The sequence below is a fragment of the Daejeonella rubra genome, assembly GCF_900103545.1.
In the GTDB taxonomy this organism is placed as follows: domain Bacteria; phylum Bacteroidota; class Bacteroidia; order Sphingobacteriales; family Sphingobacteriaceae; genus Daejeonella; species Daejeonella rubra.
Genome location: NZ_FNHH01000003.1, coordinates 1 through 57,671, shown reverse-complemented (window position 1 = coordinate 57,671; position 57,671 = coordinate 1). Strand labels below are relative to the sequence as shown.

At 39.7% G+C, this 57,671-nt stretch carries 48 protein-coding genes (1 of these 48 running past the window's edge); 29 read left to right on the top strand and 19 right to left on the bottom strand.

Going from position 1 to position 57,671, the window contains the following annotated elements; genetic code table 11:
- From BLR27_RS02925 to BLR27_RS02885, 10 genes are all read left to right on the top strand, one after another.
- Positions 1–205, top strand: partial view of a hypothetical protein gene (locus BLR27_RS02925; protein WP_090699570.1) — the 3' portion only. The gene continues 224 nt to the left of window position 1, outside the view; the window shows 205 of its 429 coding nt (coding positions 225–429); the start codon falls outside the window, past its left edge; its stop codon occupies positions 203–205.
- Positions 206–253: 48 nt separating this feature from the next.
- Positions 254–682, top strand: coding sequence for a hypothetical protein (locus tag BLR27_RS02920; RefSeq protein ID WP_090699566.1), 429 nt, complete (start codon positions 254–256; stop codon positions 680–682).
- Positions 679–1,209, top strand: a complete 531-nt coding sequence (locus BLR27_RS02915; RefSeq protein ID WP_090699562.1) for a M23 family metallopeptidase — start codon at positions 679–681, stop codon at positions 1,207–1,209. Before BLR27_RS02920 ends, BLR27_RS02915 begins: the two co-directional genes overlap by 4 nt.
- A gap of 12 nt (positions 1,210–1,221) precedes the next feature.
- The gene (locus tag BLR27_RS18475; protein WP_176767596.1) at positions 1,222–1,383 is read left to right on the top strand and encodes a hypothetical protein; all 162 of its coding nucleotides are present in this window, start codon (positions 1,222–1,224) and stop codon (positions 1,381–1,383) included.
- Positions 1,370–2,560: an ArdC family protein gene (locus tag BLR27_RS02910; protein ID WP_090699558.1), complete on the top strand. Its 1,191-nt coding sequence runs from the start codon at positions 1,370–1,372 to the stop codon at positions 2,558–2,560. The genes BLR27_RS18475 and BLR27_RS02910 overlap by 14 nt, the downstream gene beginning before the upstream one ends.
- Positions 2,561–2,583: 23 nt before the next feature.
- Positions 2,584–3,390, top strand: a complete 807-nt coding sequence (locus tag BLR27_RS02905; RefSeq protein ID WP_090699553.1) for a DUF4099 domain-containing protein — start codon at positions 2,584–2,586, stop codon at positions 3,388–3,390.
- Between the two features lie 2 nt (positions 3,391–3,392).
- The gene (locus BLR27_RS02900; RefSeq protein WP_090699549.1) at positions 3,393–4,031 is read left to right on the top strand and encodes a hypothetical protein; all 639 of its coding nucleotides are present in this window, start codon (positions 3,393–3,395) and stop codon (positions 4,029–4,031) included.
- A gap of 31 nt (positions 4,032–4,062) precedes the next feature.
- Positions 4,063–4,395, top strand: coding sequence for a hypothetical protein (locus BLR27_RS02895; protein ID WP_090699545.1), 333 nt, complete (start codon positions 4,063–4,065; stop codon positions 4,393–4,395).
- A gap of 53 nt (positions 4,396–4,448) precedes the next feature.
- A complete protein-coding gene (locus BLR27_RS02890; RefSeq protein ID WP_090699541.1) occupies positions 4,449–5,327 on the top strand; it encodes a hypothetical protein in 879 nt (292 codons plus the stop codon).
- 233 nt (positions 5,328–5,560) lie between these two features.
- Positions 5,561–5,761, top strand: a complete 201-nt coding sequence (locus BLR27_RS02885; RefSeq protein WP_090699537.1) for a hypothetical protein — start codon at positions 5,561–5,563, stop codon at positions 5,759–5,761.
- Between the two features lie 179 nt (positions 5,762–5,940).
- Here BLR27_RS02885 and BLR27_RS02880 read toward each other — a convergent pair whose 3' ends face one another.
- The gene (locus BLR27_RS02880; RefSeq protein ID WP_090699532.1) at positions 5,941–6,168 is read right to left on the bottom strand and encodes a hypothetical protein; all 228 of its coding nucleotides are present in this window, start codon (positions 6,166–6,168) and stop codon (positions 5,941–5,943) included.
- 616 nt (positions 6,169–6,784) lie between these two features.
- Here BLR27_RS02880 and BLR27_RS02875 point away from each other — a divergent pair.
- The 4 genes from BLR27_RS02875 (at position 6,785) to BLR27_RS02860 (ending at position 15,089) form a co-directional block, all read left to right on the top strand.
- The gene (locus BLR27_RS02875) at positions 6,785–7,783 is read left to right on the top strand and encodes an AAA family ATPase (protein WP_090699526.1); all 999 of its coding nucleotides are present in this window, start codon (positions 6,785–6,787) and stop codon (positions 7,781–7,783) included.
- Complete coding sequence (locus BLR27_RS02870) at positions 7,784–10,300, top strand: S8 family peptidase (RefSeq protein WP_090699521.1); 2,517 nt, start codon at positions 7,784–7,786, stop codon at positions 10,298–10,300.
- A 394-nt stretch (positions 10,301–10,694) separates the two neighbouring features.
- Positions 10,695–14,363 (top strand): YobI family P-loop NTPase, encoded by a 3,669-nt coding sequence (locus tag BLR27_RS02865; RefSeq protein WP_407641178.1) that lies wholly within the window; start codon positions 10,695–10,697, stop codon positions 14,361–14,363.
- Between the two features lie 6 nt (positions 14,364–14,369).
- Positions 14,370–15,089, top strand: a complete 720-nt coding sequence (locus tag BLR27_RS02860; RefSeq protein WP_090699514.1) for a hypothetical protein — start codon at positions 14,370–14,372, stop codon at positions 15,087–15,089.
- Between the two features lie 238 nt (positions 15,090–15,327).
- On the opposite strand, the gene BLR27_RS18385 is transcribed toward BLR27_RS02860, so the two are convergent.
- Complete coding sequence (locus tag BLR27_RS18385; protein ID WP_143007687.1) at positions 15,328–15,777, bottom strand: transposase; 450 nt, start codon at positions 15,775–15,777, stop codon at positions 15,328–15,330.
- An 86-nt stretch (positions 15,778–15,863) separates the two neighbouring features.
- Between BLR27_RS18385 and BLR27_RS02850 the strand changes: the two genes are divergently transcribed.
- Positions 15,864–16,172: a helix-turn-helix domain-containing protein gene (locus BLR27_RS02850; protein ID WP_090699510.1), complete on the top strand. Its 309-nt coding sequence runs from the start codon at positions 15,864–15,866 to the stop codon at positions 16,170–16,172.
- 4 nt (positions 16,173–16,176) lie between these two features.
- Positions 16,177–17,433, top strand: a complete 1,257-nt coding sequence (locus BLR27_RS02845) for a type II toxin-antitoxin system HipA family toxin (protein WP_090699504.1) — start codon at positions 16,177–16,179, stop codon at positions 17,431–17,433.
- Between the two features lie 351 nt (positions 17,434–17,784).
- On the opposite strand, the gene BLR27_RS02840 is transcribed toward BLR27_RS02845, so the two are convergent.
- Positions 17,785–20,052, bottom strand: a complete 2,268-nt coding sequence (locus BLR27_RS02840) for a penicillin acylase family protein (protein ID WP_090699501.1) — start codon at positions 20,050–20,052, stop codon at positions 17,785–17,787.
- A 304-nt stretch (positions 20,053–20,356) separates the two neighbouring features.
- The gene (locus tag BLR27_RS02835; RefSeq protein ID WP_090699498.1) at positions 20,357–20,539 is read right to left on the bottom strand and encodes a hypothetical protein; all 183 of its coding nucleotides are present in this window, start codon (positions 20,537–20,539) and stop codon (positions 20,357–20,359) included.
- A gap of 334 nt (positions 20,540–20,873) precedes the next feature.
- Here BLR27_RS02835 and cfa point away from each other — a divergent pair, with 334 nt between their 5' ends.
- Positions 20,874–21,989 (top strand): cyclopropane fatty acyl phospholipid synthase, encoded by a 1,116-nt coding sequence (cfa, locus tag BLR27_RS02830; protein WP_090699494.1) that lies wholly within the window; start codon positions 20,874–20,876, stop codon positions 21,987–21,989.
- A gap of 220 nt (positions 21,990–22,209) precedes the next feature.
- On the opposite strand, the gene BLR27_RS02825 is transcribed toward cfa, so the two are convergent.
- From BLR27_RS02825 to BLR27_RS02815, 3 genes are read right to left on the bottom strand one after another with little or no spacing between them, the layout of a single operon-like run.
- A complete protein-coding gene (locus BLR27_RS02825; protein ID WP_090699491.1) occupies positions 22,210–23,886 on the bottom strand; it encodes a response regulator in 1,677 nt (558 codons plus the stop codon).
- Positions 23,867–24,511 carry a hypothetical protein gene (locus tag BLR27_RS02820; protein ID WP_090699487.1) on the bottom strand — a complete coding sequence of 215 codons (645 nt, stop codon included), beginning with the start codon at positions 24,509–24,511 and terminating at the stop codon, positions 23,867–23,869. Before BLR27_RS02820 ends, BLR27_RS02825 begins: the two co-directional genes overlap by 20 nt.
- A gap of 29 nt (positions 24,512–24,540) precedes the next feature.
- Positions 24,541–24,981, bottom strand: coding sequence for a hypothetical protein (locus BLR27_RS02815; protein ID WP_090699482.1), 441 nt, complete (start codon positions 24,979–24,981; stop codon positions 24,541–24,543).
- 391 nt (positions 24,982–25,372) lie between these two features.
- On the opposite strand from BLR27_RS02815, the gene BLR27_RS02810 reads away from it, so the two are divergent.
- The 8 genes from BLR27_RS02810 (at position 25,373) to BLR27_RS02770 (ending at position 38,724) form a co-directional block, all read left to right on the top strand.
- The gene (locus BLR27_RS02810) at positions 25,373–26,341 is read left to right on the top strand and encodes a sugar phosphate isomerase/epimerase family protein (RefSeq protein ID WP_090699478.1); all 969 of its coding nucleotides are present in this window, start codon (positions 25,373–25,375) and stop codon (positions 26,339–26,341) included.
- A gap of 472 nt (positions 26,342–26,813) precedes the next feature.
- A complete protein-coding gene (locus tag BLR27_RS02805) occupies positions 26,814–28,298 on the top strand; it encodes a PAS domain-containing sensor histidine kinase (protein WP_090699474.1) in 1,485 nt (494 codons plus the stop codon).
- A 553-nt stretch (positions 28,299–28,851) separates the two neighbouring features.
- Complete coding sequence (locus BLR27_RS02795) at positions 28,852–29,451, top strand: RNA polymerase sigma-70 factor (protein WP_090699466.1); 600 nt, start codon at positions 28,852–28,854, stop codon at positions 29,449–29,451.
- Positions 29,452–29,538: 87 nt separating this feature from the next.
- Positions 29,539–30,771, top strand: coding sequence for a FecR family protein (locus BLR27_RS02790; protein WP_090699461.1), 1,233 nt, complete (start codon positions 29,539–29,541; stop codon positions 30,769–30,771).
- A 276-nt stretch (positions 30,772–31,047) separates the two neighbouring features.
- Positions 31,048–34,359 (top strand): TonB-dependent receptor, encoded by a 3,312-nt coding sequence (locus BLR27_RS02785; protein ID WP_176767595.1) that lies wholly within the window; start codon positions 31,048–31,050, stop codon positions 34,357–34,359.
- Between the two features lie 66 nt (positions 34,360–34,425).
- A complete protein-coding gene (locus BLR27_RS02780; RefSeq protein WP_090699451.1) occupies positions 34,426–36,138 on the top strand; it encodes a RagB/SusD family nutrient uptake outer membrane protein in 1,713 nt (570 codons plus the stop codon).
- Between the two features lie 168 nt (positions 36,139–36,306).
- Entirely contained in the window at positions 36,307–37,278 is a 972-nt protein-coding gene (locus BLR27_RS02775) for a Gfo/Idh/MocA family protein (protein WP_317040422.1), read from the top strand.
- Positions 37,279–37,368: 90 nt separating this feature from the next.
- Entirely contained in the window at positions 37,369–38,724 is a 1,356-nt protein-coding gene (locus BLR27_RS02770) for a Gfo/Idh/MocA family protein (RefSeq protein WP_090699441.1), read from the top strand.
- Between the two features lie 194 nt (positions 38,725–38,918).
- On the opposite strand, the gene BLR27_RS02765 is transcribed toward BLR27_RS02770, so the two are convergent.
- The 8 genes from BLR27_RS02765 to BLR27_RS18450 all read right to left on the bottom strand — a co-directional run bounded on the left by BLR27_RS02765 (position 38,919) and on the right by BLR27_RS18450 (position 43,124).
- Positions 38,919–39,836, bottom strand: coding sequence for a metallophosphoesterase (locus tag BLR27_RS02765; RefSeq protein ID WP_090699434.1), 918 nt, complete (start codon positions 39,834–39,836; stop codon positions 38,919–38,921).
- A 180-nt stretch (positions 39,837–40,016) separates the two neighbouring features.
- Complete coding sequence (locus BLR27_RS02760; protein WP_090699431.1) at positions 40,017–40,877, bottom strand: hypothetical protein; 861 nt, start codon at positions 40,875–40,877, stop codon at positions 40,017–40,019.
- A 1-nt stretch (position 40,878) separates the two neighbouring features.
- The gene (locus BLR27_RS02755; RefSeq protein WP_090699426.1) at positions 40,879–41,742 is read right to left on the bottom strand and encodes a hypothetical protein; all 864 of its coding nucleotides are present in this window, start codon (positions 41,740–41,742) and stop codon (positions 40,879–40,881) included.
- A gap of 64 nt (positions 41,743–41,806) precedes the next feature.
- Positions 41,807–41,956: a hypothetical protein gene (locus tag BLR27_RS18470; RefSeq protein ID WP_176767594.1), complete on the bottom strand. Its 150-nt coding sequence runs from the start codon at positions 41,954–41,956 to the stop codon at positions 41,807–41,809.
- A gap of 149 nt (positions 41,957–42,105) precedes the next feature.
- Positions 42,106–42,255 carry a hypothetical protein gene (locus BLR27_RS18465; protein ID WP_176767593.1) on the bottom strand — a complete coding sequence of 50 codons (150 nt, stop codon included), beginning with the start codon at positions 42,253–42,255 and terminating at the stop codon, positions 42,106–42,108.
- Positions 42,256–42,402: 147 nt separating this feature from the next.
- Entirely contained in the window at positions 42,403–42,552 is a 150-nt protein-coding gene (locus BLR27_RS18460; RefSeq protein ID WP_176767592.1) for a hypothetical protein, read from the bottom strand.
- Positions 42,553–42,694: 142 nt separating this feature from the next.
- Positions 42,695–42,844: a hypothetical protein gene (locus BLR27_RS18455; RefSeq protein WP_176767591.1), complete on the bottom strand. Its 150-nt coding sequence runs from the start codon at positions 42,842–42,844 to the stop codon at positions 42,695–42,697.
- A gap of 130 nt (positions 42,845–42,974) precedes the next feature.
- The gene (locus BLR27_RS18450; protein WP_176767590.1) at positions 42,975–43,124 is read right to left on the bottom strand and encodes a hypothetical protein; all 150 of its coding nucleotides are present in this window, start codon (positions 43,122–43,124) and stop codon (positions 42,975–42,977) included.
- Between the two features lie 338 nt (positions 43,125–43,462).
- Here BLR27_RS18450 and BLR27_RS02750 point away from each other — a divergent pair, with 338 nt between their 5' ends.
- Positions 43,463–44,017: a hypothetical protein gene (locus BLR27_RS02750; protein WP_090699422.1), complete on the top strand. Its 555-nt coding sequence runs from the start codon at positions 43,463–43,465 to the stop codon at positions 44,015–44,017.
- The gene (locus BLR27_RS02745; RefSeq protein ID WP_090699418.1) at positions 44,014–44,949 is read left to right on the top strand and encodes an alpha/beta hydrolase; all 936 of its coding nucleotides are present in this window, start codon (positions 44,014–44,016) and stop codon (positions 44,947–44,949) included. Before BLR27_RS02750 ends, BLR27_RS02745 begins: the two co-directional genes overlap by 4 nt.
- Before the next feature lie 88 nt (positions 44,950–45,037).
- Here the strand turns inward: BLR27_RS02745 and BLR27_RS02740 are convergent, their stop codons facing one another.
- From BLR27_RS02740 to BLR27_RS02730, 3 genes are read right to left on the bottom strand one after another with little or no spacing between them, the layout of a single operon-like run.
- A complete protein-coding gene (locus tag BLR27_RS02740; protein ID WP_090699416.1) occupies positions 45,038–45,724 on the bottom strand; it encodes a hypothetical protein in 687 nt (228 codons plus the stop codon).
- A gap of 49 nt (positions 45,725–45,773) precedes the next feature.
- A complete protein-coding gene (locus tag BLR27_RS02735) occupies positions 45,774–50,735 on the bottom strand; it encodes a T9SS type A sorting domain-containing protein (protein ID WP_090699413.1) in 4,962 nt (1,653 codons plus the stop codon).
- Between the two features lie 8 nt (positions 50,736–50,743).
- Positions 50,744–52,357, bottom strand: coding sequence for an SUMF1/EgtB/PvdO family nonheme iron enzyme (locus BLR27_RS02730; RefSeq protein ID WP_090699408.1), 1,614 nt, complete (start codon positions 52,355–52,357; stop codon positions 50,744–50,746).
- Positions 52,358–52,731: 374 nt separating this feature from the next.
- On the opposite strand from BLR27_RS02730, the gene BLR27_RS02725 reads away from it, so the two are divergent.
- Positions 52,732–55,179 carry a TonB-dependent receptor domain-containing protein gene (locus BLR27_RS02725; protein WP_245704408.1) on the top strand — a complete coding sequence of 816 codons (2,448 nt, stop codon included), beginning with the start codon at positions 52,732–52,734 and terminating at the stop codon, positions 55,177–55,179.
- A 408-nt stretch (positions 55,180–55,587) separates the two neighbouring features.
- On the opposite strand, the gene BLR27_RS02720 is transcribed toward BLR27_RS02725, so the two are convergent.
- Complete coding sequence (locus BLR27_RS02720; RefSeq protein WP_090699399.1) at positions 55,588–55,884, bottom strand: Dabb family protein; 297 nt, start codon at positions 55,882–55,884, stop codon at positions 55,588–55,590.
- A gap of 251 nt (positions 55,885–56,135) precedes the next feature.
- On the opposite strand from BLR27_RS02720, the gene BLR27_RS02715 reads away from it, so the two are divergent.
- Positions 56,136–57,440 (top strand): MFS transporter, encoded by a 1,305-nt coding sequence (locus BLR27_RS02715; RefSeq protein ID WP_176767589.1) that lies wholly within the window; start codon positions 56,136–56,138, stop codon positions 57,438–57,440.
- Positions 57,441–57,671 lie beyond the last annotated feature (231 nt).

The following is a 57,671-nucleotide window of genomic DNA, read 5'->3' as shown; positions in this document are numbered from 1 at the left end:
CCTAGATCCTCAAGATTTTAAAGCCATGCTGCGCATCAGTATGCTCCTGGAGGCGGGTTCACCCAAACAGATTAAAGATGCAATGGAACTGGCTATGACCAGTTACCAGACTTTATCTCATAGTACAATACCCTTACAGGATAAACTGAATCCAATCAGGGAACAAAGCCAGGCTGAAGAGCGTGACTATGTTCACGCCCGTTAGGTTGCTTCAATGATTAACAGTTATGAAATGCTATAAAAATAAAATGTTATGGATGAATTGGTAGATAAAGTGGTCATGGTACATCCCAACCTGACCCAGGATCCTGCTAACAGGCAGGGACAAACGGGATCGATTACAAATGTCGTGCACGAGAATGATGAGGTATTTGTACGTTTTGATGATAATAATATAGGCTTATACAGCTCTGATGCTTTATTTTTATTAAAGCCGGCATCTTTAATACTGGAAAGCCTTCGTTCCGCTATTTATGGGATAGATTATCTGGATAGTAAGGATATCGTAGGAATTCTTGACGTCTATGCACTTCAGGCTTCAGGTCAGATAAAAGAAGCCTTGAAGCTTGCAATCAGGAATGAAACTGTGCGTATCGCTTCTATAGTATTCGTAGATGACTGGATCGACCGTGGTTATACGGATGAACAAGACCGTGGCCAAAGCCCCAATATAGGCCGATGAACCGGAACACTGGGTATAAAGGTATTATCAACTGCATTACTTTTCTGCTCCTTTTGTCACCGGTAAAAATAATCGCCCAGGATATTCACCCGCCTGGCGTTCCTGTAGTTAATATCAGTCTGCCCTTAGCGCATTTGATCGTCACCTCATCCTTTGGATGGCGTATTCACCCGATACTTGGCAAACCAGATTTTCACGGTGCGGTAGATCTCGCCGCCCGCAATGACCCCGTTTATAGTATCATGGATGGTATAGTTTGTGAAACAGGCAAGCATCACATTCTGGGAAATTATGTGAGAATAGACCACGGGAATATTCAAAGCCTCTACGGGCATCTTTCTCATACGCTCGTCAAAGCTGGTCAGACGATTTTGGCTGGTCAACCTATTGGTATCACCGGATCCACAGGAAGAGCGACCGGGGAACATTTGCATTTCAGTATCAGGTTTGGTGACAAGTACATACATCCATTGCTTTTTCTTAAAAAGGCAATGGAGCAACAGGTATCCAGTCCGCCTTTTCAGTAAAAATTAGAATTTATGAAACAACATTTAAAGAAAGCACAGCAATCGCTTGAGAATAAACTCAACCACTTGTCAGAGGGTGGAACTATCAGTCTAACCTTGGATGAAGCAGCCGTTTATGGTGTAGATCAATCTGACTTTTTGCCGGCAGAAGAGGAGGTAGATGATGGCCGGTGAAAAAGCAAAAGCCCTGCATATTCAGGTTGCTGAAAAATTGATCGAACAGCTTAAAGCCGGAACCGCTCCCTGGCAAAAACCCTGGAGCAGCGAAAATCTGCCAGCTTTTGAATTGCCTTATAACGTCCAGACCGGTAACCGATACAAAGGCATCAATACCTTAATGCTTTTGCTTGCGGAGAGGGAAGACCCCCGATGGATGACTTTTAAGCAGGCTGCAGCCAGTGACTGGCAAGTTAAAAAAGGCGAAAAAGGTACTATGATCCAATTTGTTAAAACAACGGATCAACAGACCAAGCGAGATGAAAAAGGGAAACCGGTTTTAAATGAACAGGGTCAGCCCGTAAAAATAAATTTAAAACTCGCAAAACCGATTATTACTTCGGCTTGGGTTTTTAATGCTGAACAGATTAAGGGCATCCCTTCTCTTGAAAGGCAAGACACCAAGTCTTTAACCTGGAATCCTCTTGAGCGTGCAGAAAGTCTTATTATGCAATCCGCGGCTGCCATTCATCACCGGGCAGGCGACCGGGCTTTCTACAGCCCGATAGCTGACCAGATTACTATGCCTCTCCGCGAACAATTCGATGAGCCAGGTAAATACTACGCCACCCTCCTGCATGAACTGGGGCATTGGACTGGGCATACCGACCGTCTGGATCGGAGTATTATGAATAGGTTCGGGACTGAAGATTACGCTCGCGAAGAACTCCGGGCGGAGATCGCTTCCTTATTGATTGGTCAGGAATTTCGGATCGGCCATGACCCAGGACAGCATGCCGCCTATGTCGGTAGCTGGATTAAGGTATTGCAAGAAACTCCCTTTGAGATCCACAGTGCGGCTGCTGATGCCGAAAAGATCTTTAACTACCTGACCAGCATAGAAAGGAAACAGGAAATAAAAGCAGAAACAAGCACCAAATTCTTATCTACAGGTGATGAAATTCCCTATAAGGATACCGTGTACAAAGTGCAGGGGCATTTAAAACAGGGTCGCCTCCGCATGGAAGATCAGAACAGTGGAAACACTTTTATCCTTTCCAGGTCTGATGGCCTGTATGGATCCCTACTTCATGCTAAACAGGAGCTGGCCACAGGTAAAACCGTCCAAAAAAAAATCATTGAACCACTACAAACACCAGAGTCGGAGATTGCGGCCCATGGTATTAAACGTTAGAAAAACCCTTTAAATCCTTCTTTATGGAAAATATATTTTTTGAAAAGGAACTGCCGTTAACGGATCTGGAAAAGCTGGGGCTTTACCGGGATGGTAGCCTAATCCTTGAACGTGAAAATCTGGATGCTTTGCTGTCCGGCAGGCGAACAGACCTCATTACTCTTAATGAACTGCAAAGTGATGGTTTTCGTATCGAAAGACTGGACGCCAAACTATCACTGGACAGAACGCCTGAAGGAAAAACAACAATTCAACTTCATCCAATTTACAAAGAAGCGCAGAAACATCCTTTACTGATAGATGCAGAAGCCGACCAATTGGAACTTGGTACGCTCAGCAATGTTCAAAAAACCTACCATACACCGGAGGGCAAGAAGAAATCCTGGGTGATCGAATACGATCCTGAAACCAAGGAATTTATATCCTATGACCCCGATAAGATTAAAGTGCCGGAGAAAGTTAATGGGGAGACACTTTCGGATATTCAAAAGGAACTGTATCGGAATGGCGGCCTCGTACAGCTTTCCGATGGAACATTATTACAGCATCGGGCTAGTGAACGAAAAGGAATACTATCTGACCGTGCCGCACTGGTGCTTTCTGTACTATTAGATGGCGGTCTTTCCTATTTGGTTGTAAGAGGTCTCCGGAATATCTTAAATAATCCTAATCCCCAAAAAGACGAATATTCTGAAGCCTATAATCATGTAAGAAGGGACATGGAAAAACAACAAATTGAGAATATGCCCCCGAATCCTAATGTTCAGCTTCAGGACAACAATCGTAAATCACAGCAGAATCGGGGGTACGGACGTGCAACTTCCAGATAATCATGCTCCCCTTTGTAGCGGCTTTGGGTATCAAGCCCGAAGTGCAGGATTTTTTTGAACCCTGGCTGGAAGTAAGCTCTAAGACAGAATTGCAGTTTTCCTATATAGATCAGGCAATTAACCGAAAAAAAAGGGAAGTCCTAAATGCACATGGTAGTCTTATTCCGTCAACAACCGGGATTTGGTGCGCGGGTGACCTTCACCCACATACTGTTAGACATAACATTCTTTTTTATTCAGCGATAGAAGCCCTTAGTTTTTGCACTATGAATACTGGTTGGCTGTCAAGGCCGGACAACGTTGCATTTTCAGCAGTTGGTTTGTGTCCTGTCGCCAGCCAGGTTGAGGCACTCCGGTTCAGATTTCCTAACGCCCGTCTACATACTGTTTTTGGAAATGATGTATTAGGAAGGATCGCGGACTGCAAAGTTGCTTTATGGGCTAAAGGAAAGGATGCTCATTTTCATATGCATCAGGATATAATTATTGCACAGTACAACAGTAAGACTTTCCGAATACCCGAGCCAATATTTTCTCTTCACCTCTTTGAACAAAAAAGCAGTCTTCGGGCGGGCATCCGTACCCATAAACCAAAAGCAGGGTTTGTCTCTTTTCTTGAGCTTCTCAAAGAAGTATCCTAATAAAAAGATAGTCTTTCTAAATACTAAACTTATGATTCCCGAGCAATTTAAGATCAACACGTTGTTGAAAGTAAACATATTTGGCCATGAGGTTGACGTGAACTATGCGTATTACTGGCCAAGAATTAAAGAAGAGCAACTAAAGCTTAAAGATGAAGGTCCACTTGTTAGCCACATCGAATTCCGTTCTGACTCTAAAATTATCAGCGAAACTGGATATCGTTCACATTTCTTTCACAGTGTCCTCCTGGAAGATACCACCTATGAAACAGTACAGCAGCTTGTAACCGAAATCGGTGAGATGCTGGCAAAAGAAAACGGCTATGAGCCTAGATCTCCAACCAATCAAATGAGCCTCTTTTAATCATCACTGTTTTTTCAATTTTCTATTTATTCACTTATTAAAATCAAATTATCATGAACGAAAAAAATCTCGATTACCTTAAAAAAGTTCTGGACAACCTGGGTTTTGGAACCCGGCTTAATGATGTCCTGGAAACTGCTATACGCCGGGAGATTCCTCGGTTTACCTTGGGTCTAAACAATACTCATAGGCCCGCTGAAGTAAAAGATCAGAACATACCAAGGACTGATCATATCCGCTTTGAGCTAAATTTTAACAAAGCAAAAGAAAATGATATATACTTTCTGAATGATTATCTGGTTACCCTGCGTAAACAAGGAGAGCCTGTACCTCGCATACAAACATTTGACTTGGAAAGAGATCATCGTATCACGGCTTTGCAGGCATGGAAACTATTATCGGGATTAGCTTTTGAAAAGGATGTTTATCCAAAACAGAACAGCGAAGAAAAGACTGCTGAAAAGCCTGAGAAAACAAGGGTATGGTTTAAATTAAATCTTGACGTTACCGATGCTTATGGTAACCACCCATTACGCACATTTTACCCCGAATATCAATACAACTTGTCGGATAGCTTGGCTAAATATCCGTTGAAAGGTTTAGAAGATGCAACCAAAAAGGAAGAAATATTAAAAACCTTAAGATACGGCAACTTCCAGGATGCGGAACTCACTATCGGAAAAAAGTCAATTCCGGTAATGCTTGCCGCTAACCCTCAGATGAAAACCATTGATATCTACGACAAAAACAGGAGAGAGATCCGCGATGAAGAGATCTTTCCTGAAAGAGCGGCCGCTCAAACCGCAAAAGCGGAAACTTCAGCTGGGGTAAAAGATAGAAAAAATGCTGTAACCCAGTCAGCTCCGGAACAGACGGAACAACCGTGGAAGCAAGAGCCGGAACTGGAAAGCGCCAAAACTATTGGAAGGTAAGTCCCTGTAATTTCCCTGGCCTTGCAGGAGAGCGGGTATCCCTTTGCGCATAGGTACCACGCTTACACTGGGTACGCTTTAGCGCCGGGATTTCCGCACACCTTCAGGCACCCACGCCTGGTAAGAACAGTCTTACCCCTTTCCGTTTTTCAAACGGCTGGGCTGTTCATACCAGGCTTTATCATTCCCGCCCGCTAGGAGGCTGATTATTATCACTTTTTAAATCTTATAAAATGAAACGTTTACTACAAAAGGTCGACCGGGTCAGAGCATCCGGAACAGCTACGCTAAATCTGGATCCAGTCTCTCCCTATTATAATTTGTCAGGCAAAAGATTCAAGGTTGAAAGTATGGGTACCCCCGGTTACAAATGCCGGATTACACTTCTAATTGATGATAAACCAGTGGATTTTACTATAAATGATATCCTCTGACCAAACTCAGATCCAATTTTCACTTAAATTTTTCCAGTATGGGTACACTAAGATTACGAACCCCCATTAGCTATTATGGGGGTAAACAAAAACATTGGTCTGGGAGCAAGGAAAAAACGGGTGCTTATATGAAAATGGAAGGTGAATAAAAAAATTATTTACTAGCTAAAAAAGAAAAATTAATATGAATGACGTTTCTTTTGGTCATAAATCCATTGCTCGAACTGACGCTCTTTCTGTTTACGCTGAGCGTGTTTTTTCGATCTGGAGTTAAGATATAACACAAACATAAACAATACTCCAAAAGCAACAGGAACAGCAATCGTGGAGTTCTTCATGCTTATACCAGCCAGCATAATGCCGGTAACGATAATTGAGGTGAGTAGGAAAAGAAGTATTGCCCTCATTGCCTTATTGCTCTAATTGGCTAACCAAATTACATAGATAACGCTTTCTCAAATTTACAAAATTTAGTACAAACAACAAAGTAAATGACTCATCTTAAGATGATGGACCATATTTCATCACTTCTGACAATCCTGGGTTTTCTGCAGCCAACGATCAATTGACTTATAATACGAAGTTCACGGATGGGTTTTGCTTTCACCTTATCCGCAAAGCATTGCCTGTTGATCACAGATGCGGCGATGGACAATTGCTCTTCTGAAAGACACCCCGTTAAATATATGACAAAAGTTTATATCGAAGCTAAGGGGGGTTATCGAAATAAATAATCGTTCCTTACAGTGCGTCAATAAACTGTTAATAGCATCGGATGACTGGTATTTGTCCCAGATAGCTGTGATAAATAACCCCAATAGGACTAAGTAATAGGCATGGTAACTAAATAAATATTTAGGGTGATAGCAAATAATGTTGCCCGCGAAACATAGGGACGGTACTTAAATACTCGGCAATTTGGTCGCGATCTTGACCATTATAAAGTACCTTTGCGCTAGATATAAAAAGTAATTTTATATATTTAAAGAACGTTAAAATCATCGTTACAAGAAACATTTTATTATGAACCAGGACTTAATGATCAGATTGTTCCGTTCCATCGATGGGGAGCCAAAGGACGATATAGTTAAAGTCGCCGAGGTTATTATTGATGATGAACGCAAGAAGGGACACATGCGCTTAGCTGACCGTCTAAAAAACATACTTGACAAGAATATTAATTATCACCAATCTTTTAAAGGTGAACTCAAAAACATACTTGGCAGTCACGTTAGCATCCCTACCGACAAAAGAAACAATATACCCTTAGCCAACGAGATACCCCGTGAACAGCTTCGTTATGAAATGATCCTGTCTCCGGAGGTTGAAGAAAAGATCCAGCGCATAGAAAAAGAATACGTTGCCCGTGAGCGCCTGGCCCATTTTGGATTAAAGCCGAGGAAAAGGATCTTAATGCACGGTTCTCCCGGCTGCGGTAAAAGCATGAGCGCAGAAAGGATTGCTTGGAATATCGGATTGCCTTTTTTAAAGGTAAAATTTGAAGCCATCATATCCTCATACCTGGGTGAATCGGCATCGAATCTGAAACTGCTTTTTGAAGCTATCAAAAGCTACCCTTGTGTCCTGTTGTTAGATGAATTTGACTTTATCGCCAAAGCGCGTGACAATAAACAGGATGTTGGCGAAATGCACCGGGTAGTCAATATTCTATTAAATGTGCTGGAAGATTATGACGGGCCGGGGATCATTATCGCAACTACCAATTTGGAAGGTTCCATTGACCGGGCTTTGTTCAGGAGGTTTGACGATATTATCGAGATGCCTAAACCCGGCAAGTCTGAAATCACTGAAATTTTGAAATCCACTTTGGGATCTATCAAAACGTCCAAAGATATAAAATGGAGTGTCTTAGCCGGAAAAATGATTGGCTTCTCTGCCGCCCTGATCGTAAAAATAGCCAACGATGCGGCCAAGCTTTCCGTTATAAAAGGCAATGACAGTGTTGATGCCTGCTATTTTGATGAATCTTTAAAAGAGAATCAATTATATATCAAATCATAAATGGCAGAATTCCCACACCTGCCATTAGTGCAAACCATTACCGGTGTCCATAAACCACCGAAAGGCGGGGGAAGCAATGATCTCGACCCCCGAACCAGCAATAACCTTGCAAACAGGGGGCAGCACGGACAAAATCTGATAAACATCACTACAGGACTGAAAGATGACCGGAACAAGGTCATCGACGAGCGGAGAGCAGCAGGTTTACCGGATCTGCCCGGTCAGGATGCCATCCCCATATTTTTACAGGTTGATACCAGCTTGTTTAATATCGAATCCCTTCGCAGCATGGGAATTGAGATCATTGCAGAAGAACTGGATGGCTTTATCATCGGTGCCAGCAGCGATGGCTTCACCTCTTTACATGACAAGATCGATAAGTTTATTAACGAGCAGGGAAAATTTAAGAACCAGGCTGCGCAGTTATGGCAGATCGTTGCCGGTAACCAGTGGCGTGCCCAGCAAATTCTTTCTGAAGATCTTTATGAAAAATGGCCGAATATCGCCGATGACGACACGTTCGTTGTTGACGTTTCTGTGGCCTGTTATATCGCCAAGCCCCCTCAGCCTGTAATGGATGAGGACGAAACGGAACAGCACTACCAGGTAAGGCTTGCAAGATGGGAAACAAAAGTTCAGGAAATAGAGCTGCAAAAATCTGATCTTGCCGATGAACGCCAGGAATCGATCCAGGAGTTTTTATCAGTCTACAGTGCCGATATTAACCCGGAAAGTGTGCAGTTCGATGACAGCTTTTGTTTCCGGGTGACTTTGCCGGGGCAGGCGTTAAAGGATTTTGTCCTGAATTATCCTTATGTCTTTGAAGTAATCGAATATACCGAGGTCGATGCACCTTTGATCATTGATGGGGAGGTGGTTGAGAATGACCTGGACATTATAGCCCCGCAAGCGAACGCCCCTAAAATATGTATCATTGACAGCGGGATCCAGGAGAACCATCGCCTGATAGCGCCTGCGTTACTTACAGGCGAATCTATGAACTATGATCCTTTTGATGCCACAACGGCGGATCTGGTTCCGCAGGGGGGCCACGGTACCAGGGTTACGGGAGCCGTGCTGTACGGAGAAGATATCCCCGCTCAGGGAACGCACCAGTTGCATTGTTTTATTTTAAATGCCAGGGTGTTGAACCGCGATAACATGATGTCGTCCCAGCTTTATCCTCCAGCGTTAATGGGTGATATCGTTTACAATTTTGATAGCTCAAAAATATTTAACCTATCCATAAATACGACCATACCCTGCCGTTTGGTGCATATGTCTCCCTGGGCAGCGGCTATTGACCAACTATCCCACGAGGAAGAGGTGCTGTTCATCGTATCTGCCGGTAATCTGAAGAAAACAACAGGTGTAGTAACCAATCCCGGTATCATGGAACACATGGCTGCCGGACGAAGCTACCCCCAGTATCTGCTGGAAGCCAGCTGCCGTATCGCCGATCCTGCGCAAAGCAAATTTGCGATAACGGTGGGATCGGTATGTCTTGGTGATTTTGAAGACCTGGACAAAATCTCGTTTGGCCAGCGTGATACCATATCCTCCTTCTCACGAACCGGTTTGGGACTGTGGGGAGGCATTAAACCGGAAGTTGTCGAATACGGCGGTGACTGGGTCAGGGAAAAGCTGGGCACCAATCTATCCTATGAAAACTCGATCAATCCACTGCTGGTAAGGGCTGGCGGCACCGGCGTTGACAGGGGAACGGTCGGAACATCGTTTACTGCCCCAAAGGTAACGCATATTGCTTCCAAGTTACAGGCTGCGTTCCCTAATGAAAGCGCCTTACTATATAAAACGCTGATCGTTCAATCAGCAAGGCTGCCTCAGAATTTATTTAGAACGCCTACCTTGCCCGTAATGCGGATGTTCGGCTACGGTATACCGAATTTGAACCGGGCAACGGAAAACTCCGAAAGAAGGGTCACGCTGGTGGAAAGCGCAACCGTAAAACCGGGAGTTGCCAACCTTTATACGATTAACATACCGCAAGAGCTTAGAAGGCCCGGCGAAGATTTTGATATCCTCATTGAGGTAACCTTATGCTATACTGCCAAGCCCCGGAGGACACGCCGGAGAACGCAGTCTTACCTGTCATCATGGTTAAGCTGGGAATCATCGAAGATCGGCGAATTATACGAACCGTTTAAAGCCAGGGTATTGAAACACATGGAAGATCCCGAAGCTGACGCGGCAGAGGATAACAGTTCGATCAAATGGTCTATCTGGTCAAACCCTATATGGGGTACGGTAAAAGGCTTAAAACGGCAAGATAGTGCAACGCAGAAAGACTGGGTCGTTGTTAAATCCAATACTTTGCCGGAACAATTATCCTTTGCGGTTGCCGGTCACAAAGGATGGGAAAAAGACCTGTCAGAGGAAGTACCCTTTTCTTTTGCAGTAAGCCTCGAAGTACTTGATGGCGAACTGGAAATCTACGAACGGATCCGGGCAGTCAACCAAATTGAAGTTGAGCAGCAAATTCAGGCCACCGTCTAATAAAAAACCAGTTAGCCTCTTAAAAGAAATCCTGTTCTTTGTTCGCGATTTGGAAACAAAGAACACGTTTACTTAAGCTCCGAATTCAACCTAAATGTTCGAGGTATATAAATTATAATACAGGCACAAATTAGCGTTATGGTTGCCACTAACATCCGTTTGTTTTCTTTCCTATGCAATTCCGCGAGTCATACTTTTGTTCCTTTTATTTTTGTTATAAGTCAGAGGTAAACCTGTTGATAATCTGACAGTTTGACTGAATAAAATAATTGGTTGTTTTTTTGATAAATTGCAATTCCAACAAAACCAATAGAACAAAGAACTAACCTTATCACCATAAATGAAACGCCTGTTCAAAAAAGCGATTATTGCCATCCATAAAAAATTGGATAAAATGGTTGCCGGCTGGCAAGCGCTACCGGGCGAAGAAACACCAGCCACTGCCTATCATTCCCTCTCGCCTATAAATGATGCGGACGCTGATCAATATATTGAAGCACTTACATGGGCACTTGATAATCGTAAAGAAAAATCTATTTACAACATAGCATTGACTGGGCCATATGGTTCGGGTAAAAGCAGTATTTTAAAAACTTTTCAGGAAAAAAACGAGAACAAGGATTATGTATTCCTGGAAATTTCGTTGGCTACTTTCAAGGAAGAGCTTGCCGAAAGCAGTGCAATAACAGAAGATAAAGACGAGAATAAAGAAAAAGCCGCTCAATCGAATGCCAGCAAAAACAACGAGGATATATTACGGCTGATAGAGTTGAGCATCCTGCAACAGATATTTTATCACGAGGAAGACAGTAAGATTCCCGATTCAAGGTTTAAAAAAATCCGAAGTTTTAAGCGAAAAAACATGGCTTGGATAACAGCAGGGATCATGGCAGCGTTGCTATTTGGTTTTAACTTGTTTTTCCCTGAAAAAATAACCAATATCCTAAAGCTTACTTTCCCATCATTACTCTCGCTGATTCTGCATTGGCTTTCACTAGTGATATTTCTCGGTTCTTTATCCATTGTCATATTCAGATCTATCCGTTTATTCTATGGCATTAATATCAGCAAATTCAAATTTAATGATGCAGAAATAGAAATTGATAAGAGCATCAGCAAATCAATTTTAAATAACCACTTAGATGAAATCCTTTATTTCTTCGATGTAACAGGGTACTCTGTAGTGATCATCGAAGACCTTGACCGTTTCCGCCGGGCAGAAATATTTACCAAACTACGGGAACTTAATCTGCTGATAAACAATTCAAAAAAAATAAAGCAGGAGGTCGTTTTTATTTACGCGGTGCGTGATGAAATGTTTCAAGATAAAGATCGGACGAAGTTTTTTGATTTTATAGTTCCTGTTATCCCAGTGATCAACAGCTCTAACTCAAATGAAAAGCTGGCCAAAGTCATTACTGAAAACAAGTATAATATATCCGGCGATTTGATTGATGATATCGCTTTATTTATCGATGATATGCGGTTATTATATAACATCACCAACGAATACCATATCTATCACCACTTATTAGGCAGCGAACTCGACCAGGATAAGTTAATGGCTATGATCGTTTATAAAAACATTTATCCCGATGACTTTGTGCTGCTTAGCGATGGCAAGGGCAAACTTTTCAAATTATTGAATAATCGCCAGCAATACATTGGCGATGCACTGACTGTCTTGAATGCAACGCTCAAATCACATAAAGAAGATTTAAAGCAGATTCAGGACATCCACATCAAAGATGCTGATCAGCTTAGAATGGTTTATCTGCTGAATTATGTCAACAAAGCATCGGGATTTCAGCAATTCATAATAAATGGAACTCCAAGAACGCTTTTAGAGGTCGCAAATGACGAGGATATCTTTGCGTACATTATCGAAGATAAAGCTGCTTATAACCAATATTATTCCCAACACGGTTACTACTATATCACAGAGATTCAATCCAAGATTAAGTTCAAAAGTATTGAAGCTGACGTTGATGGCAATCAGGGCTATGACGAAAAGTTAAAACTGATTAATGACTACTGGGAAGATCGCGAGGAAACGATAAAATCAGAGATTCAAAAGCTTGAAAAGCAAAAAACAGCCATAAGACATCTGAAACTTCAGGAGATCCTAACTGATAAGTCCTCAAATGTAGATATCGATTACACCACTAAACAGGGGCTTTTGTTAAGGCTATTGTTACGATCAGGGTATATCAGTGAAGACTACCTGGATTATATCTCCTTGTTCTACGAGGGAAGCATAACCAAAGAAGACCGTTCGTTTTTACTTAACGTCAAAAGTCAATCGGCATTAGCACACGACTACACTCTTAGCAAGATGGCAAATTTAATAAGTAAAATGCGTTCGGTCGATTTTCAGCAAGCCTATTTGTTAAATTATAACCTACTGGATTTTATGTTGGTTAATACGGGTTACCGCACTCAATTAGATAACATTCTAAATCAACTACACGATGGAAATGACTACGGCACGTCATTTATCGAAGGGTTTTTAACCAATGGCACAAACATAGAGGTATTTATACGGGAACTTTCTGCAAAATGGCCCGCTATCTGGAAGTATGTCAGCACCGGTTCTGATTTGACGAAAGAACGTAAGGAAGAATATTTTAAATTGATTATCGCCAATGCGGATCTGGAGGATATAAAAAAGATAGCGGAAAGATCAAACCTTGCTGATAGAATTTCAGTGAGCGATAATTTTCTATCTATCATTCCAGATGAAGAACGTATTGAGCAGGTAATTAGCACTTTAAATTTAAAGTTCAAAAAACTGGAGATGAAAGACGCTCCACAGGGGCTGTTAGATTTTGTGTATAAGGGTAATTATTATAAAATATCACCCATCATGCTCGAGGGATTTATGCACATCAAGGGGGATTTTAGCCGGTCAACTTTCGACTCGGCGAACTACCTCGCCGTCCTTAATTCCAAAATGCCCGAAATGATATCCTATATCGAGGCAAGCATCAATGAATACGTGACCGATGTGTATCTGGTTATCCCTACCAATAAAAAAGAAGCTGAAAGCGAATTATTAAGCTTACTTAACAATAAGGAAATCAAGTTAGCCCAGTTGATTAAAGTAATCGAAGCTGCCGAGACTAAGGTTTCAGATATCACCAAAGTAACCTCCCTACGAACTGACGAAATGTTATTTGAAGAGTCCAAAGTCCGTGCCACCTGGCACAATATGATCGAATATTTTGCCCGTGATAAGGAAATAATATCCTCTTCGCTGGTTTCGTTTTTAAATAACGATGACAATGCTAAAGCATTAGCCTCAGATAGTATAGATATTACGAACCCATCGCCGAACTTAGAAACGGTCGAGGCTTTTATGTTAGCATTAGTCAATGAAACAGGTATCGACAATATCAGCTACGAAATATTACTACCATCTATCCGCTATGACTATAATCTGGACGAGATCAAAGAGGTGGGCGATGATAAAATAAAATTGTTGATTGAATACTATATAATCGACCCAAGCGCAGAAAACTTTATAAAGCTGAAAGCAAAATATCCTTCCTTACGGTTTCCATTCCTGGAGAAATCAAAGGCAGATGTCCTGGCCAACATTGCTGCTTACGAACTGGATGCAGGCGACATAAGTTATATATTACGGTCGGAATCTTTCACACCGGCTGAAAAGAAAGGGGTAATTGAAGCAATGGATGCCGATTTGATAATTAACAATGCAAACATCCTTAAGTCGATTGTAAAATTGATATTCGACCATCATCCTTTTTTAGTATCGAAACAAATTCTGATTGCTGCGCTACAACAATCCTTGCCAGTAAATGACCGCGTTAGATTTTTTAATATGCATTACAACTCATTCGCAAAGGCGGATATACCAGTAATTTTCAAGACTTTTCCATATCCGTATTCTGATATTGGCGTCCTGTACACCAGCCCTGTTATTGACCATGATAAAGAGAATGGCTTTTTGGCAACCAATCTCAAATCGAGGGGGTTTATAGCCAATTCTAAAGACGAAAAAAAGGGAATACGAATTATCAACTTCAAAAAAGATAAATAAGGATCAATGAGAACCACCGTAAACAGCCTTGAACAGATCTTTGCAACTATATGCCAGGAAGCCTTTCCTAATGAATGGGATGAGAATTTTATCACTTTCCGATTGATGCAGGAACTGAGAAGGGTGTTTGCAAGGCGTGTTATCCATTTCGACAACTGGTCTAAAATTGTCGACTGGCAATCCTTTAAGAACCGGGGCAAGCAAGAAACGAACTATGGAGACATCGCCTTATTGGTAAATATCCAGTTTAGCAGCAATGAAGTTTTGAAAGGTGTGATTTGCCTGGAAGCAAAACGGGAGTTCAATTCTGGTAACTTCGAGTCTATTGGCCAGGCACAGTTAGATCGGATCTTATGGAGTATGCCGCATGCGCATCTATTGTTGTATACGTTCAATAGCCAATCCTTGCAATTGAAGTTCCCGGACGAATCAGTTTGGCGTAGTCATTTTTGGGTTTCTCCTTTAAATACAGCTAACCAGTTATTAAGGCAGGTCGGCGGGAACGACAATCGGAAAGTTTTAAGGACTGCTTTTCCCCTAACCAAACTTTTAACTTCGCGTATATTTTGGGGTTTGGATCTGGACTTCAGAGAAGATATTTACAACGATATTGTCGAGGGTAACCGGAAACTAATTGATCCTGCTTTTGTAGGTATTGTAAATGTATATTATGATCACCAGCGCCCGGTACAAGTTAGTCCGCCGGACATTTGGGAAGAAATATAAGTGGTTGTTTCCCACTTCTGTTAGGATATTCTAAGTGCTATTATTGAAAAAAGGGAATAGAGCCCTTGCGTATTTAGCCCTAAAAGCCTATATTTGTACTATAAGTTTTGCAGCTAAAAGGTGAAACAACGTGGTGAGTGATTCGAAGAGTACAGAATTTCCGGCTACACAAGACATTAAATACCAGTAGGTTACGAACAAGGTTTTAGTTCCCTACGGGCTACGAAAAAAGCAGTTATCACACCAGATAGCTGCTTTTTTTATGTCCTGGGGAAAACAATAGGGGAAATTTCGGATCACACCCAAAATTTGTGGACCAGGCATAAAGTTTAGCTAACCTAAAGAGCAAGAAATTCACGTTACCCACACCTCGATACTTTACCCTTAAAGCTTTGATTTTCGCGTTAAATGATTCCGCTGATGCGTTAATGATTAGATTGTCAAAATAGTTCAGGATATTCTTGTGGTAATTGACAATAGTTATGGGGGTAATTATCCGCCAGGGCTTTGTTTCGGAATACTGTCCTTCCAATTTTATAGGGGTGAAGTGAGAAGTTAATACCGCTTCTGAGTTTGAAATAGGCGGGTTTTTGTATAGTAACTTTGTATTAGCGAATCGGGTAAGTTTCTGTTTAAACAGATACAGTTTCTTTGCTTTATTATAAAACAGGCTGTGCTCACTATTCATGCTGTAGCATATTGATATAACTTATAACGTACTATGTTTTATATATTAAACATTTTATTTAAATTTGTTTATTATATAAAACATTAATGAAACAGAAGCTCATTCTTTTACCGAAGGCTCAACGGGTTTTAAATGACCTGGGTGAAAATATTAAGCTTGCACGGCTAAGAAGGAAATTAAGTACCATTCAGGTAGCGGAGCGGGCTGGCATCAGCAGAGCAACGCTTTGGCAAATTGAGAAAGGAATACCTTCTGTAGCGATGGGTGCGTACTTTCAGGTACTGTTTGTACTAGGACTGGAAAAAGACTTCTTAAAACTTGGAGCAGACGATGAATTAGGGCGTAAGTTACAGGATGCGGGGCTGCTGGTTAAAGAACGCGCTCCTAAAAAGTAAGATTATGGCAAAGAAAATATTCGTTTATGCAGACTGGCATGGCTTACAGGGAGCCATCTTAATCGGACTGCTGACGGCCGAAACTGTCAGGGGCAAAGAAATATTTTCATTTGAATATACCCGTGAATGGCTGGAATCTCCGCATAGTCAATATCTTGATCCTGATCTGCAATTGTTTCCAGGAAGACAGTTTCTGAGGGATGAAAAGCCAAACTTCGGGATGTTCCTGGATTCTTCGCCAGACAGGTGGGGAAGGGTATTGATGAAAAGAAGAGAAGCAATTTTAGCCAGGCAAGATGGCCGAAAAGCCGAAACTTTATATGAATCAGATTTCTTGCTTGGGGTTTTCGATGGTAGCAGAATGGGCGGACTTAGATTTAAAACTGAAGAGGAAGGACATTTTTTAAGTTTTGAGGAGGGATTGGCTGCTCCTCCATGGATGAATCTAAGAGATTTGGAATATGCAAGTTTGCAACTGGAAAAAGACGATGCTGGCAGTGATGAGGAAGATTTGAAATGGCTGAATATGTTGATTTCTCCCGGCTCATCGCTTGGAGGAGCCCGGCCAAAAGCGAATGTCAGAGATAAGGATGGAAATTTATGGATAGCTAAATTTCCAAGCAATAGTGATGAACTTGACATTGGCGCCTGGGAAATGGTTGTTCATGAGCTTGCCGCCAGTTCTGGTATAAGAGTCGCGCCTGCAATGCTTCAAAAATATACAGCGAAGCATCACACATTCTTAATTAAGAGATTTGACCGGATAGGCCTGTCAAAGAGAATCCATTTTGCATCCGCTATGACCCTTTTAGGTTATCGTGATGGGGCAGATCATCACGAAGGTGTTAGCTATCTGGACTTGGCGGCTCTTATTCAGCAGAGATGCGAAAATATAAATGAAAACCTTAAAGAGCTTTGGAAACGGATAATATTCAATATTATGGTCAGGAACACCGATGATCATTTACGTAATCATGGATTTCTGCTCTACCCTGATGGATGGGGACTTTCTCCGGCATATGATATGAATGCTGTGAGTACTGGAACCGGTCTAACATTGAATATTTCTGAGAACGACAACTCTCTGAGCCTGGAGCTTGCCCTGGAAGTGGCTAAGTATTTTAGAATTAAGCCAAAGGAAGCATCAGCAATGATCGATGATATGAAGAAAAGCATTTCCAACTGGCGACAGATTGCTTCTCAATATAAATTATCCAACCGGGAACTGGATGCGATGTCGGAAGCATTTTATGCAGAATAATACTGATCGGGTTCTTTATTTTTTTTCGCCAAATCTCATTTTCAATATCTTTAATTTACCTGTTTAAAGCCCTGAAACTGCTTGTTGCTTAGCTTCTGGAGAACTGGCCAAAAATCAGTTTTTCAATTTATTGATTTTTAATATGGTAGCAGACGTTCATACCGATAGCTATCGGTACCCCTACGGGCTACGAAAAGCGATCAGAAACGATCGCTTTTGTTGTTTTTAAGGAATTTGTCCTGGAAACAGGGGTTCGTAGGATCAGGTTCAAATTTGTGGAAATCGGATAAAAATTTGATTTTAGAGGTTTGATAAAAACCTGTAAGCACGAATCTTTTATTATTTGTCGGATCACTTAATTTCCTTACCCGGCCTGTACTCCCGAATAACCTGCTTCCGTATATCCGCTTCAGTAAATGCAACCGGTTTCATTTGCTTGCTTGCAAATAGTTCTAATTGGTCGGCAAAATAGGGAGATTCCGGTTTATTGCTTTGTCCGTAGGCTAGCACTGAATATGCACGTGGGGTTTTTCCAAACTCAACCGCTATGATCCAGCCGTCTCCTCCCCGGGTTTCACGTTTCTTATTATCAAGTTTGTGCGGTATGAACCAAAGTACGCTGAAGCTACCCAGATCACCTGTAGCACCACTGACAGGAATATCAATATTGCCCAAACGTGCACGATTTACCTCTCCCCAGGCCAAATCCCAGCTCCCGTAACGTTTGTTACATTGCTCTACCGCCCACTTAAATGCTTCTACCGCTCGATCTGTGCTTGCCAGACCCCTCGGTGTACTGACAGGATTTGCTGGTGACCATGCCTCTGCAAATAATGAGTCGGCTACCGCCGGATACCCTGCAGATTCTGCCGTTGATAGTACGCGCTTCCCTCCGTTTGCTAGTTCCAGGTAACGTTCCCACCAGGTTTCAAATAAGACTCCACCTTTACTTTCACGGTTTACCGTATTATCCCATATTTCAAGTTGTTTCAGTGCAGCCGTAATTTCCCAGTCTGGTGCCGTCTTTTGAACGGCCTTGATCAGGTCATCTTTTACACGCTCTGCCAAAAGTAATCGCATGCTGAATTTGAGCTTAACGATATCTTCCAGTGAAAATTTTTTCTTGTTAGCAATCAAATCAAGGGCATGTTGGCTGCGCAGCCTGAGCATCGGTTGTGAGAAATATGGGGGGAAATCGGCTGCATCAAACACTTCATTCAGGTTTGTGTAATGGAAGGGGTCATTCTCATTATGCAGATATCCACCTTTGGGATTAAGTAATTGAGGTAAGGAATCAAACGGAACAACTTTGTGCCAGACCTGTTCGCTCCGGGTAACAGCTACTGCACTGGTATCACCACCTGAAGCATGCGGCAATTGCGGGGTCATAGCGTTCCAAACGTAAAAAATATTGCCGTCTGCATCTGCATAAGTGAAATTTGAGCTTGGCTTAGCCTGAATACGCATGCCTTCCTTGTATTCTTTCAGGTTACGTGCTTTCATCATCATTAAAAATTGCTCCGCCAGGCGATATTCTCCATCGCCTGCATCGCGAATCACGTAAATTTTGCCATTCTCACGGTGGAATACTGGTCCAAACGGTGTAAACAGAAATTCGCGTGTATCTTCTCCTAAACCTTCACCATTTTTGAATTTGACTATTATCCGTTTCTTTTCGAGTGGTACAGATGCTCCATCGAGCAGGTAATGGTCCGGACTTGATGGAGATGCTTGAAATGAGTAAATCTCATCAGTGTCGGGATCGTTATTGGTAGTCGACCAGCCTAAGCGCTCGTTATAGCCTCCAATGGTTATGAGCGGGCCTCCTATCCGAAAATCACCATAGAAATTCATAACTCCCGGTATGGTCAGGTGAGCTTCATAATAGCCTGAATTCCAGCTAAGATGCGGATTACGGAGCAAGATTGCCTTTCCTGAAGTTGTCCGGCTGGGGGCTAAAGCCCAGGTATTTGATCCTTCATCCGGATGTGGTATTTCGGTATGATCGGCTATCCGCGCCCATACCGTGCTGCCGTCTGAAATCCGTATACCCATATTATTGCCGGATGTTGGCCTTGCTGCACTCAGGCGTTCCAGTCGGCGTAGAAAACCTGATACAGCAGCAGCACTGTGGCTGCCTATATCCCGTGCATGAACATCGTAACCAGTAAAGTCAGGCTTAATCCAGATGGGGAATTCGCCTCTGTGGAGCTCTATATATTTATTAATTCCGTAGGCAAAACCAATCAGCATATCTTGTGTCTCTTTCTTTAAGAGTGAGAATGTCTCAACAGCCCGCGCATACCTTAACTTACTAGAGGCATCTCTGTCTATACTCTGGCTCCTTTCCTGAGCATTCATGTCATGATACTGTGTCCATTCACCCCGGGCTTTTACCATGCCATCTATAACGGTCTGTCCGTAATCCTCTGACTGAATGTATCCCAGGGCAAATCCGGCAGCTAACATATTGTCTGCCGTAATGTGTGGAACACCATAAGCCGTTCGCCGTATGATCACCTGATCTGAAAGATCCTGCGCATTAACGTTGCGTAAATTAAAACTTTCAAAAGCAATAAAAAGGCCTAACAGCCCCAAATAATAGGTAGGTAATTTCATCAGGAAAATTAAATAATGATTTGAAAGCCCATTATCTTAATGAGTTAAGATCCTAATTTATACATTATAATAATCAGGTTAGGATAATTAAAGTAATTTTTATGGATGTTGTTTATTTAGAAATCAATTCATTCTGGTTATTTCCAGTTATATATCCCATATCTTTAATAGTACTCTTCGGGATCTTCTCCGTTAACACTGCCTTTTGTTGTGAATTAAATTGCAATGCGCAGGATGAATAATAAATGTTCTCCGACCAGCCAGAAAACTGATAAGGACAATACAATAAAGAATTTTATTACGCTTACCGTTCCTCCGCCGGAATGTGAATAATGGCAAATGAAGTTAACCCAAAACCTCTTCCTAATCCCTTTGGACGCAATGCATCAGGCGGAGATCCATTCAGGCCAATATATAATTTAGATCCATCCTGACTTATCTTTAATCCGTAGGTGCCTCCCGGAGCATAATTATATGCATTTAACATTGGCTCTGACAGATATCCGCCGCTTTATTCCCGATCATAAGGTATTGGACATCTGGTCTTCAACGTATTTTCATGACCTTAGCAAGCACCTAAAAATAGGTTCTGGCGGTGCATGAGAATACAACATGAAAATTACTTCAGATAAAAAAAATGAACCGGCATTCTCTTTTAAACCAGCAGCTCAATTTTTTTATACTGTTTAAACTAATACAATAGCTGCAGACTTGCCATAGCAGGAAGAATTAGGTGGAATTATGCAATTGCTATATTGAAAATTATAAAACGGCCATTTTTTTTACTATTATCGAAAATAAATCAACAGGCTTAGAATTTAATGAAATCAATCGAACAAATTTTTCGCAAGTCATTTGCTGAAGTAGGTATTACCATAAATGGTGATAAACCCTGGGACATGCAAGTTCATAATCCGAAACTTTATAACAGAATCTTAAGTAGCGGACCATTGGGTTTTGGTGAGGCTTACATGGAGGGTTGGTGGGATTGTGAAGCTCTTGATGAATTTTTTTTCAAGGTATTGTACAGTAGATTGGACAAAAAAGTACCCAGAGACTTTTACACAGCATATTACGCGATAAAAGCGAAGTTCAAGAATATGCAAACCAAAGGTCGGGCTAAAGAGGTTGCTTACAAACATTATGACATAGGAAATGAACTTTATGAAAAGATGCTTGATAAGCGGATGATGTATTCCTGTGGCTACTGGGAAACAGCAACTAACCTTGACGAAGCCCAGGAAGCCAAGCTCGATCTGATCTGCCGCAAGCTGAAATTGGAAAAAGGTATGACCATGTTGGAGATAGGCTGTGGCTGGGGTGGCTTTGCCAAATATGCTGCCGAAAAGTATGGTGTTTCGGTGGTAGGTATAACGATATCAGAACAGCAGGCTATCCTGGCCCGAAAGGTGAACGAAGGCTTGCCGGTTGAAATCAGAATACAGGATTACCGCGATGTAAATGGAAAATTTGACAGGGTGGTATCCATAGCCATGTTAGAGGCAGTAGGGCACCGTAATTTCAGACAGTACATGGAAGTGGCTGAAAAAAATCTTAATCAAGATGGTATTTTTCTGATTCACACCATTGGTGGTAACTACGATGCCAAAATAACAGACCCATGGATAGATAAGTATATTTTTCCTAATGGGATGCTGCCATCTGCAAGCCAGCTTTCTAAAGCCTGGCAGGGACTTTTTGTTTTGGAGGACTGGCATAATTTCGGGCCATATTATGAACCGACATTATTAGCCTGGCTCAAAAACTTTGAAGAAAGCTGGGATAGTATTAAAGCTGATTATGACGAAACTTTTTACCGTATGTGGCGCTATTACCTTACCGCAAGCGCAGCATCCTTACGTTCGCGCAAAAATCACGTTTGGCAGATCGTTTTAACAAAGCCTTTGCATTTGGGAATTTACCAATCGGTTCGGTAAGCATTTCAATATCTCAGCCGCTTTTTTCATTCCCGTAAGGGTTGAATTTTCAGATCTCGTTGATCTGTTTATTTGTGAACATTTTTGTTTAGAATTGAACCTGAATTACAATTCTGCAAACAGTATTTGCTTCGATCTAACCCTGTTATCAGCGAAACCCAATTACTAATTTAGAGTGGGTTTGGTACTTTTACCAGTATTCTGTCCTTGTACTTTTATTTCAATTAATTGGTGACACCCTGGTCTTCAATTCCTTAAGCATGGTGATCAATGATTCAGTTTTAAGGGGCTTGGAAAGATAATCGTCCATGCCTGCAAGGTAACACTCTTCCCGGTCTTCAATCATTGCATTGGCCGTCATGGCGACAATAACAGGTTGATTATCATGATGCTTACGTATGAAACGGGTCGCCTCCAAACCATCCATTTCAGGCATCTGCACATCCATTAAAATAAGGTCGAAATTCTTATTCATTAACATCTGAATAACCTCTTTTCCGTTTGTTGCAAGAGAAGGATTATAACCCAGGTTGTCCAGGATTTTTAAAATAAGCTTCTGATTGATATAATTGTCGTCTGCAATCAGAATGTTCAAAGGATAGCTTCCTGAAAATTCTTTATTAAAAAGTGAGCGTGGTTTTGTTTCAGGTTCGGAAACCTGATGATTTAAGACATTCAGGATCACCTTGCTTAGTTGTTGCTGCTTAACTGGTTTATTCAGGACTGCAGCAAATAATTCAGGATGCTTTTTCCTGGTTGTGTCTCCAATTGAACTTAAGAGAATAACAGGTATATGTGAGTGGCTCTTTTTGATCAGCGAGCATAATTCCAGTCCATCCATTTCAGGCATTTGCAAATCACAAATGATCAGATCAAAATAATCTTTATCCTTATTGAGAATCAAATCCAACGCTTCTTTGCCTGAAGAGGCTATATAAGGCTTCAATTTCCACTGTTCCAGTTGAATTTTTAAAAGATAACAATTGGTAGCATTATCGTCAATGACCAGAATGTTGTTGCCTTCAATTGCGAGCATATTCACTGTTTGATCAATTAACTTTTGATCCTGACTTTTCTCACATTGGATAGTAAATTTAAAAGTGCTGCCTACTCCATTTTCACTTGAAACCGCGATGGCTCCACCCATTAAAACTACCAGACGTTTGGAAATGGCAAGCCCTAAGCCTGTGCCACCATATTTTCTGGTTGTAGAAGAATCAATTTGTGAAAAAGATTCAAATAATCCGGATAGTTTATCTTTGGGTATGCCGATACCTGTATCTCTTATTTCAAAACTCAGTTTTAAATCCGTTTCCCCGGGAGGACTGACAAGCTTAATTCCCAGAAAAATTTCCCCCTTTTTTGTGAATTTCATCGCATTCCCTACCAAATTAATAAGTACTTGCCGCAGACGACTGCTATCTCCATGAATCTGTAAGGGAATATGAGGATCAATCTGACTCATTAGGTCAAGATCTGACTGAGCAGCTTTTCCGGCAAAAATGTCCAGAACTTCTTCTACACAATTGCGAAGATTGAAATCGTGTGGATCAAGCTCCATTCTGCCCGCTTCAATTTTCGAAAAGTCTAAAATTTCATTGATTACATTCAGCAAGGCCTCCCCACTTTGGATGATCACCTGTGTATATTCCTCCTGTTCAGGATCCAGATTTGTTTCCTTGAGCAGGGATGCCATTCCCAGTACTCCGTTCATAGGTGTACGTATCTCATGACTCATTGTAGCAAGAAATACACTCTTAGACTGATTGGCTGATTTATGACGAAAGATGTCCAGTTGCTTTCTGTAGATGACAATTAAAAAGCAGATAACGATAGTAAAAGAGCACATCATCGCAATGATTACCAACAAGTCTATATTATCGCTTACCTCTTTCATTCCTTATAGCCAGGTAAAAAAAGATGTACATAATTAATACAAATGTAGCATGAAGGTTCCAGATGATCATCTTAACAAAGTGTGTAGTATTCAGGCTCACCACATTAGAAAAGATGAATTGATATAAGGAACTACAGAAGTATATCAGGAATCCACTGGCTACCCATCTGCCCGACCTGGTGAATTCTTCCTTTTCGCCATTCTGGCTTCCCAGGTAGATCCCGCTGAAAATAATTATAATAATAGCTTCAAAGGGTCGCGTGTAGGTATTGAACTCATATAAACTTTGAATAAAAGTAAAATTAATGACACACAATAAAGGAAAAGTGATCATAATGATCCTGATCCAGAAATCGGTCTTTTTATTCGAAAAAGCATATTTAAAGTAAAATAATATCGTCACCAGCTCCACAATGGTATAAAAGTGAAGTAATGGGAGATTATTTATAGAATACGCAGCTAAAATGCTCCCTATGATATTTATGATGAACGAGATACATAAATAGATCAAAATTATTCTGAGTGGTTTATTGATCTTGCTATAATAGATGAAACCACTCAGAATAGGGATTAGGGTACTAGCAGGGACAATATAGCCCTGATAAAAATAGGATAAAGATGGCATTTCAGACGAATTTATAGGAGTTCCCCAATCTAACTATTGAAAAGTGGGCTGGTAGGGTCGCAGCAATCAGGACAAGGCCTGGTAAAGTCAAATACATTTGAATCATCAATTGTGTCGGTATTGCTCATGTTTTTCAGAGAATCCGGCACGTATAGCAGATCTTCACCAAACGGATGGGTTTCACTTTCTCTTACCAGAACCATGATGAATTTGATTTCATTTTTAATCACTTCTTCCTGTCCATTTTCTAAAGTAAAGTAAGTCCTGACACCCGCAATTGTTGGATCCGCTTTGCAGTAAGCAGCTAAATCTTCAATATCCGTTTTGGAAATATAAACGCCTTTTGGTAGTTTTCTTGCATCTTTAATCTGAAGCACATTTGTAACAAAATCTCTCCAGTTTTTTGTTCTGTTAATAGCCATATCAACCGGGATTATTACCCGGGTTGGTTCTGTAAGTCTGTTTGACATAGGATGTTTTTTTAGTTAAAAATACTATTCTTATTTTAGAATATTTTCTTATTCGGCGATAAAATTAATCTTTAGTTCATAATTTGGTGCTTCCTTCATCTCTTATTAACAGAGATTGCTGTCCGGAATTAAAATAAAGATGAGAAACATATTCTTAAATCAGGTCCCTTTTTGACCCTGAAAATACCAGGTTAAGTATGGGTATTTTAAAATTAATCTAATTTTGAGTTTTGCTTAAGCCGTTCATTTATAGAGTAATCAGATGGTAGATTAATTGCAATTATTGTAGCTTTATTTTTCTTATATTATGAAAAAGAACTAAATTTTAGATCAAATCCTGACAGGTATTCTGTAAGGATTGTATAAATAATTATTAATTAACCAATGAAAAATGGGAGCTAAAAAATTAACCCAATCCAGAAGAAAGTTTATTAAGAATTCAATTTTGGCAGGAGCGCTAATTCCTTTTATCCCAAATGAATTGCAAGCAAGCTTAACAGGCCTTGGTAATGTTGATAAGCCTTTAAATGTATCTGTTTTTTCCAAGCATCTCCAGTTTCTAAATTACAAGGATATGGCTGATGCTGCAGCCGAAATAGGATTCAATGGGGTGGATCTGACGGTGCGTCCAAATGGCCATGTATTGCCGGAGCGGGTGGAAAATGATCTTCCAGAAGCAATAGATGCAATCCGAAAAACAGGCCTCTCTACAACCATGATAACTACTACCGTTCAGGATGTAAATAATCCTGAGGATATAAAAGTGCTCGAAACCGCTTCAAAACTTGGAGTTGAATATTACCGGATGAATTGGCTAAAGTATCCCGATGGGAAAAGTATTCCTGATGCCATTGAGCAATTCAAACAAACATTGACAAGTTTAAGCCATATCAATAGAAAGTTAGGAATAACCGGATGTTATCAAAACCACTCAGGGAATTTAGCCGGGGCCTCTTTATGGGAATTATGGGAAATACTTAAAAATGCAGATCAGCAAAATATGGGGGTACAATATGATATTCGCCATGCGGTAGTAGAAGGAGGGATGTCCTGGAAAAATGGGCTTCGGTTAATTCAACCTCATATTAAAGTTCTGGCAATAAAAGATTGTATTTGGGTCAAAAGAAATGGGGCCTGGCTTGTAGAGAATGTTCCCTTGGGTGAGGGAATGGTTGATTTCAGATCTTATTTTAAGCTTTTGAAAGAATATAAAATTCAAGTGCCGGTTTCTCTTCATTATGAATACCCAATGGGTGGAGCTGAACATGGAGCAAGCAGCATTTCAGCGGATAAACAAACCATCTTTAATGCCATGAAAAGAGATCTTATGAAATTGCAGCAGCTCTGGCAGGAAGCATAACATGGGATGCCTGAAGCTTCCTTGTCCCTATTATGTTATTCAGCCTCGTCATCAACCAATGTGCCTCGTAGTAAATAAATAGAATAACCCCTTAAGTAATTTACTTATAGGCCTTTGATCCTGGTACTAAGGTTACGGTAATTCCATGCCAGATCTTTTTATCTCCAGCCTCCCCAAAAAATGATACGACGAATTAAGTTAGATACACCGGGCAAGTGTGAATAATTCAAACAAGAATAATTGCACGAAAAATATGGAAGTTTGCAAATTTATATCTGGATCTATTGGTTTACTTATATGTAACTTTGATTAGGACAGTACCTTTACATATAACAACTCAGTATTGAAGGAGTTTTAATAATATGTTTTGAGGGTTGAAAATTTGATTCTATTCAACCCCTGAAAAACTATGATTTAAGGATCGATTTTGATTCTTCATGAAAATATGATATTGCATCGAAATTAACTTAAAATGGCTTTGGATTCGAAAATTTACCTCAATGCATTTGAGTGCTCTCCTGATGGCATAATTATCTGTGACATTAATGCCAAAATTATTCTGACAAATAAAGCGGCGTTTTCCATGTTCGGGTATGAACCTGGCGAACTTGAAGGGAAATCCATACAAGATTTAATTCCTCCGCACCTTAGGGATAAACACAAGTTTCATTTCCGAAGTTTTGTTTCTCATCCTTCAGCCAGATCAATGTCTAACAATATGAAGCTGATTGGGTACAGGAAAGATGCATCAAATGTTTCTATAAGCATTGCCCTGAATATTATTCAAAATGATTCTGGCGAAGAAATGATTCTTGCAGTAATCAGAGAAATAACAGAGTTCGTTAGAAAAACTGAAGAGCTTGAGAAGGTATCCGATCAATTAAAGGAAGCTCTTCAATTGAGTGCATTGGGGCACTGGGAGTTTCATCTTGCTAATAATACAATCCTTTGGTCTCCTGAAGTTTATGAAATATTCGAACTGGGTCAGGCAGCATTTAGCTCAACTAATGAAGGCTTTGAAATGTTAGTGCATGAAGAAGATAGAGAATTTGTAAAACAATCATACCAAAATTCAATTACGAACCAAATTCCATATAACATTGTTCACAGGTATATTACACCCAAAGGTTCATTGAAATTTTTAAGGGAAAGAGGAAGACATATTTACGATTCAGATGGTTTAGTTGTAAAAACAGTTGGAACTGTACAGGATGTTACTGAAGTGCAAAAACAAAGACTTTTATTAAACGATTATATTTTAAAATTAGAAATAAAGAACAAAGAACTTGAGGATTACACTCACATTGCAACTCATGATCTCCAGGAACCAGTAAATAATATTAGAGGAATCATAAGCCTTCTCAGGGAAGAGTTAGATAGTAATTCACCTGCTAAAGAAGAAATTATTTATTTTATTGATCTAATAAAAAAAGCTTCAGAAAGATTGTCAACCTTGATCAGAGGACTAATGGAGACCGCCCGATTAGGTCAGGTTAATCCTGTTTCTGAGGTCGATTGTAGTGAATTACTTGTTGAAGTAATTGAAGGGCTTCAGTTTCAATTTGAAAATAATTCTGCTGAAATTACTTATCCTCCATTACCCGTATTAAAAGGCTATCGATTTGAGTTGGGTCTTCTTTTTCAAAATTTAATCTCAAATGGATTGAAATACAGTAAGAAGGGAGTTGCTCCAGTAATCAAAATTGACTACCACAATCAGGGGGCGGATTGGCTATTTACAGTTGAAGACAATGGCATTGGCATAGACCCAATTCATAAGGATAAATTATTCAAAATGTTTCGTAGGTTACATACACAGGACGATATTGAAGGTACTGGTATTGGTTTAGTCCAATGTAAGAAAATTGTAGAGCAACATAATGGGGAGATATGGTTTGAGTCAGAACCTGGAAAAGGAACAGTTTTCTATTTCACTTTACGAAAAAACAATAACTAATAAGAATACTCAGAAGTAAATAAGCCTATCTTTTATAAGATATGTGCAAGCTCGTAGCCCGTACTTACTCTGTAATTCAGGTTAATTTTTACATTTTTTCAGTTAATGATTACCTTCTGAAACTTAATAATCTGTTCCCTTCGGTCAATATGCTTTATAGTTTTGAGAGGGAATGGAAATTCAAAGCCGGATTCACAAGGAGTTTCAGCCAGGGATCATTATTCTCAACACTGTATTATCAGGATATCAAAAATCCGATTCAGAGGGTAAACAGTGTTTATGCTGAATCTTAGCTATAACCTGAATAAACTGGCTAAAAAGCTTAAGCTACCGGGAAGTGAGTTCGGGGAGAAGGTGTTTTAGCAATTTTAGGGGGGCTGGGAGATTTACCAAAGATGACACTCTAGTTCGTTTTTTAGAGATTCTGTAGATCTTATCAATAATACAAAATATCGGTAACTTAAAAAGGCAGTGCTTTTATTAATCGAGTGCTGTTTTTTTTTTATTATTTAAAAAAAAATACCTTTATGAAACAGACTATCTAAAATTCGCTATGAGTATTCCTGAACAACGTAATAAAAAATCTGAAGATTTGGAATCGTTACCCCAGGGCAAAGGATTTGAACAATTGTTTAAAGCCTTTTATTCGCGGCTTTGTTACTTTTCCTTTCAATTTGTAAAAGATAAAGTAAACGCAGAGGATATTGTACAGGAGGCATTTTTTAAATATTGGAACCATAGGGAAGAACTATCTTTAAATTGTACTGAAGCTGCGGTTAAGAACTTTCTTTACAGTACAGTCCGTAATGCAAGTCTGAATAGGATTAGACACGATAAAGTAGTCTCTAATTATTTGGAACTTCAGGATCCGGCTCCCATCGAGGAATTTAACATTATTCATTCTATAATCCGTTCTGAAGTTTTAGCAGAATTACATATGGCCCTTGATACACTGCCGGAAAGCTGCCAGCGAATTTCTAAGATGGGATATTTAGCAGGAATGAAAAATAGTGAAATAGCCGAAAAGCTGGGCATATCTGTTAATACTGTAAAAACACAAAAAAAACGCGGATTACAATTGCTACGTCTCATACTAAAACCTGAAGTGTATACCATTTTCATCACTTTTCTGGCAGAATCTCAGACAAACTGACCTCTTGCGCTATTTGAATTAAGCATAATTAAAATAAATTTTCTTCCGGCTTCACCCATTCAGCCCGATGGGGTGTCTATATTAAACATGGCTGAGATAAATCAATATCAACAAGTTTTTGAAAATGCGGAACTGATAATTAAGCACCTAAGAGGACAGCTTACTCAGCACGAACAAGAATTGCTGAACAAATGGTTGTCTGAGGATGAAAGGAATAAACTTTTTTTGGAAAGTTTAACTGATGAAACAGCTTTTAGAAACGATTTTCGGTTTTTTTCATCATTGGATGTTACTTCTGCATGGCAAATAGTATCACATCGTACTCTTGAAAAACGAGACGTTAAACTTTGGGAAAAGTTCGTTAATTGGAAACATGTAGCCATTATTATATTTTTTTTAACAGCAGGGCTATTATATTATGCTGAGTTCAATAAGAAAAAAGAACCTGTTATTGTTCAAAAGGTCAATCGTCACTATGAAGACGATGTTTTACCTGGGGGCGATAAAGCCCGGTTAGAATTAGCAGATGGCTCTATAGTGATTTTGGAACAAGCGAACAATGGAAGTTTACAGGAACAGGGCGGAACAAAGTTAGTTAAGCAAGACGGCCGGTTAATCTACAATGCTGCACAAGGAAATCACTCCGGTGAAATATCATATAATAAAATTTCCACACCCAAAGGCGGTCAATACCAAATTATATTGCCGGATGGCAGTAAAGTATGGCTTAACGCCGAATCTTCCCTTCGCTTTCCCACTGCATTCATTGGGAATGAACGAATGGTTGAATTAACCGGTGAAGCGTACTTTGAAGTTGCAAAGCTGTCAGTTCCTTCTCCCTCTGCAGGAGCCAGCAAAATGGTACCCTTTAAAGTGCAAACTAATAAAGTTAACGTAGAAGTGCTCGGTACTCATTTTAATGTGATGGCTTATGTGAATGAAAAGGCAGTAAATACCACCTTATTGGAAGGCTCAGTTCGGGTTTTACATCTTGCCAACCACAACTCCCAACTCTTAAAACCCGGTCAGCAAGCGAAAGTTAATGAAAGTATTCAATTAGTAAATGTAGATACAGAAGAAGTTATTGCCTGGAAAAATAATCTTTTCCAATTCAACGGTGCAGATATACAAACTGTAATGGTGCAAATAGAACGCTGGTACGATGTGGAAATTGATTATGAAGGGCAAATTCCTTCAAAACATTTCACGGGAATTATTTCCAGGAATATCAATGTTTCAAAAGTACTTGAGATGTTAGAATTAACGGGTGGTGTGAAGTTCGAAATAAAGGGGAAAAAGATTAGTGTTCGAAGCAGGTAAAGGTGTAAGGATGACTCGCGCTTAAAGTTCTAAACTATTTATTAATAAGTACAAAACCTATGTGAAAATTTAATTCATAAAAATTTCTTAAAAAAAACCGAAAACGGTGCAACGTTTTCGGTCATAATAATAAGAAATAAAAAAAAGCTGCAATCCAATAATTGAAACTTAATAATTAATCCTTAATGCTATAAAAGTATGATTCTAAATTATCTAAACAAAGGACCTCGCCTAAAATATGGCAGCAGGTGTTTCTATTCATTTTCTACTAAAATCATGAAATTAACTGTACTTCTATTAACGCTGGGCTGTTTGCAGGTCAGCGCCGCAGCTTTTTCGCAAAGGGTTACGCTTTCCTATCGGAATGTTCCAATGGAAAAAATATTCAAAGAAGTCAGAAAGCAAACCGGATACCTCTTTTTGTATAATAATGAGTTGTTGCAGACAGCTGAAAGGGTAAGTATTCAAGTTACTGATGCTCCTCTGGAGCAGGTGCTTAAGGAATGTTTTGAAGGACAGCCGGTAACGTATACGCTGGTAGAAAAAACTATAATAGTTAAGCCCCTGGAGAAATCAGAATTGAAAGCCACTGCGAAGGCAGATGGTACAATTAAAGGAAAAGTCAGCGACAGCAAAGGGATAACACTGCCCGGAGTGACAATAAAACTGGAAGGGGTTTCATCACAAACTAAAGCTACTGATGCTAATGGTAATTATAGTTTTACGAATGTGCCGTCCGGACGTTATACATTGAGTTTTAACTACCTGGGCTTTGCTAAGATAACTAAACAGTTAACCATTATTGAAGGGCAGGAGAGTGTAATTGATGTGATTTTAACTGAAGAGACCGGTAGTTTGGATGAAGTAGTGGTTGTTGGCTATGGAACGCAAAAAAAGAGTGACGTGACCGGGTCAGCTGTTAGAGTATCAATGGAGGATAAGGAACTTCAGTCAAACACCAATCTTTTGCAAGCTTTATCCGGAGCCTCTGCCGGAATAAATGTTCAGGGTACCGGTTTAGCAGGGGGGGAACCAAATGTTTCTATAAGGGGACAAACTTCCCTTTCTGCAAGTGGCAATCCTTTAGTTGTTCTTGATGGTATAATTTATAACGGCTCAATCGCTGATATTAACGTGAGCGATGTAGAGTCTATAGATATACTTAAAGATGCCAGTTCTGCTGCAGTTTACGGATCAAGATCTGCCAATGGTGTAATGCTTATCACTACAAAAAAAGGCAAATCAGATAAACCGGTTGTTGCCTTTAACATGTATAGTGGTTTGCAGGATATGACAAATAATCCAATGAAAGTAATGAACGCAGATCAGTATGCGATAAGGTTGGTGGATTACTACTATCAGCAGGATTTGTATAATTGGTATAAGTCAAAGCCAACAAGTTCTGCAGGGAAACCTGTCAGGCCTGATATTAACAATCGAAATGTCGTTGCCAACAGACTTAGGACACAGGAGGAGAGGGATAATTACCTTGCTGGAAATCAAATTGATTGGGTTGATGAGGTATTACAAAGCGCTCCAATTCAAAACTACAACCTAAGCGTATCGGGAAAAACCGAAAGAAACAATTATTTTGTTTCAGGCTCATATACTGGTGAGGATGGAATTCTTCAGAATGATAATTTCAAAAGGCTTACCCTACGTTCTAATATCGAAAGTAAAGTTACCGATTGGTTTACCTTAGGATTAATTTCAAGTTATTCATATCGTGATTTTTCCGGTTTGCAGGCAAGTCTTGGAGACGCAAGGTCAGGTAGTCCGCTAGCTAATAACAAGATTGGTTTAGATAACTATGATATGTTCCTTACCGGTGAGGCATATATGCCATATCCTTTAAATAATTTATACGTAGACAATAGTGATATCAGAAACAATCTGTTCCTTGTAGGAAGTGCTAAGATAACCGTGCCCTGGGTTAAAGGGTTGAGTTACGAATTAAATTACTCTAACACCTATTCCAATCGTAATAACAACACTTTTTTCCCGGTAACAACGCCAAATGGTTCAGGAAATATGGGCCAGGCAATAAAGAATCCTTCGCAGAATAGAAGTTGGATTGTTAACAACATAGCCTCTTACACAAGATCTTTTAACAATCACCAGGTAAATGCTACTCTGCTTTACAGTCGCGAAAACAGTCATGCAGAAAGCTCAATCCTTAATTCACAAGGATTTCCTAACCCGGTTTTGGGATATAACAATATGAGTCTCGGTACTATTGCAACTGTTGGATCAAATGCCTCAGAATCCAATGGGATCTCTTATATGGCCCGTGCAAACTATTCCTTTAAGAATCGTTACTTATTAACAGCAACAGTTAGAAAAGACGGTTTCTCTGGTTTTGGAGCAAATACAAAATTTGCAACCTTTCCCTCTGTTTCAGTGGGTTGGTTAGCTTCAGATGAGCCATTTCTTCAAAATATGAAGGGTGTCTATTTAAAGATGAGAGCATCCTATGGGCAAAATGGTAATCAGGGAATTGGAAGTTATTCAAGTTTCTCCAGAATGTCTACTGATGCATATGTTTTTGGAGCTTCACCAACTGTTGTAATTTATCCAAGTACATTAGGGAATAATGATTTGGGTTGGGAAAAGACATCATCCTTAAATATTGGTGTTGATTATGGATTTTTAAATAGAAGAATTTCGGGTTCTATTGATGTATATCAGGCTCAAACTACAGATGTGCTGGTTAGCAGAGCTATTCCTCCAACAACCGGATATCCAAGTGTCTGGACAAATATTGGAGCTATTGACAATAAAGGTATTGAATTGGGATTGACCACTATCAACCTGGAAGGCCGTTTCAACTGGAAAACTGATTTTGTTTTTTCGCTCAACAGAGATAAAATAACGAAACTCTATGGCGGAAAAAATGATAATGATGTAGGTAACTCCTGGTTTGTAGGACAGCCTATAACTGCTATATATGATTATCAAATGGGAGGGGGCTTATGGTCTGAGCAGGAGCTATATAGTGGTAAAGCTTTAAATAATTGGTATCCTGGTCAGTTTAAATATGTGGATCAAAATAATGATGGTATTATTGAGCCAAATTCTGACAGAACAATTATTGGAAACCAGGCTCCTAATTACCGTTTGAGTTTAAGCAATACTTTATCCTATAATAACTTTTCATTTTCTTTCTTTCTAAACTCGATACAAGGAGGAAACGGGTATTATTTGGAGAATAATGCTTCCAATATCAATGCTGCAAGTGCGCCCGCTGGCCGTGAATCAGCCGGAATAATAAGAAATAATCTTACAGCAGTACGCCAATATTGGACACCTGAAAATGGGGTAAATAATTCTACCGGAATATATAGTGCACCTGCCGTTTGGAGTGGAATTTATGAAAGCAGGAGTTTTGTCAGACTGCAGGATATTTCCCTTTCATATAAGTTAAGTCCTGCTATACTCAAAACATTACGCATTGGTAGCGGACAGGTTTATATCTCTGGAAAAAATCTTTACACCTGGACCAAATGGTCAGGTTGGGATCCGGAAACAGGTGTCAGTGACTCTCCGCTAATGCGAAATTTTATCGCAGGTTTCAGGCTTTCTATCTAATTGGTTAATCCAGGTTAAATGTTCAATCCCGCACAGGCGGGACTTTAAAAAACAAATTATAATCAAATGAAAATATATATAAATCTAATTAGCAAAAAGTGCTTGCTGCTTACAGGCATTCTTCTTTTGATGTTTTCTTCTTGTACGAAAGATGTGCTTAAAGAAACCCCGCTTGATTTTCTTGCACCCGAGAATGCTTATAGCACTGTTCCTGGAATTAAACAGGGGATAGGCGGCTTATACGCAGCCGTGCGTCAAAACTGGTATTATGGGCCTAACGATGCTGTTACTCAAATGTATGGCATTGGAACTGATTTATCTTATTTCGGTGAGGACCCTGCCAGTGCACGATTTTTGACAGATTATTCTACTTTTCTCACACCAGCAAATTCTTATTCCAGTATTTTCTGGACATGGAATTACCAATTGGTACAAAGAGCTAATGTTTTAATTGAAGCAATTGAGTCTTCAAATGCCGCTATTTGGTCTAATGAAGCCCAGAAAAATGCTTATTTGGCAGAAGCGAAGTTCTTCAGGGCTTTTGCTTATCGTATTCTGGTTTCATTTTATGGCGATGTTCCCCTGGTAAAAGAAGTAGTTAAGTCTGCCAAAACCGATTTTGTAAGAGCCCCTAAATCAGAGATATATAAATTGATGGAAGATGATCTCACGTTTGCAACTTCAAAATTACCTGTACCAGGGAAGGAAGAGGCTCCGGGAAGGATTAATCAAGGTGCTGCCTGGCATATGCTTAGTGAATTATACCTGACTGACAGCAAATACCAGTTAGCGGTTGATGCGGCGACAAAAGTAATTGATGGATATGGTTATGCCTTAATGACAAAACGCTTTGGAACAAGACTTGGAAAGGATGTTTTTGGATCAGGAGATGCATACTTTGATCTTTTTGGATATGGAAACCAAAACCTTACATCAAATACTGAATCTATTTGGGTGATTCAGGTAGAACCGCTTGTAACTGGTGGGTTATTTGCCGAAGGTGAAAGGGCATTTGGCCCAGCATATTACCGGATGGGAAATACTCCAGACGGTTTCCCTGCATTTAGGGGTGAGCTGGTCAATGGTAAATATACCGGGCTTTCCGATACACTGGGTAGACCTGTATCGTGGATACGCCCTACAAATTATGTTTCCTACAATATATGGAGAGGTAATTGGAATAATGATATTAGGAATGCAGAGCATAATATTAAAAGAAATTTTTATTACGATAGTCCCTCTTCCAAATTTCATAAGAAAAAGATTGATTTCAGTCTTTATCCGGCTGGATCAAGGGATGCTTTGAGAGATACTACTCAGTATATTTATCCATATTTTATGAAGTTTGTTGATCCGCTTAACCATTTTACTGATCCTGCAAGGTCTGGTGGAGGACAAAATCATAAAGATCTTTATGCAATACGACTTGCAGTTACATTACTCATACGTGCAGAAGCTTATGTCCGTTTAAATAATCCTAATGCTGCTGCCTTAGATATTAATAAAATCAGAGTCAGAGCTAATGCAACTCCGGTTTCATCATCAGATGTTAATCTGGACTATATATTGGATGAAAGAGCCAGAGAACTTTATGGTGAAGAATGGAGAGCTATTACCTTACGCCGGATGGGAAAATTTGTAGAAAGGGTTAGGCTTTATAATAATAACCCTAAAGTTCCGGGCTTGAATATTAAGGATTATAATCACTTATATCCTATTCCTCAATCCCAGATTGACTTAAATATAGGTGCTGTGATAAAACAGAATCCTGGGTATTAATAATCTTAAATTATAAATTTTCAACCAATTTAATAGGTTGGCTGGAGCTAATGAAAGTCGAAAAAATCCAATTGGATAGGTGTGTATTAATACATCTAGCCAATTGGAACCGTATTTATTTAACAGAAAAATTTTATGAGTAATTACAACCGAAGAAATTTTATTAGGATGTCTGCAATAGCTGGTACTGGTTTAACTATAGCCGGCAGTATAAGTTCCCTGTATGCTAAATCGGGTTCTTTGGCTGGGAAAAGGGTAGGGATTATTGGTTTGGACACTTCACATGCAGTAGCATTCACCAAAACATTAAATGCTTTGGATGCTGCTGCTGTTTATGGAGGCTATAAAGTAGTAGCTGCTTACCCTAAGGGTAGCAATGACATATTAAGCAGTGTTGAAAGGATACCCGGATACATTGAAGAAGTGAAAAAGTTGGGGGTAGAAATAGTAAGCTCCATAGCTGATCTTCTAAAGAAAGTAGATGTAGTTTTATTGGAAACCAATGATGGACGTTTACATCTTGAACAGGCATTGCAGGTATTTAAGGCTGGTAAGCCAATGTTTATTGATAAGCCTGTTGCTGCATCGCTGGCTGATGCCTCGGCTATATTTGCTGCGGCAAAACAATACAAAACTCCAGTATTTTCTTCTTCGTCATTAAGATATATGACCGGTATTTCTGACATTGGGCAGGGAAAAATTGGCAGGGTATTGGGTGCTGAAACTTTTAGTCCTGCAAAATTAGAAAAGACCCATCCCGATTTATTCTGGTACGGTATACATGGAGTGGAGATGTTATTTGCCATAATGGGTACAGGATGTAAGACGGTGACCAGAATTCATACTGATGATACAGATATTGTAGTGGGTGTTTGGAATGATGGAAGGGTTGGAAGTTTTAGGGGTACGCGTAGTGGCAAGAATGATTATGGAGCAAGGGTCTTTGGCGAAAAAGGAAATGTGATTTTAGGAGAGTTCAGTGGATACAATCCATTGCTGCAGCAGATCATTAAGTTTTTTGAAACAGGAGTAGCACCAGTGAATCCGGAAGAAACATTAGAAATAGCCGCTTTTATGGAGGCTGCTGATGAGAGCAAGGCTAAAGGGGGTGCTCCGGTAAATATGAAAACTCTTAAATAAGGCTAAATAAATTACTATTTACAATTCTCCTGTTGTTCTCAAAGTGATGAATGTACAACAGCAATTTCGAATCGAAAATAAAGTAGAACCATGAAGGAATTAGATGACAAAACCCGCAGACATTTTATTAAAAATGCGGTTACCGGAGCAGCTGCATTATCGCTTGGAGGTATATTGCCTGGGTTTAGTGCAAAAAGCTATGCAAATATATTAGGTGCCAATGATCGTATTAGAGTAGCTATGATGGGTGTAAATTCCCGTGGTTTAGCACTGGCTAACAATTTTTCAATGCAACCTAATTGTGAAATAACATATGTATGCGATGTAGATAGCCGTGCTGCGGATAAGTGTATCGGGCAGGTTGAGAAGAACCAAAATAGGCGTCCTAAGGCCGAGCCTGATTTTAGAAAAGCCCTGGAATATAAAGATGTGGACGCATTGGTTGTTGCTGCTCCTGACCATTGGCATGCTCCAGCCGCTATACTGGCTTCAAAAGCAGGCAAGCATGTTTATTTAGAAAAACCATGCAGCCATAACCCAAATGAGGGTGAGATTCTTTTAGCAGTGACAAATAAGTATAAGAATGTAATTCAGATGGGAAACCAGCGACGTTCATGGCCAAATGTTGTTGCGGCCATTAAGGAATTGCATGGAGGAGTGATAGGAAGACCTTATTTTGCTAAAACATGGTACGCAAACAATCGTCCCTCCATAGGTATAGGGAAAGAAACAGAAGTGCCATCCTGGTTAAATTTTGACTTGTGGCAAGGCCCCGCACCCCGCACAGCCTATAAAGATAATATCCTTCATTACAACTGGCATTGGTTCTGGAACTGGGGAACCGGAGAAGCATTGAATAATGGGACTCACATGGTAGATATTGCCAGATGGGGTCTTGGAGTTGATTATCCAACAAAAGTAACCTCTGCTGGTGGCCGTTACAGATATCAGGATGACTGGCAAACTCCCGATACCCAGGTAATTACACTGGAGTTTGGCAATAAAGGCTCAATTACCTGGGAAGGTCGCAGTTGTAATAGCCGTAATGTAGAAGGTGAGAGCGTTGGTGTAATTTTTTATGGTGAAAATGGCACTCTCCAAATTAATAGTGGTAATAGTTATGTAATTCATGACTTAAACAATAAACTGGTTAAAGAAGTAAAAAATGATATGAATATTGATGCCAGGAGCTTAACTAGTCCCTCTCAGGCTTTGGATGCTTTGCATATTAACAATTTCTTTGATGCCATTAAGAAAGGTACCAGTTTGAACTCTGATATCTTAAGCGGACATCAAAGTACATTATTGGTTCAGCTGGGTAATATAGCCCAGCGAACCGGAAATACATTGGACATTGATCCTAAAAACGGGCATATATTGAACAATAAACAGGCTTTGAAATACTGGTCGAGAACGTATCAAAAAGGCTGGGAGCCAACTATATAATATTGTTTTAGAATAAATAATTGATTAATCAATTATTTATTCTTTACATAACTTTATTATTTGCGGTTATTGGTAGCGCTTTTCACCGTAATAATTTTATAATAATAAAGAATGAAAACTAATTCTAATGGGCTGAGTTTAAAGTTTATTGTCAATGTTAGTTTTGGTATTAGTAGGAGAATCCGGATTTATCATTAATCCATCAGCAACTCCCGGAAAGTAAAAAGCTCCTTTAATTTAGGATCAACTTGCACCTTTACGGAAGCCATGTCGGCATCGCCAAAAACCTGCAGACGGGTGAAATTAAGGATCGTTGAACGTTTATCCGGATTGAGCAGCGGCTTGTCGACAATGAAACGATGGGAATCTCCATTCACCCATAAAACTGGTTTACCATATTGCCGGCTAAGCTCTGCTAATTTCTCCCGGATCTTTTGAAATCCAGAAGAACCCTTTCCCATGTAAAACATATCTGCCTGGGTAAACATGACCAGGCCTTTTTTATCTGCAGCTTTTGCATACAATTCTTCGAGCCAGGCTAAATTTGCTTTTTCGCGTTCAATAAATTCGGAATTATCTCCATTCTCCTTCAAATTATTGTTTGTCCCCACCAGGTGGACCGTGGCAAACTGGATTCCACCGTATTCCCAGGCTACATTTTCAACATATCTGGCAAATTCAGGTTTTTCAGCCTGACTTTTCAGCGGTATTTTTTTATGGCCGAAACTCTGACTTTCACTAAAGAACATCTTTCTCAACAGTGCCAGACGCTCCAGCGGATCATATTCCCCGGCTGCTTTCCGGTTACAATCGGTCCATTCATTATCTCCGGGGGTATAGATCAAAGGCTTTTTAAATGTTTCGAAATACCCATGGATCTTAGAAAAGTATTCATCAGAGCAGGGAGTTGAACCTGATTTAAAATCACCCACATGGACACTGAATGCAGGTTTTTCATGGTTTATCTGCGAGATCAGATTTTCAAAACGCTCATAATCATTTGGCAAACGGTAAGGCATATCTCCAAAAGCGATAAACTCGAATTTTTTGGATTGAGCGAATGCCATGGTTCCGATAAATAACAGAAGCAGGCTTAGGTAGGTGACTCTCATAGTTGAAGCTTGATGCGCGGAACGAAATTAAGCAGTCTTTCGTGCTTTGCAAATTTTAGTTTCGTGATTTGGTTTCGCTTAATGAGTTGGAAGTTGAACACCATTTTAAATTCGGTAACTGATCGTTAACAATTGATTTGAATAGCAATTGTTAATCGCTCCTTCCTATTAAAATGGATGCTATGTTGCATTGACCTTTTGGAAAGGCATAAATCTGGGTTCTACGTTCCATTTACTGCCCACGTATTTAAATCCGGCATTTTCCATGATCTCCATGACAATGGCGGTTTGCCAGCTTCTGGCTGTAAATGGTTCTTTATTGTAGAAAATTTCCGTGTATTGGATGCCTTTTGCTAATACAGGAGATGGCGATACTGCCACCAGGTCATAATAGTGATGTAGCTGGGTTTCCAGATCTCGTTTCAGACCGCTGAACCAGTGAGCGTACAAGCCATTTTTACTTTCGTCTTTAAAATCATGTGTGATGCTCACAGAGTAATCGATTGTGAAATTGGTTTGAAAAAAATGCTCTTCAAAGTAAGATAGAATAGCATAACCATCATTTTTGATAGCGTTCTTTAAAAATTTGGACAGTCCAATGACTTCCTGAAGGCTTGTGAGCATACACATGGATGCATTTGCTCCGCCAATAAAGACCAGGTCGTACAGATCTGATTGCTTGTTCCCGACTTTATAATTTTTGTCTGTGCAATCAATTTTCTGATAAGTAATACCATCAGTGGGGCCTGAATAATCAGTTATATCACTGCATACATAATGATTACCGGGCAGGTTATTTCTGATGTGTTTTGTTTCAAAACCATTACCCGCCATGATCTCCATTATCTTTTTGCCACCAACCAGTTCATTTTCCTGCATAAACTCTATAATTGGTGCTGTTTTTGGCGGTAATTGATTGTAGGTTAATTCATATACCTGAGCATAGTTGGAAACTCCCCTGGCCCGTTTACAGATATCGAGGATCACTTCCCGATCGAAATAGCTTTCGGTTAAAAGCATCTCCCGTATAAGATCAATCATTTTAAGAATTTATAGTTTGGTCGGTATGGTCATTTTGTGGAAAAGGCTGGGGTTGAATGTTATCATCATCATCCAGCTGGTTTGCCAAAGCCTTTTTTTGTTTAGTTAAGGTCAAAAGATCATTTTCTAAAGCTTCCATGTTTAATCCAATAGGTGTTTTAGTCCCATTGAAGAAATCTTCCGTAATGATGGCAAAGGCTTCATCACTATAATACTCCCAAAAGTCCCAGGTCATTTTTTGTTCCTCACCCAGGGTTACACAAGTTAGATGTTCCTCATCATAGGCCAGAATGGTTACTGCATGACCGCCATAGGAACCTGGTTCGGTTTTCTCCAGGGGTTGATCCGGAGCTGTGTCCCATATTTTCTGACCGATTATGGTTGATGGCAGCTGCAGACCAGCATATAGACCACCAAAAAGATAGATGGCCGATTTTACGATATCACGCTTTAGATGCGGGACAGATGCGAATGCTTTTATTTTGCGGTTATCGATGCCAACTTTTCGCCAGTACTTTAAGGCATCCAGAACAGGTAAGCCGCGATCGCTTCCTGGTTTTTTTTCATCAAAACCACTAACTTCTGCATAGGCAGATATGACCTTTTCTGCGCTTAAAGGGTGTTCAGTTGTTGAATTTGATGTCCAGCATACGATCATGTGGCCTGCAGCAGCAAAGGTGCAGTTGTTGATCTTGTCATTCCCAAAGGTCTCCCATGCTGTCTTTTTAATGGAGGTCCAGTCGTGACTTACTGGAATTTCCAGTTCATCCGACAATAGATACCTGGAAAAATCGAAATCTCTCGGATCTTTTTTCGCCTCCAATTTGCCAAAATTACCTTTAGCTACTGGTTGTTTTTCATCCATAATATTAATTTAATGTTCTGATCTTTAAATTATTGTACATAAAGAGTAATTTAAGGAATAAAAATCAGGCTGCTCCTTTTCCGCTTTTTCCATATATTTTTGGGCCGTAATTATTTTTTTTAGTTGGCATTTTTTTATCTGATGAATTGTCTTTATTAGCAATCTTGTCTATGGTATCAGAGATTCTCGATGCTGATTTTGTTTTCTTATTCATTGTATAATTTATTATCGCGTTAGTTAATTATCTTAAATATCAGGTTTGGAAAAGGCGTTTAATTATACATAAATACACTTGAATAATTTGCTTTCTGCCATTCACATTCATGTAAAATTAGCCATGTAAAACATACCAGAAAGGCTAAATTACCCGCCTGATTTTCCACTCTTGCCATATGTTTTTGGTTCACTACTATTTTTTTTCTTTGGCAGTTTTTCATTTGCTGAACCGGATTTTGAAGGGGTTTTGTCTTTGCTGTTGCTGTTTTCTGTTACTGACTTAGTTTTCTTTTCCATTTATATTGTTATATCTGATTTATTTCCAGGGTTTATTTTTACGAAGCTTGTGATAAAAAATTTAAAGAATTCTTTAGAATACAGGAATGATCCGGTTTCAATCTTCATATAGTCTAAAGTAAATATCAAAATAGTTTAAAAGTGTATTCAGCCTCCTTTTCCTCCTGCCTTCCCATATATTTTTGCTTCACTCCTGGTTTTTTTCTTCAGTATCTTTTCATTCGCTGAACCGGATTTTGAAGGGTTTTTGTCTTTGCGGGTACTGTTTTCTAGTGCTGCTTTTGTTTTCTTTTCCATGTCCATTGAGGTTTTTTTTCTTGATTTATGAGAGGAGCCCGTGTTAAAATAACTGTTGAAAAATTCTGCAGAAAAGGCGATGATCTGGTTTCAATCATTTATGTTTAATGCAACACATGCTCAAAATTTCAGAAAGGAATGATTAACCGCCTTTTCCTCCACTAGTACCATATATTTTTGGTTCACTGCCATTTTTTTTCTTCTGCAATTTTCCGGCTGATGAACTTAATTTAGAGGAGTGATTATCTTTGGCTGTAATGCTTTTCGATTCTGTTTTCTGTTTCTTTTCCATGTAAAGTGGGGTTTATGATTTATTCCTTTGTTTAAAGATCGCAGGGCTCAAGAAATAATTGCAATTAAATTCTATCATAGAAGAATGTGTTTAAGATTCGTAAATTCTTAAAAATACCTGTATAGCGTTATTAACCACCTATTTTCCCACTTTTCCCATAGGTTTTTGGTTCGCTGCCATTTTTTTTCTTTGGCAATTTTCCGGCTGCTGAACTTAATTTTGAGACTAAATTTTCATTGTCAGGAATATTTTTTGATGCTGCTTTTATTTTCTTCCCCATCCTTTATTTGTTTTTAAAATTAACATTGTCGGCTAAATATAAAGAGAGTTAATTATTTATTTTTTCAAGAAATAAAATAAAGATTATTTTAAAAATCATTATAAAAATTATTCTATGCAGGGTTGGTTCCTTTGGATCCAACGCCCAATCCATCCACATTTAGAATTGTGCAAAAAACCATCATGGAGCCGGGAAAATCCTCCCAAACAAAAAAACAGATTTTATGTTAATTTACTTTACCTTCAAGAAATGCCCAGTTGTATTGAAGGGCAATTTTTAAAATTCAGTCTTTTCTCATAGTGTCTTTTCCTCATTTGTAAAGGCTAATAAATTAACATATGATGAATTATAAACCAGGTATTCTGAAAGCTTTAGGATTGATCATAGTACTTCAGTTGGTGTGCCAGTTCTCCTTTGGGCAGGTTCATACATTTGAAGCGGGATTTCGCCTTCAGAAAACAGTCGATCTTTATTATGAGAATGGGATCAGCGGACAGTATCATCTCACAAAGCGTATCACACTTGGCGCCACTTACCTGAGCAGTCGCCTGGGGTCGGCGATCGGTTCAAATGCAATAAAACAAGACAATTTTTTACTCTCCGGTTCATGGATGTTTCGACCCAAAAAGCCGCTCAAGCCATTCGTTAGAGCCAATCTGGGTTATTTTATAGCTGATTATGAGTCTGATGTTTTTAAAAGCTTAACAAATACTTCTGCCATCGCTTCCCTGGATGCTGGTCTGGCCTATTCTTTTAAAAGTCCGTTAAGACTTAATCTTTCCTTAGGTTATAATGCCATCACAGGAAGTGGAGCAAAGGGTGCGGGGACCTTATATCCTGTTTTTTATCAGACAAGTATCTTCTGGAATTTAGCTAAACGAAAATCAAAATGAAGAAATTTATCCTGTTTACTCTCAGCATATTGATGCTTATTTCCTGTAATAAAGAGCCTGAAATTGATAGTTCCATGCTCGATAGCGGTCTTTATTTTGATCAGTCGATCTACCAGCCAGAGAAATACCTGGTTTCTGCCTCTGTCCCGGCTCCAACACCTGCTCAGGCTGTCAGTCCGGTGATCATTGCCATACATGGTTATGGTGCCACCACATTTGAATGGGATGAATTTCGTACCTGGAAAGGATCAAGAACAGATTTTTCAATTTCGCAGGTCCTGCTTGGGGGCCATGGACGTGATTATCAATCATTCAAAAACTCTACTTGGCGCGACTGGCGGGAGCCGATCGTTACGGAATTTGAAAAGCTGGAAAAGGCCGGCTATACCAATATAAGCTTCGCAGGATCTTCAACCGGTAGCACACTGATTTTGAAATTACTGGCAGAGGGTTATTTCGATTCTCATATCAAGCCCAGGCATGTTTTTCTGATCGACCCGATCATCATTCCGGCGAATAAAACACTGACATTAGTTGGTGTACTGGGCCCGATCATCGGATATACTAAAGTGGACAATACTGCAGGAGAAGAGAAGTATTATTACCACTATCGTCCCTATGAAACGCTGCAGCAATTGCGGGATATAATCAATGAAGTTAGAATTGATCTGCAAAAGGGGGTTACTTTGCCTGTTGGCACTACTCTGAAAGTTTATAAATCAGATAATGATGATGTTGCTGATGCGGCCAGTGCTGTTTTAATCCATAAGGGGATTGTTAGCAGTACCGGTAACGCCCCTGAAATCGCGATGATACCCTCAAAACTGCATGTTTTTACCAGGTTAAACCATAGGGAGAACACCCCTGCAAGCAGTGATATAGCCAATCAAACAAAGGCATTTTCTGAGATGGCATATGTGCTTATTAAGTGATGGGGTTGGGCTTTAATGAATGCGGTATAGAGTGCTGACAGAATTTAGAATTGTAAAAATCAATAAGAATTAATTGCATTTACCTCACTTACTTAACCACAAATTGATATAAGCCTGAATCAGAAAGGTTGCCTTTGGAATCTCTTGTTATTACTTTCCAGTAATAGGTTATATTCTCTTTCACAGGCACATCCTTTAGTGTAGTATAAGTTGTTTTGCTAATGAAAATTGGAGGTATTAATGAACTGCCAAAATATATGTCATAATTAATGATGTCTCCATCTACGTCACTGCCTTTCCATTCAAGATTAATGTTTCCAGAAATTGGTTGTACACTTTCTTCCTTTTTTGGTGCAATAATTTCTGCCGGGAAGGGGCTGTATGAGATTGATCCAGGTCCAGAGTTATAGAATTTCCAGGTATCACTTTTTGCAATAAATGCATTCTTTGTGCTAATGGAGGAAACAAACCAGGAATATGGTGTATTTCTTAATAATGAAACTTCAATATTAGTTGTGTTGACTAGCTTGATTAAGCTGACCCCGGTTATCAGATTTTTTAAAGAAAATTCATAAGCATCAGTGTTATTGGATGAGTTCCAGGTAAAATTAATCGAGCTTTCGGTATTGGAAATTATGTTACCTTCTAAGCATATTGTATTGTCAATAGGGAATGTCAGAATTGCTTTTTCTGGTTGTGGGCTAGCTTTTTCACCTTTCTGACATCCTACACCAATGATAAAAAACAGGATAATTATGAAGTTTTTTAATTTCATTTGTTAATAATTAATTGAAAGGTTTAAATCACCAGACTATTAAAACTGACTATTGTTTGAGTACTTTATTGGTTATGACAAAATCATTTGTAGACAGCCTTACATAATAAGCACCGGGAATGAGGTGTGTCAGGTCAATTTCTAAAATGCCTCCATTTTTTTTGCTAAAAGCTGAATAAACTGTTTTCCCAGCAGTGTTTGTTATTACAATTTGAGTGTTAGATAATATTTCTCTTAGGTCAATTTTCAGTATATCCTTAAATGGACTTGGATAAATCAACGATTCAGAAAATCCTTGAATTTTTTGAGTGATAACCCCCTGGCATGGGATATCAGTTGAGATTTTTATATTATTACTGCCATTTTCCAGAGGAAAACTAATGTAAGATTGCCTTGTTTTATATTCTTTCCCATTTAATTCAATCATATAGGAAGTACTGCCACTTAGAGTTAGGTTAATAAAATTTGTATTTCGGTCTATTGAAATATATGCCTTCAGTTCTTTCGGTTCTGTAATAATAAGCTCATAACATTGCTTGTAATCTTTTTTTCCTTCAACGGTGATACAAATAGTATAATTTCCCGGTTTCAGATTTGTTATTCCTATAGAATCTGTAAAAGGGTATGTTTTATTCAAACCCTGTCCTGTTACGGAAGCAGTATAGTTTAGTCTTTTTTCAGCCTTGATTTCAATTTTACCATTGTCGCTTGAAACGCATGTGGAGCTAATTGTTCGAACCATAAAATTATTAACTGGCATATCACTAACCCTAAACGTTTTCAATTCCTGAGCAGATTGATAATTTACATTTCCAGCCTGAACCGCCTTCACTACTACCGTTCCAGCTCCAGTTAACGTAATCGTATTTCCGGAAATGCTTGCAGGGCCAGAGACAATTGAAAAAGTGACAGGCAGGCCTGAACTTGAGGTAGCAATAATAGTAAAAGGAATAGCCCCAAAGGTTTTATCCGCTATTTCATTGAAAATGAGTGTTTGTGTTCCTTGCAGTACTCTAAAGGTCCGTTCAGTACTTACCTCTTTATAGTTGACATTTCCAGCCTGTAATGCTTTTACTACAACTGTTCCAGCTCCAGTCAGTGTAATCGTATTTCCGGAGATGTTTGCAGGACCTGTGACAATTGAAAAAGTGACAGGCAGACCAGAGCTTGCGGTAGCAGTAACGGTAAAAGGATTAGCCCCAAAGGTTTTATCCGCTATTTCATTGAAAGTGAGTGTTTGTGTCCCTTGCAGTACCTTAAAGGTCCGCTCAGTACTTACCTCTTGATTGTTGATATTCCCAGCCTGAACCGCCCTCACTATAACCGTTCCAGCTCCAGTCAGTGTAATCGTATTTCCGGAAATTGTTGCAGGGCCGGAGACAATTGAAAAAGTGACAGGTAGACCAGAGCTTGCGGTAGCAGTAATGGTAAATGGAATAGCCCCCAAAGCCCTTTCCGTTATTTCATTGAAAGTGAGTGTTTGTGTTGCAGGCAGCACTTTAAAGGTTCGTTCTAAACTAACTTGATTAAAACTGATATTTCCAGCCTGAACCGCTTTAACCGCAACAGTTCCAGCTCCTGTCAGTGTAATCGTATTTCCGGAAATAGTTGCAGGTCCTGAGATAATTGAAAAAGTGACAGGCTGGCCTGAACTTGCAGTAGCAGTAATGGTAAAAGGATTAGCACCAAAGGTTTTATCCGCTATTTCATTGAAAGTGAGTGTTTGTGTTCCTTGCAGTACTCTAAAGGTCCGTTCAGCACTTATCTCTTTATAGTTGACATTTCCAGCCTGTAATGCTTTCACTACAACTGTTCCAGCTCCAGTCAGTGTGATCGTATTTCCGGAGATGCTTGCAGGACCAGAGACAATTGAAAAAGTGACAGGCTGGCCTGAACTTGCGGTAGCAGTAATAGTAAAAGGATTAGCCCCAAAGGTTTTATCCGTTATTTCATTGAAAATGAGTGTTTGTGTTCCTTGCAGTACTCTAAAGGTCCGTTCAGCACTTATCTCTTTATAGTTGACATTTCCAGGCTGTAATGCTTTCACTACAACTGTTCCAGCTCCAGTCAGTGTGATCGTATTTCCGGAGATGCTTGCAGGACCAGAGACAATTGAAAAAGTGACAGGCTGGCCTGAACTTGCGGTAGCAGTAATGGTAAAAGGATTAGCACCAAAGGTTTTATCCGCTATTTCATTGAAAGTGAGTGTTTGTGTTGCAGGTAGCACTTTAAAAGTCCGCTCTATACTTACTTGATTAAAAATGGTATTTTCAGCCTGTAATGCTTTCACCACTACCGTTCCAGCTCCAGTTAGTGAGATCGTATTTCCGGAGATGCTAGCAGGACCAGAGACAATTGAAAAAGTGACAGGCAGACCAGAACTTGCAGTTGCAATAATGGTAAAAGGATTAGCCCCAAAGGTTTTATCCGCTATTTCATTGAAAATGAGTGTTTGTGTTCCTTGCAGTACCTTAAAGGTCCGTTCAGCACTTATCTCTTTATAGTTGACATTTCCAGCCTGTAATGCTTTCACTACAACTGTTCCAGTTCCAGTCAGTGTGATCGTATTTCCGGAAATGGTTGCAGGACCGGAGACAATTGAAAAAGTGACAGGCAGGCCTGAACTTGCGGTAGCAGTAATGGCAAATGGAATAGCCCCAAAGGTTTTATCGGTTATTTCATTGAACGTGATTGTTTGTGTTGCAGCACTGGAGCCTGTACTGGAAATGGTAAATGTATTATTCGAAAGACCTACTACATCATCCTGTGATCCGGTTTCTGAAATTCTTATTTTACATTCATTAGTAAATTCACTTACGCTGAAAATACTACCTTGCTTCGGTTGTTTTTGTCCGGACTTTTCGGTAGCACTGCCCGGCACTGTCCATTGATAACTGCCTGATTTTGAATCAACTGCAACACTTATGGTTTTCCATGTCTTCCCATTATCTGTTGTGTATTCAATTTTGACTGAATCGGAAACATTAACAGTACTCCAGGTAATAAGGTATTTAGTGCCGGCTACCAGCACTTCACCAGCCTGAGGCTTGGTAACCAATATTTTTGAGATATTACTTCTGGAAGCATGACCATCGTAACTGCCTCCTTTAAATTTAGAAGTAGATCCCACATTTAATCTTTTATCAAAATTAATCGCAATAGAGTCTTTAATTAAAGGGTCCTCAGCACTGGCTACTTTTATATCAAATAAGCCCGATAATTCCTGTTTATTGATAAATAAGTAAGATTCTGCTGCTGCCTGATAGTTATTGATAATTCTGGTCCAGCTTGAGGCGGTTTGTTGTCTGAAATAAATATTCAACTTAGAAATGCCTGAGTATGTCCATGAAATAGGAATAATGCTGTTGACATCCCCATTAGTGCTTGCATCTGATGTAAGCTTGATAAAACCATCACTAATTTCAAAGATTCCGCTTATACTTTTAATTGTGGAATCACTAGCTGAGCTTATTTTTATAAGACCTGCAACGGTAGGTGTACCAGGGATTTCCCAGGTATATTTTTGGGCATTGGCAGAATAATTATTATTGATCAGAGTCCAGGACTGGCCATTATTCTTTGAAAAATGAATATTGATATCTTCAATATTTTCAGATTTCCAGGTAATTAGGGTGTTTGAAAGTCCATTTAACTTTGTTCCTGCAGCAGGATTTATAATTTGGATGCTTGCCTTTAAATTTGATGCCTGACTAAAACCATCATATGAGCCACCTTTAAATTTCGAAAATGAATTAACTGCTGCCCTTATACTTAAGACAGACCTGGATGAATCCTTCACTGAATTGTCAGTTGAGCTTATTTTAAATTCAAGCGAATCTGTAGTTAATGTTGATGGTGGGATCCAAATGTAATTCAGCATTAAAGCTGATACAGAGTTAGTTATGGCTTTCCAGGGTGTTCCTTTGTTAGTACGGTATTTTATTGATAAAAAATCTACTCCATTATTAACCCATGAGATCTGGATTGGTTGTTCTTTGACATAATAGGTTTCCAAAGGATTTTCAAGTGCAATGCTTTTTAGCGGAATTTTGAACGGAATGGTATTTGATGATTTCAAAACCGGATCTTCAACAGAAGAGACTCTAATAATTCCAGTATTAGTTATGTTGTTGGAAGGTACTCTCCAATCCAGTTTTTTCGCGTATGCCGGGTAGGCATCATTTATTGTCAACCAGCTTATTCCATTATCTGCAGAAAATTCAATTTTAATATATTCAATATTATTTGAGTCCCATTTCAGAGTTTGAAGGGATGATGAGGCAAATGTTTCATTTCCTGAAGGAAAAATCAAACTGAGCTTTGGAGTACTATTAGAAACTGCACTATGGCCATCAAAGCTTCCTCCCAGAAACTTCCTGTTTGAAGATACAGGGTTTGTAATAATGGACGCATTTAAGGTGCTTGAAACTGTTGAACTATCAGAAGACTCAATTTTTAATCTAATGGTGTTGACATTAATTTCTGGAACAATCCAGGTATATGATCCTGCTAAAGCCGGATATCCTTTCCGAATCAGGGTATAGTTAGTACCTCCGTTAGTTGAATAATACATATTTACCTTTTCAACGGTTTGGCTTTTCCATCCAAACCTGAAGGCATTTCCTTTAACTAATGTCGCTGAACTATCTGCATCCAGTTTTAATTCCGGTTCGGAAATAATAAAATTTCCTGGGTTAACACTGGCAATACTACTGTTTTCGATATCAGAGATCCGTATCTTTCCTTTTGTTGTTGGTTTTGCAGGAACAAGCCATGAGTATTTTGAAGCGGAGGAAGGGTAAGAATTGATAACTGTGCCCCATGATAATCCTCCATCTAAAGAGTATTCGATCTTTATATTGTCGACATTACTGCTTTCCCAGCTGATATTAAAATAATCTCCACCTGAAATTACCTGTCCATTAGCCGGAGCTTTGAGGAGCAGAGCGTCCTGGGCAAAGGCAAACTGGGTAAGCAGGCCTGTAATTAGAAATAATATCAGATGTTTCAATGGATCTGTTAATTATCTGATGGAGCTGAACGGACTAACCTAAATCCTCCATTTTGGCTTCCATTAGCTCTTCCTGAAATACCCGACCAACTATTTTTGTTGTTTGCCGATGACCAGCTATCAAAAAAGTTTGAACTGAACCAGTGGCTTAGAATTGGATAGCCAGTCAGGCTGTTTTCACCTATGCCGTTAACATCTTTAAATGAACGCGAGTTTTCAGTGTTTAATGTAATAACGAGTTCAGATACATTATCGCTGAGTCCCATGATTCCATAATAGCTTGCCCCGGAACTTCTCCTGCTGGATGAACTGGTAGCAAATACTCCTACCCGGTAAGATCCAGAACCTCCATCACCGCCCTCTATTGTGCTACCATTATATGCTAAGAATTTGGTAGAATCGGATGTGGTTGGTGCTTCAGTTCCATTTTCTGCTCCATTGAGTTTTAATACATTTATTAGCAGATCATTATTGCCCATTGGAGGCATATTCCCTTGTGGGCTTTGTCCATTTGCACGATCATTATATGTGGGTGCCAAAGGCCCTCTTGCTGCTTTTTCAAACTCAAGTTCAGTCATTGGCCTTAAAGAACTCCAGTTTGCAAATGCAAATACCTGGTTAGAAGTTGTATGATCCATCGCACGGTCAGGTCTTGAAACAATGTAAGTTTCACCTTGTTTTTCTATTGAAAATCGAACAAGTGGCTGACTAGGGGAGTTAGGTAATGGAAATAAATTGCTTGTCATTCCTGGTGGACTGCCTGGCGTAATAGTCACCTTTGTTGTATTTAAAAAATCAGTGTACTGCCCCTGGCTAACCTCATATTTCATTGCGTAAAATGCTTTATATCCAATCGGGAAACCGGAATATTTAAAAGGCTCTGTATTGGTAATTCCTATCCCCTTTGTTCCATTGAGATAAATACCATCTATTATTATCTGGTCACCAGTATTATAAGGGCTTGAATTTGTAGAAGCTACAGTTAATTTAGGAGTAGTTTTATCTGAGATAATGGAAAACATAGCGGTATTTCTCCCAAACTTTGAAGTGTCAGCCGCAATGAAATTCTTAAAAATGGAAGGTACTAACCGGTCGGCTGAGGCCTGTGAATAAATATCTTTTGTAGGTGTATATGAATCTCCAAAGGCGAAACTTCCCTGAGGTACATAAACCATTTCTGTTGCAAAAAACCTTATTTCGGCACTGTCAATATTTGCAACTGAATCTATTCCATAGTTCCATGCAAGCTTTATACCGCTTAGGTCTATATTGCCAGTTCCTTTTCCAGATCGGTAAATAAAGGCTCCCATTCTATCTGGAGGTACCACGATTTTAGCGGTTTGCGGGTTACCATCAATTGAATTTCCAGTAGTCTGAAATTTGATATGCTTCCAGGAGCCATTAGCTCTTTTTACCTTCGCTGTGATCCATGCAGCATCCCAATTGATATCATCTCTCCATGAATTTTCCCAGGATAAGTCAAACTTTATTTTTACATCCTTAGTTGTTTTAAGTGTGTCGGTTAGGGATAATTTTTTAATTCTGATATTATTGGCAAAGGTTGTTTGCCCACAAGCAATCAGTAATAAGAACAAAAAAATACTTCTCACATATTTTTGCATAATTTGAAAATTAACTTTCTAAATGTATTGAAATACTCTGATTTCAGGTGTTTTTTTTAAGGGTAGTTTACATCAAAGTTATTGCTAATAATATGTATGCTGTAACCTTTTTAAGGATACTTCATTTTTGTCCCCTAGTTCTCAAAATCCCAGTATTTATAGAGTTAGATTAATTTTATTGTCCAGGTTAATTAGGTAATTCCTGTTCATAATAGTTAAAATAATGAGTTGTAATGCTTACAAATTTTCGAAATGTGCGGAATAAATGATCGAATCCATACTGAAATCGTTACAGGTATTTCTCATAGAATAGCGGATTAATTAACATTAAACCGCTATTCTTGTGGCTTATATTCTTAATGCATCTATTTTTTATGAAGAAAAGCCTGTTTCTGCTTTTATTTTTTATCTCATCCCGATTATTTGCCCAAAATGCCTCTATTGAAGGGATAACTTTTGATCAGTCAGCAAATACTCCTTTAGAATTCGCAAGTGTATCTCTGTTTAAATTGGCTGATTCAAGCCTGGTAACCGGTCAGGTTGCTGATGCAAATGGGAAGTTTAAATTCGATAAGTTACAGTCCGGATCCTATTTTATCAAGGTTCAGTTTGTGGGGTACAATTCCTTTAAATCTGCTTCCATTTCTTTGTCTGCCGGTCAGAAATTAAATTTGGGCCGATTAGAACTAACTGTCAATCAGCGTTTTTTATCTGAAGTGAAGGTAACTGGTCAGCAATTGCAGAGCTTGAATAAGATCGACAAACAGGTTTATAAAGCCGAGCAGTTTGAGTCCGCCAAAGGTGGTACCGCAGTAGATGTGATCAAAAATATGCCTTCTGTTACGGTTGATGGTCAGGGTGAAATATCGCTGAGAGGATCAAAGGGATTTCTGGTTTTGATCAACGGGAAGCCGGTACTTACCGATGCAGCAACGATCTTAAGTCAGCTGCCTGCTAATTCAATTGAAAACATTGAGCTGATCACCGCACCTTCAGCACGGTATGATCCGGACGGCAAGGGTGGAATTATTAATATTACAACTAAAAAAGGAGCGGATAACAGCACCGCATTTATTGCGAATGTACAGGGAGGATTACCCTCAATTGATGACTATGGTAATGCGGAAAACCAGCAGCGTTATGGGGCAGATCTCACCTATAACTACAAGAAAGATAAATGGGACCTGTCTGTCGGTGCCAACTATTTAAGAAATGATAATGCCGGATACCGTGATGGCGATGTATTCACCATTATCGGGAATAAAAAAACAAGCTTTCCTTCTATGGGGGAGCGCAGTTTTGACAAGTACAATTATGGGGGAAGATTCAATGTAACCTTCAGTCCGACTGCTAAAGATCAATTTTCTGCCGGTTTCTTTGCCGGACATAAATTTCAGGACAGGGTTGCCGACATAAATTATACGAATGTAAATACAGTGCTGGCTACTGGTCAAGTAATTGGGCGAAGCAATTATTTTAACGCGAACACTCAAAATAAACAGGGGAATTTCCTCCTGGGTAATTTTGATTATACCCATTCTTACAGCAAGAAATCGGTTTTAAATATTTCGGCTCTGGTAGAGCATGTGGCTCTTGAAGGGTCGACAAAAAACAGAAATATTGAGCAAAGAGATACCGTTCAGAACACCTTGAGTACGTATAAAAATCCGCTGACAGGATTCAGAATTAAGGCAGACCATACACTGACCCTTGGAAAGGGGAAGCTTGAAACCGGATACCAGTATCGTCTGGATCAGCAGGATGGCGACTTTATATATTCTGTAAAGAATAAGGGAAATACAAACTTTGTAATTGACCAGGCATTTTCTGGGAATGTAAAGGCAAGTAATCATATTCATTCTGTTTACGGTCAGTACTCTGGGAAAGCTAATAAGCTGGAATATGTCACAGGATTGAGGTATGAATATTCAAAACGGGATTTGAGTGTGGCTTCTGCAGGCAGGAATGAATATCTGCTGGAACTGAATAATCTATTCCCATCTGCGAGTGTTCTATACAGTTTTGAGAACAGCTGGAAAGCAAAGGCAGGACTGAGCAGGAGGGTTCAGCGGACGAACAATTTTGAACTGAACCCTATTCCGGAAAGAGAACATTCGGAAACTCTGGAGAGAGGTGATGCGAATCTATTGCCTGAATTTATCTATCTGGCGGAAGCAGGGATCACCAAAAACTTCAGCAGCGGATCGGTCTTTTCGACTATTTATTATCAGGATATAAAAAATCCCATACAACGAGTGAACAGTGTGTATGCTGATACCATTTTGAATCGTGTTTATACCAATGCAGATAAGGCAAGCCGTCTGGGACTTGAATTGGGTGTGAATTATAGTCCCGCGAAATGGGCTCAGCTCTATTTTGGCACAAATGTTTACAGAAGTTCAGTAAGCGGTTTGATCCTTAACTATCCAAACCCGCAGAAAAATTCAGCCTGGGTAAATTCGATCAACGCAAATGTAAATTTCCAGCTGAGCTCCGACTTTAGTGTTCAGGGGAATGTAAATTATCTTTCTGCAAGGCCAACGGTACAGGGTGAAGATTCCAGGTTTTTATCTCCAAACACTTCATTGAAGAAAACATTCATGGATGGCAGGCTTACCGCTTTGCTGCAATGGCAAAATATGGATATGGGTTTGCTTAAGAGCAATGAACAGCGCATAACTACTTCAGCTCCTGATTTTTACACAACCACTAATTACATTTATGAGGTGGATGTGTTTATGATCAACCTGAGTTTTAACCTGAATAAGCTGACTAAAAAATTAAAGCTGCCGGGAAGTGAGTTCGGAGAAAAGGAGTTTTAAATCCCAATAAATACTAAAAAAGAAGAGGCTCATAAAATGTTGAGGACCTCTCCAGGACATAAAGTCTTTTTTTATTATCCCGGAAAGAACCACCCCCTTTTATTCCCCCGCCAGCGGTGGACACTGGGTGCCTAGGGATTTTGCCTTAAACTAAAAATTCCAATATTGAATGCAATTTTTATCCGTCATGCTGTCCACCGCTGGCGGGGGGAGTGTTGGTTTAAGCGCTGAAGGGGGGTGGTTTTTTTAGTGATTTTGGCACAAGTTTAAACTCTTATTCGCGCCAAAAAAATACCATTACGTTCAAAAGGTTTTTGGTAGACCAATAACCTCAGATTGACCCATTTATACAAAAAAGAGGCCTTTAATTTTTAAGGGCCTCTTTTTTGTATGAATTGTTTGGTAGATCTATTGTGCGTCGTAAATGATCACTTTATCGAAGAAAACTCTAAACTCTTCTAAAAATGCTTTATGTAAAGGGTGTACCTGATATACATCATGGGCAGCCAGATCGTCAAAAGCCAGAAATAAACTGAATGTATAAGTGGTGTCAACTACTGCACGCTCAATTGGTGCGGGTGTTCCAAGATGAAAAAACTTTACGACTTCTATTTTTTCAAGAGTACTCAGACTTTTTTGGAATGCGATCTTTTGTTCGTCGGTGGTATCGGCTTTTAGCCAGAATAAAACGTGGTGAGCTATCATATATTTAATTGTTTCCTGCAAATATAATAATGTACCTGAAAGCTGTTCCCGGAATATGAAATAAGAGAGTTTTAGCTTCGCTGGCGCACGCGTTCTTAATCGTTTGCTAGTGCACGCTTTTCGCGTGTGCATGTACTCTACTCACATTCTCTATTTTCTTTGCTGGCGCACGCGTTTCGCGTGTGCTTAAACTATAATCACATTCTCTATTTTCCCAAATAAACCCCTATTATTATAAAAAATAAATCAGCTTGCAAACAAACTCATTAAGTCCGGAGAAAATTTCCAGTCGCAGACTCAAAGCCATATTTGGAGGATCAATAGGAAATTTGGTGGAGTGGTACGACTGGTATGCCTATTCTGCATTTGCACTTTATTTTTCCGCTTCCTTCTTCCCGGAAGGCAATAAAACTGCACAGCTTCTCAATACTGCCGGCATCTTTGCGCTTGGATTTTTGATGCGCCCCATTGGGGGATGGATCTTCGGAAGGATAGCTGATAAAGTTGGCCGCAAGCAGAGCATGACCCTTTCTGTACTACTTATGTCGTTTGGCTCCCTGCTCATCGCATTTATTCCAACCTATCAGGCAATTGGTATCATTGCTCCTCTGGTGCTGCTTTTGGCACGTTTACTTCAGGGACTCAGTGTTGGCGGTGAATATGGTGTGTCGGCTACTTATCTGAGTGAAATGGCAAGCAAGAACCGGCGCGGTTTTTATTCCAGTTTTCAGTATGTTACTCTTATCGGCGGACAATTATTCGCCCTTGGTATTCAGCTTATTCTTCAGAAGGTGCTTACAGATGCGGAACTGCATGAATGGGGCTGGCGTATCCCTTTTGTCATAGGTGCCATACTCTCATTGGTTGCGCTTTACTTGCGAAGTACTTTGTATGAGACGAAGGCTTTCGAAACCCATAAAAACATGTCTGATGAGCGTAAAGGCACGATCAGGGAGCTGTTAAAACATCCCAAAGCATTGATGACGGTGGTCGGTTTAACCCTTGGCGGAACCCTTGCCTTTTATACCTACACCACCTATATGCAAAAGTTTCTGGTCAATACGGTCAACCTTAGTAAGGCCGAATCTACCCTGATCTCCTTTATCAGCATGCTCATATTTGCTCTCATACAACCCGTTTTTGGTGCGCTTTCAGATCGTATCGGTCGCCGGCCTTTGCTGATCAGCTTTGGAGTATTGGGAACTATCTGTACCGTCCCGCTTCTGACTGCCCTGAGCCATACCACCTCGCAGTACACTGCTTTTTTTCTGCTCCTTGCAGGATTGTTCATTGTCAGCGGTTATACCAGTATCAATGCGATTGTGAAGGCAGAACTTTTTCCTGCGGAGGTACGTGCGCTTGGGGTTGGTCTGCCATACGCCCTGACTGTTGCCATCTTTGGCGGAACAGCCGAGTATGTGGCGCTATACCTGAAAGATATTGGCCATGAGTCCTATTTTTACTGGTATATCAGCGGGTGTATATTTTTATCGCTGCTGGTGTATGTTGGGATGAGGGATACCAGGGAGACTTCGCTGTTGGAGAAGGAGGGGTAGGGACCCGATAGCTATCGGGTTTAGGAAATCAGCAAATGAGCAAATGAAGGGAAGAATGATTTGCTGTCTGCCACTTATCGTCATTTCCTTTGGTCAATGAAAGAATATTTATTAGCTATTACTATTGTTGAAATGGGGGGTCCGGGGGGTGTTAATAAACTAAAATCTTTGTGAATAACGTTTAAATAAAAGGCAGGGTGAACTTTCGTCATTTCTAGTTTTCCAAGACTT

Bases quoted from the DNA above. Each gene is read 5' to 3' on its own strand.
- BLR27_RS02920 (WP_090699566.1), top strand. From the start codon at position 254: ATGGATGAATTGGTAGATAAAGTGGTCATGGTACATCCCAACCTGACC.
- BLR27_RS02915 (WP_090699562.1), top strand. From the start codon at position 679: ATGAACCGGAACACTGGGTATAAAGGTATTATCAACTGCATTACTTTT.
- BLR27_RS18475 (WP_176767596.1), top strand. From the start codon at position 1,222: ATGAAACAACATTTAAAGAAAGCACAGCAATCGCTTGAGAATAAACTC.
- BLR27_RS02910 (WP_090699558.1), top strand. From the start codon at position 1,370: ATGATGGCCGGTGAAAAAGCAAAAGCCCTGCATATTCAGGTTGCTGAA.
- BLR27_RS02905 (WP_090699553.1), top strand. From the start codon at position 2,584: ATGGAAAATATATTTTTTGAAAAGGAACTGCCGTTAACGGATCTGGAA.
- BLR27_RS02900 (WP_090699549.1), top strand. From the start codon at position 3,393: ATGCTCCCCTTTGTAGCGGCTTTGGGTATCAAGCCCGAAGTGCAGGAT.
- BLR27_RS02895 (WP_090699545.1), top strand. From the start codon at position 4,063: ATGATTCCCGAGCAATTTAAGATCAACACGTTGTTGAAAGTAAACATA.
- BLR27_RS02890 (WP_090699541.1), top strand. From the start codon at position 4,449: ATGAACGAAAAAAATCTCGATTACCTTAAAAAAGTTCTGGACAACCTG.
- BLR27_RS02885 (WP_090699537.1), top strand. From the start codon at position 5,561: ATGAAACGTTTACTACAAAAGGTCGACCGGGTCAGAGCATCCGGAACA.
- BLR27_RS02880 (WP_090699532.1), bottom strand. From the start codon at position 6,168: ATGAGGGCAATACTTCTTTTCCTACTCACCTCAATTATCGTTACCGGC.
- BLR27_RS02875 (WP_090699526.1), top strand. From the start codon at position 6,785: ATGAACCAGGACTTAATGATCAGATTGTTCCGTTCCATCGATGGGGAG.
- BLR27_RS02870 (WP_090699521.1), top strand. From the start codon at position 7,784: ATGGCAGAATTCCCACACCTGCCATTAGTGCAAACCATTACCGGTGTC.
- BLR27_RS02865 (WP_407641178.1), top strand. From the start codon at position 10,695: ATGGTTGCCGGCTGGCAAGCGCTACCGGGCGAAGAAACACCAGCCACT.
- BLR27_RS02860 (WP_090699514.1), top strand. From the start codon at position 14,370: ATGAGAACCACCGTAAACAGCCTTGAACAGATCTTTGCAACTATATGC.
- BLR27_RS18385 (WP_143007687.1), bottom strand. From the start codon at position 15,777: ATGAATAGTGAGCACAGCCTGTTTTATAATAAAGCAAAGAAACTGTAT.
- BLR27_RS02850 (WP_090699510.1), top strand. From the start codon at position 15,864: ATGAAACAGAAGCTCATTCTTTTACCGAAGGCTCAACGGGTTTTAAAT.
- BLR27_RS02845 (WP_090699504.1), top strand. From the start codon at position 16,177: ATGGCAAAGAAAATATTCGTTTATGCAGACTGGCATGGCTTACAGGGA.
- BLR27_RS02840 (WP_090699501.1), bottom strand. From the start codon at position 20,052: ATGAAATTACCTACCTATTATTTGGGGCTGTTAGGCCTTTTTATTGCT.
- BLR27_RS02835 (WP_090699498.1), bottom strand. From the start codon at position 20,539: ATGTTAAATGCATATAATTATGCTCCGGGAGGCACCTACGGATTAAAG.
- cfa (WP_090699494.1), top strand. From the start codon at position 20,874: ATGAAATCAATCGAACAAATTTTTCGCAAGTCATTTGCTGAAGTAGGT.
- BLR27_RS02825 (WP_090699491.1), bottom strand. From the start codon at position 23,886: ATGAAAGAGGTAAGCGATAATATAGACTTGTTGGTAATCATTGCGATG.
- BLR27_RS02820 (WP_090699487.1), bottom strand. From the start codon at position 24,511: ATGCCATCTTTATCCTATTTTTATCAGGGCTATATTGTCCCTGCTAGT.
- BLR27_RS02815 (WP_090699482.1), bottom strand. From the start codon at position 24,981: ATGTCAAACAGACTTACAGAACCAACCCGGGTAATAATCCCGGTTGAT.
- BLR27_RS02810 (WP_090699478.1), top strand. From the start codon at position 25,373: ATGGGAGCTAAAAAATTAACCCAATCCAGAAGAAAGTTTATTAAGAAT.
- BLR27_RS02805 (WP_090699474.1), top strand. From the start codon at position 26,814: ATGGCTTTGGATTCGAAAATTTACCTCAATGCATTTGAGTGCTCTCCT.
- BLR27_RS02795 (WP_090699466.1), top strand. From the start codon at position 28,852: ATGAGTATTCCTGAACAACGTAATAAAAAATCTGAAGATTTGGAATCG.
- BLR27_RS02790 (WP_090699461.1), top strand. From the start codon at position 29,539: ATGGCTGAGATAAATCAATATCAACAAGTTTTTGAAAATGCGGAACTG.
- BLR27_RS02785 (WP_176767595.1), top strand. From the start codon at position 31,048: ATGAAATTAACTGTACTTCTATTAACGCTGGGCTGTTTGCAGGTCAGC.
- BLR27_RS02780 (WP_090699451.1), top strand. From the start codon at position 34,426: ATGAAAATATATATAAATCTAATTAGCAAAAAGTGCTTGCTGCTTACA.
- BLR27_RS02775 (WP_317040422.1), top strand. From the start codon at position 36,307: ATGTCTGCAATAGCTGGTACTGGTTTAACTATAGCCGGCAGTATAAGT.
- BLR27_RS02770 (WP_090699441.1), top strand. From the start codon at position 37,369: ATGAAGGAATTAGATGACAAAACCCGCAGACATTTTATTAAAAATGCG.
- BLR27_RS02765 (WP_090699434.1), bottom strand. From the start codon at position 39,836: ATGAGAGTCACCTACCTAAGCCTGCTTCTGTTATTTATCGGAACCATG.
- BLR27_RS02760 (WP_090699431.1), bottom strand. From the start codon at position 40,877: ATGATTGATCTTATACGGGAGATGCTTTTAACCGAAAGCTATTTCGAT.
- BLR27_RS02755 (WP_090699426.1), bottom strand. From the start codon at position 41,742: ATGGATGAAAAACAACCAGTAGCTAAAGGTAATTTTGGCAAATTGGAG.
- BLR27_RS18470 (WP_176767594.1), bottom strand. From the start codon at position 41,956: ATGAATAAGAAAACAAAATCAGCATCGAGAATCTCTGATACCATAGAC.
- BLR27_RS18465 (WP_176767593.1), bottom strand. From the start codon at position 42,255: ATGGAAAAGAAAACTAAGTCAGTAACAGAAAACAGCAACAGCAAAGAC.
- BLR27_RS18460 (WP_176767592.1), bottom strand. From the start codon at position 42,552: ATGGAAAAGAAAACAAAAGCAGCACTAGAAAACAGTACCCGCAAAGAC.
- BLR27_RS18455 (WP_176767591.1), bottom strand. From the start codon at position 42,844: ATGGAAAAGAAACAGAAAACAGAATCGAAAAGCATTACAGCCAAAGAT.
- BLR27_RS18450 (WP_176767590.1), bottom strand. From the start codon at position 43,124: ATGGGGAAGAAAATAAAAGCAGCATCAAAAAATATTCCTGACAATGAA.
- BLR27_RS02750 (WP_090699422.1), top strand. From the start codon at position 43,463: ATGATGAATTATAAACCAGGTATTCTGAAAGCTTTAGGATTGATCATA.
- BLR27_RS02745 (WP_090699418.1), top strand. From the start codon at position 44,014: ATGAAGAAATTTATCCTGTTTACTCTCAGCATATTGATGCTTATTTCC.
- BLR27_RS02740 (WP_090699416.1), bottom strand. From the start codon at position 45,724: ATGAAATTAAAAAACTTCATAATTATCCTGTTTTTTATCATTGGTGTA.
- BLR27_RS02730 (WP_090699408.1), bottom strand. From the start codon at position 52,357: ATGCAAAAATATGTGAGAAGTATTTTTTTGTTCTTATTACTGATTGCT.
- BLR27_RS02725 (WP_245704408.1), top strand. From the start codon at position 52,732: ATGAAGAAAAGCCTGTTTCTGCTTTTATTTTTTATCTCATCCCGATTA.
- BLR27_RS02720 (WP_090699399.1), bottom strand. From the start codon at position 55,884: ATGATAGCTCACCACGTTTTATTCTGGCTAAAAGCCGATACCACCGAC.